This window comes from Helicobacter saguini, from assembly GCF_000762875.2.
In the GTDB taxonomy this organism is placed as follows: Bacteria; Campylobacterota; Campylobacteria; order Campylobacterales; family Helicobacteraceae; genus Helicobacter_A; species Helicobacter_A saguini.
In genome coordinates this window covers 57,672-115,342 of the sequence record NZ_JRMP02000003.1, presented here as the reverse complement: position 1 = coordinate 115,342, position 57,671 = coordinate 57,672, and the positions used below count along the sequence as shown (strand labels likewise).

Annotated in this window: 43 protein-coding genes and 5 pseudogenes (2 of these 48 cut by a window edge); 27 read left to right on the top strand and 21 right to left on the bottom strand. The window is 36.7% G+C overall.

Annotation, left to right across the window (positions count from 1 at the left end):
- Nucleotides 1-711, bottom strand: the 5' end (the start) of a protein-coding gene (locus LS64_RS02730; RefSeq protein ID WP_034572105.1) for a TonB-dependent receptor. Its footprint begins 2,193 nt before the window's first position; only the first 711 of its 2,904 coding nucleotides appear in the window; its start codon is at nt 709-711; the stop codon falls past the left edge of the window.
- A gap of 283 nt (nt 712-994) precedes the next feature.
- Here LS64_RS02730 and metX point away from each other — a divergent pair, with 283 nt between their 5' ends.
- The 4 genes and pseudogenes from metX to LS64_RS12720 all read left to right on the top strand — a co-directional run bounded on the left by metX (nt 995) and on the right by LS64_RS12720 (nt 7,400).
- Nucleotides 995-2,233, top strand: coding sequence for a homoserine O-acetyltransferase MetX (metX, locus tag LS64_RS02725; RefSeq protein WP_081948325.1), 1,239 nt, complete (start codon nt 995-997; stop codon nt 2,231-2,233).
- Between the two features lie 2 nt (nt 2,234-2,235).
- Nucleotides 2,236-6,555 (top strand): annotated as a pseudogene (locus LS64_RS13060) (efflux RND transporter permease subunit); the annotation flags it as partial.
- Between the two features lie 222 nt (nt 6,556-6,777).
- Nucleotides 6,778-7,140, top strand: a pseudogene (locus LS64_RS13905) (efflux RND transporter permease subunit); the annotation flags it as partial.
- 41 nt (nt 7,141-7,181) lie between these two features.
- A complete protein-coding gene (locus LS64_RS12720) occupies nt 7,182-7,400 on the top strand; it encodes a hypothetical protein (protein WP_034572107.1) in 219 nt (72 codons plus the stop codon).
- Between the two features lie 56 nt (nt 7,401-7,456).
- Here LS64_RS12720 and LS64_RS02700 read toward each other — a convergent pair whose 3' ends face one another.
- Nucleotides 7,457-7,675, bottom strand: coding sequence for a YbdD/YjiX family protein (locus tag LS64_RS02700; RefSeq protein ID WP_034572109.1), 219 nt, complete (start codon nt 7,673-7,675; stop codon nt 7,457-7,459).
- Between the two features lie 288 nt (nt 7,676-7,963).
- Here LS64_RS02700 and LS64_RS02695 point away from each other — a divergent pair, with 288 nt between their 5' ends.
- Nucleotides 7,964-11,908, top strand: coding sequence for an efflux RND transporter permease subunit (locus LS64_RS02695; protein WP_052062502.1), 3,945 nt, complete (start codon nt 7,964-7,966; stop codon nt 11,906-11,908).
- 20 nt (nt 11,909-11,928) lie between these two features.
- Here the strand turns inward: LS64_RS02695 and LS64_RS02690 are convergent, their stop codons facing one another.
- The 3 genes and pseudogenes from LS64_RS02690 to LS64_RS13895 form a co-directional block, all read right to left on the bottom strand.
- Entirely contained in the window at nt 11,929-12,717 is a 789-nt protein-coding gene (locus LS64_RS02690) for an enoyl-ACP reductase (protein ID WP_034572112.1), read from the bottom strand.
- A pseudogene (gene dapA / locus LS64_RS13900) lies at nt 12,714-13,424 on the bottom strand (4-hydroxy-tetrahydrodipicolinate synthase); the annotation flags it as partial. The pseudogene dapA and the gene LS64_RS02690, both read right to left, overlap by 4 nt.
- A gap of 234 nt (nt 13,425-13,658) precedes the next feature.
- Nucleotides 13,659-13,859: pseudogene (locus LS64_RS13895) on the bottom strand (dihydrodipicolinate synthase family protein); the annotation flags it as partial.
- Between the two features lie 125 nt (nt 13,860-13,984).
- Here LS64_RS13895 and LS64_RS02675 point away from each other — a divergent pair.
- Complete coding sequence (locus LS64_RS02675) at nt 13,985-14,581, top strand: thiamine phosphate synthase (protein ID WP_052062503.1); 597 nt, start codon at nt 13,985-13,987, stop codon at nt 14,579-14,581.
- Nucleotides 14,582-14,603: 22 nt separating this feature from the next.
- Here the strand turns inward: LS64_RS02675 and LS64_RS02670 are convergent, their stop codons facing one another.
- From LS64_RS02670 to LS64_RS02660, 3 genes are read right to left on the bottom strand one after another with little or no spacing between them, the layout of a single operon-like run.
- Nucleotides 14,604-14,978 (bottom strand): hypothetical protein, encoded by a 375-nt coding sequence (locus LS64_RS02670; protein WP_034572118.1) that lies wholly within the window; start codon nt 14,976-14,978, stop codon nt 14,604-14,606.
- A 33-nt stretch (nt 14,979-15,011) separates the two neighbouring features.
- Nucleotides 15,012-15,470 (bottom strand): lipopolysaccharide transport periplasmic protein LptA, encoded by a 459-nt coding sequence (gene lptA / locus LS64_RS02665; protein ID WP_034572120.1) that lies wholly within the window; start codon nt 15,468-15,470, stop codon nt 15,012-15,014.
- A gap of 10 nt (nt 15,471-15,480) precedes the next feature.
- Nucleotides 15,481-16,275, bottom strand: coding sequence for a hypothetical protein (locus tag LS64_RS02660; protein WP_052062504.1), 795 nt, complete (start codon nt 16,273-16,275; stop codon nt 15,481-15,483).
- Nucleotides 16,276-16,430: 155 nt separating this feature from the next.
- Between LS64_RS02660 and LS64_RS02655 the strand changes: the two genes are divergently transcribed.
- The 7 genes from LS64_RS02655 to LS64_RS02625 all read left to right on the top strand — a co-directional run bounded on the left by LS64_RS02655 (nt 16,431) and on the right by LS64_RS02625 (nt 22,110).
- Nucleotides 16,431-17,897, top strand: coding sequence for a metallophosphoesterase family protein (locus LS64_RS02655; protein ID WP_052062505.1), 1,467 nt, complete (start codon nt 16,431-16,433; stop codon nt 17,895-17,897).
- A 10-nt stretch (nt 17,898-17,907) separates the two neighbouring features.
- A complete protein-coding gene (locus LS64_RS02650; protein WP_118949387.1) occupies nt 17,908-19,047 on the top strand; it encodes a hypothetical protein in 1,140 nt (379 codons plus the stop codon).
- A gap of 101 nt (nt 19,048-19,148) precedes the next feature.
- Nucleotides 19,149-19,952, top strand: coding sequence for a class I SAM-dependent methyltransferase (locus LS64_RS02645; protein ID WP_034572124.1), 804 nt, complete (start codon nt 19,149-19,151; stop codon nt 19,950-19,952).
- Between the two features lie 77 nt (nt 19,953-20,029).
- On the top strand, nt 20,030-20,341 hold the full coding sequence (locus tag LS64_RS02640) for a DMT family transporter (protein ID WP_034572127.1): 312 nt from the start codon (nt 20,030-20,032) through the stop codon (nt 20,339-20,341).
- 68 nt (nt 20,342-20,409) lie between these two features.
- The gene (locus tag LS64_RS02635) at nt 20,410-20,982 is read left to right on the top strand and encodes a YceI family protein (protein WP_034572129.1); all 573 of its coding nucleotides are present in this window, start codon (nt 20,410-20,412) and stop codon (nt 20,980-20,982) included.
- Nucleotides 20,983-20,992: 10 nt separating this feature from the next.
- The gene (locus tag LS64_RS02630; protein WP_052062506.1) at nt 20,993-21,700 is read left to right on the top strand and encodes a thioredoxin domain-containing protein; all 708 of its coding nucleotides are present in this window, start codon (nt 20,993-20,995) and stop codon (nt 21,698-21,700) included.
- Nucleotides 21,701-21,756: 56 nt separating this feature from the next.
- Nucleotides 21,757-22,110 (top strand): radical SAM protein, encoded by a 354-nt coding sequence (locus tag LS64_RS02625; RefSeq protein ID WP_118949388.1) that lies wholly within the window; start codon nt 21,757-21,759, stop codon nt 22,108-22,110.
- Between the two features lie 178 nt (nt 22,111-22,288).
- Here the strand turns inward: LS64_RS02625 and ccsA are convergent, their stop codons facing one another.
- The 3 genes from ccsA to lysA form a co-directional block, all read right to left on the bottom strand.
- A complete protein-coding gene (gene ccsA, locus LS64_RS02620) occupies nt 22,289-25,939 on the bottom strand; it encodes a cytochrome c biogenesis protein CcsA (protein ID WP_052062694.1) in 3,651 nt (1,216 codons plus the stop codon).
- 71 nt (nt 25,940-26,010) lie between these two features.
- Nucleotides 26,011-27,561 carry a 2-hydroxyacyl-CoA dehydratase gene (locus LS64_RS02615; RefSeq protein ID WP_237416288.1) on the bottom strand — a complete coding sequence of 517 codons (1,551 nt, stop codon included), beginning with the start codon at nt 27,559-27,561 and terminating at the stop codon, nt 26,011-26,013.
- A gap of 144 nt (nt 27,562-27,705) precedes the next feature.
- Nucleotides 27,706-29,124: a diaminopimelate decarboxylase gene (gene lysA / locus LS64_RS02610; protein ID WP_034573655.1), complete on the bottom strand. Its 1,419-nt coding sequence runs from the start codon at nt 29,122-29,124 to the stop codon at nt 27,706-27,708.
- Nucleotides 29,125-29,251: 127 nt separating this feature from the next.
- On the opposite strand from lysA, the gene LS64_RS13055 reads away from it, so the two are divergent.
- Nucleotides 29,252-29,668 carry a hypothetical protein gene (locus LS64_RS13055; RefSeq protein WP_034573652.1) on the top strand — a complete coding sequence of 139 codons (417 nt, stop codon included), beginning with the start codon at nt 29,252-29,254 and terminating at the stop codon, nt 29,666-29,668.
- Between the two features lie 9 nt (nt 29,669-29,677).
- Nucleotides 29,678-29,989: a thioredoxin family protein gene (locus LS64_RS02600; protein WP_034573649.1), complete on the top strand. Its 312-nt coding sequence runs from the start codon at nt 29,678-29,680 to the stop codon at nt 29,987-29,989.
- Nucleotides 29,990-29,991: 2 nt separating this feature from the next.
- On the opposite strand, the gene LS64_RS02595 is transcribed toward LS64_RS02600, so the two are convergent.
- The 4 genes from LS64_RS02595 to LS64_RS02580 all read right to left on the bottom strand — a co-directional run bounded on the left by LS64_RS02595 (nt 29,992) and on the right by LS64_RS02580 (nt 35,759).
- A complete protein-coding gene (locus LS64_RS02595; RefSeq protein ID WP_052062693.1) occupies nt 29,992-30,594 on the bottom strand; it encodes a tetratricopeptide repeat protein in 603 nt (200 codons plus the stop codon).
- A 74-nt stretch (nt 30,595-30,668) separates the two neighbouring features.
- On the bottom strand, nt 30,669-31,517 hold the full coding sequence (gene pstC / locus LS64_RS02590) for a phosphate ABC transporter permease subunit PstC (RefSeq protein WP_034573645.1): 849 nt from the start codon (nt 31,515-31,517) through the stop codon (nt 30,669-30,671).
- 116 nt (nt 31,518-31,633) lie between these two features.
- Nucleotides 31,634-32,839: a hypothetical protein gene (locus LS64_RS02585; protein WP_034573643.1), complete on the bottom strand. Its 1,206-nt coding sequence runs from the start codon at nt 32,837-32,839 to the stop codon at nt 31,634-31,636.
- Between the two features lie 31 nt (nt 32,840-32,870).
- Nucleotides 32,871-35,759: a heavy metal translocating P-type ATPase gene (locus LS64_RS02580; protein ID WP_118949389.1), complete on the bottom strand. Its 2,889-nt coding sequence runs from the start codon at nt 35,757-35,759 to the stop codon at nt 32,871-32,873.
- A 209-nt stretch (nt 35,760-35,968) separates the two neighbouring features.
- Here LS64_RS02580 and metK point away from each other — a divergent pair, with 209 nt between their 5' ends.
- Together metK and hisD are read left to right on the top strand one after the other, a co-directional pair.
- Nucleotides 35,969-37,126: a methionine adenosyltransferase gene (gene metK, locus LS64_RS02575; RefSeq protein ID WP_034571797.1), complete on the top strand. Its 1,158-nt coding sequence runs from the start codon at nt 35,969-35,971 to the stop codon at nt 37,124-37,126.
- A gap of 108 nt (nt 37,127-37,234) precedes the next feature.
- Nucleotides 37,235-38,560, top strand: coding sequence for a histidinol dehydrogenase (gene hisD, locus LS64_RS02570; RefSeq protein ID WP_034571795.1), 1,326 nt, complete (start codon nt 37,235-37,237; stop codon nt 38,558-38,560).
- A 37-nt stretch (nt 38,561-38,597) separates the two neighbouring features.
- Here hisD and tsaE read toward each other — a convergent pair whose 3' ends face one another.
- Together tsaE and gltS are read right to left on the bottom strand one after the other, a co-directional pair.
- On the bottom strand, nt 38,598-39,005 hold the full coding sequence (tsaE, locus tag LS64_RS02565; RefSeq protein ID WP_034571792.1) for a tRNA (adenosine(37)-N6)-threonylcarbamoyltransferase complex ATPase subunit type 1 TsaE: 408 nt from the start codon (nt 39,003-39,005) through the stop codon (nt 38,598-38,600).
- A gap of 7 nt (nt 39,006-39,012) precedes the next feature.
- Entirely contained in the window at nt 39,013-40,251 is a 1,239-nt protein-coding gene (gene gltS, locus LS64_RS02560; protein ID WP_034574346.1) for a sodium/glutamate symporter, read from the bottom strand.
- 1,340 nt (nt 40,252-41,591) lie between these two features.
- Here gltS and LS64_RS02555 point away from each other — a divergent pair.
- Entirely contained in the window at nt 41,592-44,390 is a 2,799-nt protein-coding gene (locus LS64_RS02555; RefSeq protein WP_034571790.1) for a heavy metal translocating P-type ATPase, read from the top strand.
- On the opposite strand, the gene LS64_RS02550 is transcribed toward LS64_RS02555, so the two are convergent.
- A complete protein-coding gene (locus tag LS64_RS02550) occupies nt 44,361-44,543 on the bottom strand; it encodes a hypothetical protein (protein ID WP_138127234.1) in 183 nt (60 codons plus the stop codon). The two genes, LS64_RS02555 and LS64_RS02550, sit on opposite strands and share 30 nt — an antisense overlap.
- 152 nt (nt 44,544-44,695) lie before the next feature.
- Here LS64_RS02550 and LS64_RS13050 point away from each other — a divergent pair, with 152 nt between their 5' ends.
- Together LS64_RS13050 and LS64_RS13045 are read left to right on the top strand one after the other, a co-directional pair.
- Nucleotides 44,696-45,604, top strand: a complete 909-nt coding sequence (locus LS64_RS13050) for a class I SAM-dependent methyltransferase (RefSeq protein WP_237416289.1) — start codon at nt 44,696-44,698, stop codon at nt 45,602-45,604.
- Nucleotides 45,528-45,848, top strand: coding sequence for an FkbM family methyltransferase (locus tag LS64_RS13045; protein WP_237416290.1), 321 nt, complete (start codon nt 45,528-45,530; stop codon nt 45,846-45,848). The genes LS64_RS13050 and LS64_RS13045 overlap by 77 nt, the downstream gene beginning before the upstream one ends.
- A gap of 30 nt (nt 45,849-45,878) precedes the next feature.
- Here the strand turns inward: LS64_RS13045 and LS64_RS02540 are convergent, their stop codons facing one another.
- Nucleotides 45,879-47,108, bottom strand: coding sequence for an SH3 domain-containing protein (locus LS64_RS02540; RefSeq protein WP_052062454.1), 1,230 nt, complete (start codon nt 47,106-47,108; stop codon nt 45,879-45,881).
- 602 nt (nt 47,109-47,710) lie between these two features.
- Between LS64_RS02540 and LS64_RS13770 the strand changes: the two are divergent.
- From LS64_RS13770 to LS64_RS02505, 7 genes and pseudogenes are all read left to right on the top strand, one after another.
- Nucleotides 47,711-47,902, top strand: a pseudogene (locus LS64_RS13770) (GTP-binding protein); the annotation flags it as partial.
- Between the two features lie 63 nt (nt 47,903-47,965).
- Complete coding sequence (gene lepA, locus LS64_RS02530) at nt 47,966-49,759, top strand: translation elongation factor 4 (RefSeq protein ID WP_337190594.1); 1,794 nt, start codon at nt 47,966-47,968, stop codon at nt 49,757-49,759.
- A gap of 26 nt (nt 49,760-49,785) precedes the next feature.
- Nucleotides 49,786-50,505, top strand: a complete 720-nt coding sequence (gene rlmB, locus LS64_RS02525) for a 23S rRNA (guanosine(2251)-2'-O)-methyltransferase RlmB (RefSeq protein ID WP_034571547.1) — start codon at nt 49,786-49,788, stop codon at nt 50,503-50,505.
- A 99-nt stretch (nt 50,506-50,604) separates the two neighbouring features.
- On the top strand, nt 50,605-51,423 hold the full coding sequence (locus tag LS64_RS02520) for a hypothetical protein (RefSeq protein ID WP_052062453.1): 819 nt from the start codon (nt 50,605-50,607) through the stop codon (nt 51,421-51,423).
- A complete protein-coding gene (locus tag LS64_RS02515; protein WP_118949390.1) occupies nt 51,413-51,784 on the top strand; it encodes a hypothetical protein in 372 nt (123 codons plus the stop codon). Before LS64_RS02520 ends, LS64_RS02515 begins: the two co-directional genes overlap by 11 nt.
- 112 nt (nt 51,785-51,896) lie before the next feature.
- On the top strand, nt 51,897-53,759 hold the full coding sequence (locus tag LS64_RS02510; protein WP_081948373.1) for an AAA family ATPase: 1,863 nt from the start codon (nt 51,897-51,899) through the stop codon (nt 53,757-53,759).
- Between the two features lie 93 nt (nt 53,760-53,852).
- Entirely contained in the window at nt 53,853-54,869 is a 1,017-nt protein-coding gene (locus tag LS64_RS02505; RefSeq protein ID WP_052062641.1) for an aldo/keto reductase, read from the top strand.
- Nucleotides 54,870-54,873: 4 nt separating this feature from the next.
- Here LS64_RS02505 and gatA read toward each other — a convergent pair whose 3' ends face one another.
- Together gatA and waaC are read right to left on the bottom strand one after the other, a co-directional pair.
- A complete protein-coding gene (gene gatA / locus LS64_RS02500; RefSeq protein WP_081948496.1) occupies nt 54,874-56,418 on the bottom strand; it encodes an Asp-tRNA(Asn)/Glu-tRNA(Gln) amidotransferase subunit GatA in 1,545 nt (514 codons plus the stop codon).
- A 90-nt stretch (nt 56,419-56,508) separates the two neighbouring features.
- Nucleotides 56,509-57,671: the 3' portion of a lipopolysaccharide heptosyltransferase I gene (gene waaC, locus LS64_RS02495; protein WP_034573244.1), read on the bottom strand. It continues 145 nt past the right edge of the window; 1,163 of the gene's 1,308 nt are visible here — the last part of the coding sequence; its start codon lies off the right edge, out of view; the stop codon is at nt 56,509-56,511.

Here is a 57,671-nt window from a genome sequence, read left to right as displayed (position 1 = left end):
GATGATATTTACCACACCGCCACGACTACCGCTACCATATACCACAGATGAGCCACCAGGTAGTATCTCAATGCCCTCTACATCTTCTAAATTTAGATTATTGAAACTTGCCACACCGCTAATCGTATCTAAGGAATTTATCGGCACACCATTTACTAGGATTTTTACAGCGCGATTACTATCCTTGCCCTGCCCACGCAAGTCAATATTACGACCAAAGCCAGAATCTACGAAATTCACAAATGGCTGATGCTCTAAAGCCTGCTCTAAATTTTGATAGCCTTTATTGCTAATTTCTTCTTTTGTGATTGTGATAATATTTTTACTCACATCTTTGTCAATGTCGCTATTTATGGTATTTGCCGTTGTTGTAACCTTATTTAGCTTGTAAGATTCTATATCTTTATTAGAATCTTGTAGTGTGCTAGATTCTGCAATATCTGCTAGTGTTAGGACCTTAGATTCTATATTTTCCGTCATGTTGAGCGAAAGCGAAACATCTACGCTATTTTGTTTAGAATCTTTCATTTTAGATTCTATATTCTCGTCATTGCGAGATTTTTGTGAGCGAAGCGAATAAAAATCGTGGCAATCCACACCATCGCATTTTTTAGATTCTATATTTTTAGAATCTTTTTTCATTACTTCTCTAGATTCTATAGAATCTTTCAAACTAGATTCTATCTTTTTAGAATCTGCCCCAAACGCCACGCCACAGCATAACGATATATATATATATATATATATATATGCCTAAAATTTTAGCAACCTTAAAACCCATAAAGCCAACCTTAAAATTAAAATCATATTATTAAAAAATTTAATAACAAATATCATTTTACCATAATTTGATAGAATCTAACTTAGATTCTAAATCTTGCTAATTTTCATAGAATAAATTTTACACATAGTAACAAATACGCTCAAAATCTCCTAACTTCCTTGCTATAATTAAAAAATTTTTACTTTTTTGTGGTATTTAAAGGCGTGATTTATGTGTAAAGATTCTAAAAATATTGCTAGGCAAAATAACGATTCTAATATAGAATCTATTACGCAAAGTTCTAAAAATCCTAACTTTATAGAATCTAAGCTCCAAGATTCCAAACTAAACTTACAAACCCACACTAAGACTTTTACAAGTGCGCTTTACCTTACTTCTGGTCGCATTTTAGAGCCGACAAGCATTATTTATGAGACTTATGGTGAGCTAAATGAGAATAAGAATAACGCCATTTTGGTAATGCACGCCTTAACAGGCAGCCATCACGCCGCTGGGCAGTATCCGCACGATAAAAAACGTGGCTGGTGGGATGATATGATAGGCAGTGGGAAGCCGATAAATACGGACAAATATTTTGTGATTTGTGCGAATGTTATCGGGTCGTGTTATGGCTCTACGTCGCCTATTAGCCCTGTTTTTGGCAGCTTTGGTGATAACGATTATTATAGATTTAAGTTTCCTGTGATTACAATTCAAGATATGGTAAAGGCGATTAAGATTTTGCTAAATTCGCTTGGAATCGAGCATTTAAGAGCGGTTATCGGTGGCTCGATGGGGGGTATGCAGACGCTCTCTTTTGCCATTTTATACCCTAAGAGTGCCGATATGTTCATTCCCATTTCGATGAGCTATGAAAGTAACCCGCAAATTATTATGATAAATAAGATTATGAGAGAGATTATCATGCTAGACCCATCTTTTAAAAATGGGAATTATGAAATAAATTCTGGAATCTTGCCAGAGTTTAAAGGGCTGCAAGTAGCACGTATGCTAGGCTTTTCACAATATATTTCGCTTACTACAATGCAGAAAAAATTCGCCCGAAACTATGTCGCAAATGACGGCGAGTTCGACATTTTAGGGCGATATGAGATTGAGCGATATTTGGATTATAATGGTGCAAATTTTGTGAAATATTTTGACCCACTTTGCTATCTTTATCTCATTCGTGCATTAAGTATGTATGACGCTTCGCTTGGCTTTGACTCGCTAGATTCTGCACTTTCGCAAATTAAGTCGCCGCTGCATTTAATCACTTTTAGCGGTGATAATATGTTCCCTATTAGTGAAATGCAAGAGCTAAAAGTGCGCCTAGATTCTATGAATCGCCCAGCTACTTATCACAACATTCAAAGTGATTACGGACACGATAGCTTCCTTGTGGAAGTCGCCAAATACGGCAATCTAATCAATGATTTGATAGAATCTAAAGTGAATTTTAAGGGCTAAAAATGATAGATTCTATAATCACTTGGAGTTGTAAAAATAGGGTTGTAGTCGTGGTTTTTACCGCTATAATGAGCCTATTTAGCCTTGCAGTGTTGGAAAAAATTAAGCTTGATGCACTGCCTGATTTAACGCCGCCGCAAGTTGTTTTGCAAGTTGAGTTCCCAAATCAAAGCCCAAAAATTATCGAAGAGCAAATCGTGTATCCTTTGACACGCAATTTATTAGCGATTGCGAATGTGGATTCAGTTCGTGCGATGAGTGGGTATGAAAATGCGCTCATTTATGTGATTTTCAAGGATAAAACTGAGCTTTACTGGGCTAGAAGTCGCATTTTGGAGCAGTTAAATCAAGTGCAAAATCTGCCTAGTAATGCAAAAATTTCGCTAGGTAGTGATTCTACATCTGTGGGCTGGGCGTATCAATATGTTCTAAAAAGTGAAACTAATGATTTAGGTGAGTTACGAAGTTTGCAAGATTTTTACTATAAATATGCACTTTTAGGAATTGATGGTGTGAGCGAAGTTGCAAGTATAGGTGGCTTCATCAAAGACTATGAAATCACGCTTGATAATGATAAAATTGTGCGATATGATTTGAAAATTAGCGAAATTATCGATGCGATAAAACTTGCAAATAACGAACGTGGCGGGGGTGTGAGCCTTGAGGGCGGCTTTGAGAAAATCATACGCGTAAATGGCTATGTGCAAAATGAGCGTGATATTGAGAATCTTATCATAAAGCAAGTCGGCGATGTGCCTTTGACTATCGGCGATGTGGGCGTTGTGACGCTGAAACCTGCGCCGCGCCGTGGGGCTGCCGAGCTTGATGGCAAGGGCGAAGTAGTCGGCGGCATTGTGATGGTGAAATATGGTGGGAATACTTATGAGACCTTGCAAAAGATTAAGGAAAAAGTTTCGACTTTGAATGCTTCTTTTATGAAAAATTCTAAAAATGGTAACTTAGATTCTAAAAAGTTAGGGAATATGAAATCTAAAAATATTAATAATTCTATAGAATCTAGTTTTCAAGATTCTAATAATGTTATAGAATCTAATTTGCAAAATATGCAAGATTCTAAGAATAAAGATTCTATAGATTCTAAGAATAACGCAAATTCGCAGGATAATTTTCCTTTAGATTCAATGTCCCGCCCTGTCCCACCCACTGAAAATTTAAAGGAAAATTATCCTGCGAATTTGCAAAGTAATCAAAATACTGAATCTACTAATTTAGATTCTAAAAAGTTAGAAAATATGGAATCTAAAAATGCTAATGATTCTATAGAATCTAGTTTTCAAGATTCTAATAATGCTATAGAATCTAATTTGCAAAATGCTGTGGATTTTAAGAATAAAGATTCTATAAATTTGCAAGATTCTATAAATTTGCAAGATTTTAAGAATAATGCAAATTCGCCCTTTGAATCTGCTCTAGATTCAATGTCTCGCCCAGTCCCACCCATTAAAAATATAGAGCAGATTCAAAGGGCGAATTTGTCATACACACAAGATTCTAAAATATTACAAAATATAGAATCTAGATTCTATAATAATATTGAATATACTAATTTAGATTCTAAAAAGTTAGGGAATATAGAATCTAATTTGGAAGATTCTAATAAATTACAGAATCTAGATTCTAAAAATGTTATAGAATCTAACCTATCGCCCACCCACCACCCTATTAATAAAAAAGATTCTAAAATATTACAAAATATAGAATCTAGATTCTATCAAAACGCTGAATTTAATAATTTTAATTTAGTAAAGTTAGCTAGTTTGGAATCTAGTTTTTTGCAAAATACGCACTTGCAATTTGCTAAACCAGCAATTTTTACAACTAATGCAAATTTTAATAAAGATTCTATCACTTTGGCAAATATAGAATCTAGTTTGCAGAATCTAGATTCTAAAAATAGTAATTTAGATTCTAAAAAGTTAGGGAATATAGAATCTAAAAATACTAATAATTCTATAGAATCTAACTTGCAAAATATGCAAGATTCTAAGAATGATTCTGTGATTATTGAGCCTGTTTATGATAGAAGTGAGCTGATTTTGAGTGCGGTTTTGAATTTGCTAAAGACGCTTTTTGAAGAGTGCGTTATCGTGCTTATCGTATGTGTTGTTTTTTTATTGCATTTTCGCTCGGCTTTAATCATTATGATTACCCTGCCGCTTTGCGTGTTATTTACATTCTTATTAATGTGGGTTTTTGATATTGAATCTAGCATTATGAGCCTTGGGGGCATTGCCATTGCGATAGGAGCGATGGTGGATGCAGCGATTGTTATGATAGAAAATGCACATCGCAATTTAGCTAAGGGCAATTCATCTCGTGTGCAATTAGATTCTATAAATTCGCAGGATTCCATAGATTCTAATTTACAAGAGAAGTCGCACAAATCTCACTCCTTGCAATCTATTCCCACCCGACCACCCTTTTTTAAGACTGAAAGTAGTGAGATTTGTGCGACTTCTCCTAAAACTAACGTGGATTCTAAGAACAACGCAAATTCGCAGGATAATTTTCCTTTAGATTCAATGTCCCGCCCATACCCACCCACTGAAAATTTAAAGGAAAATTATCCTGCGAATTTGCAAACTAATCAAAATACTGTATCTACTAATTTAGATTCTAAAAAGTTAGAAAATACAGAATCTAAAAATTCTAATAATTCTATAGTATCTAATTTGCAAAATTCGCAAGATTCTAAGAAACAAGATTCCATAGATTCTAATAATTCTACAATAAATGAAAATATAGAATCTAATCACCTGTCGCCCACCCACCGCCCTACTATTAATAAATCCACAGAATCCACCCGCCAAAGCATAATCCTAAAATCCGCAAAGCAAGTTGGTAGCCCCATATTTTTCGCCCTTATCATTATCGTTGTTTCGTTTTTACCCATTTTCGCCCTTAGCGGTCAAGAAGAGCGACTTTTCTCCCCCTTAGCTTATACCAAAACCTTTGCTATGCTTATCGGCGCGATGCTCTCAATTACGATTGTGCCTATCCTTATGCTATTTTTTATCAAAGGCAAAATCCGCAAAGAGAGCGAAAATCCTATCAATAGAATCTGCATAAATATCTACAAAATCGCATTAATCAAAGCCCTAAATTTCAAGTATATTTTCCTTGCTATTTGCGTGTGTAGCACTCCTTTTTTTTATTTTATCTACAAAAATCTAAGCTGGGAATTTATGCCAAAAATAAATGAGGGCGTGCTGATGTATATGCCTGTGAGTAACGCTTCGCCAAACATTGAAACAAGCGTGGCTTATCTTAAAAAAGTAGATTCTATAATAATGCAGTTTGATGAAGTGGAGAGCGTCTTTGGCAAGGCTGGGCGCGCAAATACAAGTAGCGACTCTGCGCCGCTAAGTATGCTAGAAGTCTATATCCATTTGAAACCGCGTGAAATGTGGCAGGATAAAAGCCAAACTAACGAGCTACTAAGAGATAAGCTAGAATCTGCCCTGCAAATTGAAGGGCTTACAAACTCATGGACTTACCCCATTCGCGGTCGCACGGATATGCTGCTGACAGGCATTCGCACGCCTTTGGGGCTAAAGCTTTATGGGAATGATAGGGCGACTTTAGAGCGGCTGTCAATAGAGATTGAGACGCGACTAAAAGGGCTAAATGAAAGCCTAAGCGTCTTTGCGGAGCGCGCAAACGCGGGGTATTATATCGATATAAATTTTGAAGATTCTAAACTTGCTCGTTATGGCATTTCGCGTGGCGAGATTATGGACTTTGTAGGCTATGCTGTGGGTGGGAGTGAGATTTCGCGCATGATTAAGGGCGTGGAGAGCTATCCTATTTCTGTGCGGCTAGATTCTGTGAGCCGCGATGATATAGAATCTTTGCGTGAGATTTATGTGAAAACGGGGAGTGGATTCTATCCTTTGGGTGAGCTTTGTGAGATAACTTTAAGTCATGGGGCAAGTGAATTGAAAAGTGAAAAAGGTTTGGGCGTAAATTACATTTACATTACGCCACGACAGGGGGTTAGCGCGTCTAGCTATAAGGATGCGGCTTTGCAGGCGTTGAGCGGTTTGGAGTTGCCTAGTGGATATTATTATGAGTTTAGCGGGGAGAGCGAATATCTGCAAAAGGCGATGGATACTTTGAGCTACATTGTGCCTTTTTCTTTGCTTTTAATTTTTGTGCTAATTTTTCTAGCTTTGAAAAATCTTAGCTATGCGGTTTTGTGTTTTGCGACCTTACCATTTGCCATTTGCGGCGGCATTTTAGGCATTGATTTAATGGGATATAATCTTAATATCGCTGGAATTGTCGGTCTTTTAGCCCTGCTAGGCATCGCAAGTGAGACTAGCATTGTGATGCTTTTATATTTGGAACAGAGTTTCCAAAGTATGATTTTAGATTCTAAAGGGCGTAATTTTATAGAATCTAGCGCGGATTCTAAGGGTGATTTTATGGAATATTCTTCTATGAAATCAACTATGGAATCTTCTTTTATGGAATCTAAGGGAGCGACTTCCTCCATCCCTTGCGGAGATACCACTTCTAGCCCCCCTCCCTTGCGGAGGGGGGTTGGGGGGTGGGTCATTGCGAGCATTCGCAAGGCAATCCATAAAAAAGATTCCATAAAATCTAGCGTAGATTCTAAAGATTCCATAGAATCTAATAAAACGTATTTAAAAGCGTTGCAAGAAGCCGTGATATTTGGCGCGGCAAAACGCGTACGACCAAAGCTAATGACTGTCTTTAGCATAATTGCTTCCTTAATCCCTATAATGTTTTCACAAGGTGTAGGCAGCGAAATAATGAAAGCGATTGCCACACCCATGCTTTTTGGCATGATTTCTAGCACAATCCTAACGCTTTTCATCATCCCATTATCCTTTTTTATTTTGAAAGGGAAAAGATTCTAAAAGTTTTTATATAATTTTAGGCAAAATTTAAAAGGAAAAATATGGAATCTAGTGTGCAAACTACGCAAAATTACACAACTGATAACTATGAAACAAACTTTTTAAACGCAAAAAATGCCCTAATACATTGCCAAGATTCTAAGAATCTAAGCTCATGTCTTATCTGTCCTAGCCTTTTTAACTGCCAAACACGTGAAAGCTATGTCGCAAATGTGTATAAAAAAATGAATAGAGGGCAAAGCGGCTCGTTTGATTTTTAGAATCTAGATTAATTAAAATTTAGTTAAGTTTTTCACATATAAAGATTCTAGTGCTGTTAACAACATTTTTTACTGCCATTTTTCCCATATCTTTTGTCTTGCGAATCTAAGAAAAATTCTTTTCTACTTTTTGGTTTGCAATTTGGGTGATATTTTTTGTGATATTCGATATATTTTTCATAGCTAGGTAACCCCACTAAAAGGTGAAAAAACTTTTCGGAATCCTTATACCACCGTATTAGTTTTTTTCTTAATACTTTAATTTTTTTTAACATCACATACCCTTTTAGATTCTAAAATTTACATTAATTTTAGCTTGTAATTTAAGATTATTCTACTCTTAGTCTTTTATAGATTCCAACATTTTACCAAGTTTTTACATATTTTTTGTGTTTTGGTATTGACTTAGAGTTACTATCATCGTTTATAATTTCGCTTTTTTATTGTTTATAGAATCTAAAATAGAATCTAAAAAGGGTAGGTTTATAGAATCTAGATTCTAATATTCCTAATCGCCCGCCCACCGCCCAACCAAAGAAACAAACAAAAAGGAGAAAACCAAAATGCTATCCAAATTCTTTATAAATCGTCCGGCACTAAGTGCGGTGCTAAGTATCGTTATAGTGATTGCTGGGCTACTTTGTATGGATAATTTGCCTATAGAGCAGTATCCAAAGGTTACGCCACCGCAAGTTATGGTGCGTGTTAGCTATCCGGGTGCAAGTGCGGAGACGATGAGTAATAGCGTTATAAGCGTTTTAGAATCTAGTATCAATGGCGTAGAAGATATGATATATATGCAAAGCTCGGCAAATTCTAGTGGGGAGAGCACAATCAACATTTTTTTCAAACAAGATGCAAATCCAGATATGGCAGTAGTCAATGTCAATAATCGCGTGCAAGCCGTGATAAACCAGCTCCCAGCCGAAGTGCAACGACTTGGCGTAAATGTGCGAAAACAAAGCACCGCCGTAGTAGGATTCTATCAATTTTACTCTAAAAATCCAGCACATAACCAGCTTTTTATCGCAAACTACATTTTGCTAAATATCATTGATGAAGTAAATCGCATTAGCGGCGTGGGCGATGTGCAGTTATGGAGTTTGCAAAACTATGCAATGCGAATTTGGCTAAATCCTGCCGCTTTGCAAAACTACAATCTAAGTCCCTTAGAAGTAATCAATAAGATTCAACAACAAAACGCACAATTTGCCCCCGGGAAATTTGGCGCAGAGCCTATCAATGCTAGCACTTTTACCTACACGATTACTACAAAAGGGCTTTTTAATAAGCCTGAAGAGTTTGAAAATATTATAATTCGTGCAAACGCTGATGGCTCTACTTTAAGGCTTAAGGATGTCGCTAAAGTAACGCTTGGGGCGCAAGATTATGTCACCGAAAACTTTTATAATGATATTCCTTCTGTCCCTATTCGTGTAAGTTTGCAGCCAGGTGCTAATATCTTAGAAGTAAGCAACGCCGTGGATAAGGCTATAGAATCTATCGCGGCAAAATTCCCAGATGGTATAAGCTATGAGAAAACCTTTCGCCCAACTGAATTTATCACAAAGTCCATTGCCGAAGTAAAAAAGACATTTTTTGAAGCGATAATCTTAGTCGTGCTTGTGATTTATCTATTTTTAGGGAGCTTTAGAGCTACGATAATCCCGGTCATTGCGATACCTGTTAGCATTATCGGCACATTTGTGGGGCTTTATTTTCTTGGCTTTTCTATCAATTTATTAACGCTTTTTGGTTTGATTCTAGCTATCGGCATAGTCGTAGATGATGCGATTATTGTGATAGAAAATGTGGAACGCATTATGGCAGAGCGTGGATGCAGTGCAAAAGAAGCCACTATAGAATCTATGAAAGAAATTAGTGGTGCGGTGGTCGCTATCGTGCTAGTAATCTCGGCTGTGTTTTTACCCGTAACATTTATGAGTGGCTTTAGTGGGGAAATCTACAAGCAATTCGCGGTAACCATTACAATATCAGTGATAATTTCAGGCTGTGTCGCCTTAAGTCTTACCCCTGCGTTATGTGCGATGTTTTTAAAACCACATAAAAGTGAAAACCACAACGTCATTGCGAGCGATAGCGAAGCAATCCACACACAAGAAAACCAAGTGGATTGCCACGAAAATTCTACGAATTTTCTCGCAATGACAAATAAGATTCTATCATTGCCAAATCGCTTTATCATCACACCTTTCAATAAATTCTTTGACTGGCTAACCATAAGATTCACTAATCAAGTTAGAACCGCGATAAAACGTGGGCTTTTAATGCTAATCTTACTTGCCATAATCTTAGGAGCAACATATCAATTATTCCAAAAAACGCCACGTGGCTTAGTGCCAAGCGAAGATATGGGCTTTGTCTTTATCCACACAATTTTGCCTGAAGGAGCGAGTTTAAATCGCACAATTGACGTGCAAAAAGAGCTAATACAAACGCTGCTAAAAAAGCCCTATTTTGAGAATCTAACCACAATCACAGGCTATAGCTTCTTAGCGCAAGGCTTTAAGACAAACGCAGGAATAGGCTTTCACCGCCTTATTGACTGGGATTTGCGAAAAGATCCGAAATTAAGCGATAGAGCCTTAATCGCAGAATTAAGAGAAGAGCTAAGTGGCAATCCAAAGGCAAATTTTGTCTTAAGCCAAGCGCCAACCATAATCGGCTTAGATTCTAGCGGCGTAAATATTTTTATACAAAGTAAAGATGGCGGAAGTTTAAGCGATTTAAAAAAATACACAGATTTGCTGATAGCTAAAGCTAAAGAGCGACCTGAAATCGCAAATATTGTGACTTCGTTCGCGGCGGATACTCCGCAGTATGAAGTAAGCCTAAATCGCGAAATGGCTGAGAGCTTGAATGTAAATATCAACGATGTTTTTAGCACGATGCAAATTGCCTTTGGGAGCTATTATGTGAATAATTTTGAAGCGTTTAATCGCACTTTTCGCGTTATCGCGCAAGCAGATTCTAACTATCGTAGCAACCCAGAAAATTTGAATGATATTTTTGTTAAAAGCCAAAGTGGCTTTGTAAATGGCGTTTTTACAGATGGGAATCTTGTGCCTTTGAGTTCTTTATTGCATTTTGAGCGAAAGATAGGAGCTGAAATCGTAAATAGATTTAATCAATTCCCAGCCGCGCAAGTAATCGGCTATAACGCGCAAGGCTATTCAAGCGGCGATGCGATACGTGCTTTAGAAGAAGTCGCCGCAGAAGTTTTGCCGAGTGGCTATGATATATCATATTTTGGCGCGACATATCAAGAAAAAGTTTCAAGTAGTAGCGGTAGCGTGGCGTTTTTGTTTGGGCTTTTATTTGTATTTTTGATTTTGGTCGCACAATATGAAAAGTGGCTAATGCCCTTAGCCGTGCTAACTGCCGTGCCTTTTGGCGTATTTGGCGCGATTTTATTTACATATTTGCGTGGCATTGAAAATGATATATTTTTCCAAGTTGGGCTGTTGGTGCTAATCGCCTTAAGTGCAAAAAACGCTATTTTAATCGTGGAATTTGCCGAGCAAGAAAAGAATAAAGCGTTAGAAAAATGGGAAGATTCGCAAGATATTTCTGCTACCTTTAAGGGTGGGAGCGGTGGGATAATATCATCGCAGAAATATCATTCTATAGAATCTAATAGCTTTCAAAATGGAGAATTTAGAGTGCTAGACACTTTTGTAAATTCTCCTTTAAGGGCGGGAGCGGCGGGAAGTAATGGCGAAATTTCAAAAGTGGTTAGCACTCTAAATTCTGCAAATTTACAGAATCTAAATTCTAAAGATTCTAATAAAAACATAGAATCTAATTTGTCGCAAGATTCTAATATAGAATCTAAAAACCCTATTTTTAATGAAGATTCTAAAGAAAATATAGAATCTAATAGTCCATCAATAGGGCGGCGGGCGGGCGATAGGCAATCGCGAAGCGAAATAAAAAACGTAGATTCTAAAACAGATTCTAAAGATTCTAATAAAAACATAGAATCTAAGAGTGCTTACTCCCCCTCCCTTGCGGAGGGGGCTGGGGGGTGGGTCAATAACCACGACAATAAATTAGATTCTATAAATTCACAGAATCTAGATTCTAAAGATTCTAATAAAAATATAGAATCTAAAAACCTATCGCCCACCCACCACCCTATTTTTAATAAAGATTCTAAAGAAAATATAGAATCTAAAAAAGTAGATTCTAAAAATAGAAAAATAGATTCTAAGACTATGCGAAAAATCATTTTTAACTCCGCCATTAAAGCCGTAAAAATGCGTTTTCGCCCCATAGTAATGACATCATTAGCATTCACACTTGGCGTGTTACCCCTTGCGATTTCAAGTGGCGCAGGTGCTTTATCTCGCCACGCCATAGCCACAGGCGTAATCGGTGGAATGTTAGCCGCAACATTTATCGCTATATTTTTTATCCCACTATTTTACACATACTTCGCCCGACTAAGCGAATGGATAAAAAGGAAACTCAACATAAACATCTAAAATCTAGATTCTATAGAATCTTATTTAAATGTTGTGCCGCCGTCAATTACGATTGTCTGTCCTGTTAGCCACGCGCTTTGTGTATTATCACATAAGAAAAAGGCAGCCCCTGCTAAGTCTTCTGGCAAGCCCATGCGACCTAGCGGACTTTGCTCCTCTACTTTTGCTTTCACTTCATTATAATCAGGGAATGCTCTAAGTGCGTCAGTGTCAATAGGTCCGCCACTTACCGCATTTACGCGGATGTTGTATTGTCCTAAGTCTTGTGCGGCGTATTTTACCATTGTTTCTACCGCATTTTTTGAGTTGCCATGTCCTGCGTAGTTTGGCATATACACGAGATTTCCTGTGCTAGATAGTGAGACGATATTGCCACCGCCAACTTTTTGCATTCGCTTCACTGCTTCTTGAGCGCCGACTACAAAGGCTAGGACGGTCGCGGTATAAATATTATTTAGCCCCTTTGGCTTAAGCCGCATAAATGGCGCAAAACCTCCAACCACGCTACGCCCATAAATTATCGCATTTGAAATGAAAAAATCAACCCTGTCAAAATCTTTGTCGATTTCCTCAAAAAGCCCGATATACTGCTCAGGCTCAAGCACATTTAGCGGATAGGCTTTCGCTTTTATGCCATATTTAGATTCCACATCTTCTATGATTTTACGCGCTTCCTCGTCATTTTTATTGTAGGTAAAAGCCACATTCACATTTTCCCGTGCGAAACGATAAAGTATCGCCTTGCCTATGCCCCGTGTCGCCCCGCTAATCACTAATGTCTTGCCCTTCATATATTCGCTTGTCGTCATTTTAGCACCTCGTATTTTCGTAAAGTTTGCTCTATTTTTTTCATATTTTCCCCGCTTGGAGCGCATAGTGGTAGGCGGTATTCAAGTGTTGGTAGCAAGCCGCTTAGCCACATTGCTGCTTTGATGGGGATGGGGTTAGATTCTATAAATAGAATCTTGTTTATTTCGTATAGTTCGTTGCTTATTTTTTGGGCGGCTTTGTAGTCGCCATTTAGGGCAGATTCTGTCATCGCTGATATTTTATCGGGCAGTAGATTTCCTGTAACGGAAATTACGCCGCTGCCGCCATAGGTTAGTATTGAATAGTTTAGTAAATCATCACCGCTTAGGACTTTTAGGTTAGAATCTTTTTTGGTTTTAGATTCTATAACTTTGTTAGATTCTAAACTCGCTAATGTTATCACTCGCTCAATTATCCCACTAGCCTCTTTTATCGCATAAATATTTGGAATTTCAGTAAATAATTGCATCGCTAATTCAGGGCTAATATCACATCCTGTGCGACCGGGGACATTATAAAGCATAATGGGAATATCTACCGCCTTTGCAATCGCCTTGTAGTGTGCGATTAAGCCACTTGGCGTGGGCTTATTATAATATGGTGTAACCGAAAGAATGGCATCCGCGCCGCAAGTCTGTGCAAACTTAGCAAGTTCAATCGCTTCAATTGTATTGTTACTTCCCGCACCTGCAAGGACTTTTATTTTTTTATTTGTAGAATCTAAGGCGTTTTTAGAATCTAGATTCTGTGATTTTTTAGAATCTAGCCCTTGCGTCATGTTGAGTGAATGCGAAACATCTACTTTAGAATCTAGATTCTGTATTTTGCTACTTTTTTTGCTTTTAGATACTTCGCTTTGCTCAGTATGACGTGTAATTTCAGTATTACGTGTGGCTTTAGAATCTTTTACGCCCTTAGATTCTAAACTTTCATTATACGCCTTGCAAACACTCACCGCTATTTCAATACATTGCTTGTGCTCAGCATGGCTCATAGTAGCAGATTCACCTGTAGTCCCGGCTGGCACGCACGCATTCATTCCATATTTTATCTGCCGCTTTATTAGGCTTTCATAGGTTTCTACATCAATCTTACCATTTTTAAACGGCGTCACAAGCGCACTCATAGAACCTACAACCATACCTTACCCTTAAAACTTTAGAATCTAAACTTAACATTATACTTGAAAACTTTTAAGATTTAGAATCTATAATCACAAAAGATTCTAAAAATCGCTAAAATTATGCAAAACAAAAGGGTGTAATTATGTTTGCATATTTAATTACAAAAGATAACTTTTTTAGCCAAAAAGTTCTAAAAAATGCAACCTTAAAAATACAGCAATTCAACGCAAAATATAATCAAAACATAATCTTAAAATACGCTTGTTTGCGTTATATAAATGGCAAAGATTCTATAAAAAACGATATAGATTCTATAGAATCTTTTTGTAATATTTGCACTGAATTTAATATCACACCGCTTTTTAATCTTAGTGAAAATATATTAGAAATTTCGCAACTTTTATCACAAAAAACTATAAATGTTGGAATCCACTTAAAAGATTCTATGTTAGATATAATCGACAATCAAAATATAGTGAATCTAAAGCCAAAATTTTATAGTGCGCATAGTTTAGATTCTATAACTTTAGCACTTAGTAAAAATATAGATTATGTAACTATTAGCCCGATTTATTATGATAAATATAATAAGGCTTTAGGTGTGAATTATTTAGCAAATCTAGATTCTAATCTAAAATCAAAACTAATCGCCCTAGGCGGCATAAACACAGAATCTAAAATCATAGAAATAAAAAAGCTCAACTTAGCAGGTTTTGCAAGTATTAGTTACTTTTTATAATTTTTAGAATTTTTTACAGAATCTAAAACTCATCAAAAGGCTCTAAAATAGGGATGTCAGGGCTGTTGTAGTGAATGTCTTTAGAATCTATTTTGATATTTTTATTTGCAAGATTAAATTCGCTTTTTATAGAATCTAAAATCGCTTTTGAGTTTAGAGTGGCGTTTATAAAAATCGTGTATTGCTTTAAAGTCGCATTGTAAGTAACCCTGCCACGTGGGTAAAAATATGGGCTTTCATTTTGCAGCTCACGTGGCAAAGTATCATTAATAAGATTCCAATCATTTATGTGCGCTCCATATTCTTTTACACCCCCATTTTGCTTTGTGCTTTTCACGCTATTTTTTACCGCTTTCACATCATTATTAATCGCCCAAAATATCCCAACATAGCCCATTTCACGCCCTTTAGATTCTATAAATCACAAAACCTAATCCTTAGAATCAAGCGAAAAGATTACGCGGGCGGGCTTTGTCGCCTTGCCTACGATATTTGCGTATTCGCCATCGCCTGATAGCACGATTTCATCGCCACGTAGCACGTTTTCCTTGCCTTTTTCTGCCACCACAGCGTTGTCGTAGAGCTTGTATTGATTTGTTTTGACATCATAGACTAGGCGGTTGCCGCTGCCGCTTAGCTCGCGTTTGTCGCTTGTTAGGATGCTGAAAGTCACATCGCCTGTGGCTTCGTAATACAGCGGTTTTCGCGCGCTATCGGTGAATACCACGACCTTGTTTGCATTCAGCAAGTCGTTGCCTTTTTTTATTTTTACATTGCCTGTGATTGTCGTTACATTGCCCACACTTTTAAAATTATTTGCGACTATATCAATCACATCAGCCGCATTTAGTATCACGCTAAATATTAGGAAAATCATAACTTTTTTCATATTTTATTACCTATTTCATAATTTGCGAATGCACATCAATCGCCGTAATTTCATCACTTTTTTTATCATAAAAAATATTTTTGCCTGTGGTTTTCATCGCTTCATCCTCAATCACAAAATCCCCACGCCCCTTAAAAATTTCATCGCGGATATTATACACGCCAAATTGTGAAAAAAACTTGATATTTGCCCCTTTAGCGTAATTTATGCCCTGCGTAAAGTCGTAATCATCGTTTATATGCAGGACTTCAGCCCCTTGCAAACGCTCAATTTCACCCTTGCTATCAAGCTTTTGCCCGATAAAATCTGTGTAGATTTCTTTGTCACTAAACTGCTTTATACTTGTGCCTTGTGCGTAAAGGTCGATAAGGTTCTTATTAGTAGGGCGGTGGGTGGGCGAAAGGTTATTAGATTCTATAGAATCTGTTTTATTAGTGGGCGATAAATTGTTAGATTCTGTAATATTTTTAGAATCTTTTTGGCTTTTAGATTCTATAGAATCTTGAGAATCTTTAGAATCTATTTGCAAATTTTTAGAATCTTGCGACTTAGATTCCATATTTTCAGCATTAGAATCCACAAAAGACGCAAACCGATAAAGTCTAAAATCACTTATCTCAAGACTAGCAAGATTTCTATCCACGCTTACCGAGCTAAGCGGACTTTTAAAGCCAAAAAACGATGTAAAAGTCAGTGCCAACAAAAATAAAAAAAACACCAAAATAAAATCGATTTTATTATAGATTCTAAAAAACCTATTCCGCCATTTTATAAAAGTTTTAAAATATGTAATTTTACTCGCCATAAAATTCCACCTTATAATATTTTCAATGCAAATTATACTATATTTATAACTAAATAAAAAAACAAAACTTCGTTTTTACACACATTTTACACTTTATCTTATTTTATTTTACCTATGCTTTTTAGAATCTTGCAAAATCTAACAAAAGGACAAAAATGACATTGAAGCGCAAGATTTGCTATGCTATTGTCGTGGTGATTATCCTGATAATAGCGTATTTTTTCATTCCATTTAAGGAGATTTTTAGGGAAAAGCCAAGCTTTGCCTATAAAAAAGATAATGCCTTGCAAAACGAGCTAAAGACCTACAAGCCTATAAAATTCCCAAAAGTGACCTTTGCGACTTTGAGCGATACTCATATATACGACACTTCGCTAGGGACAAGTGGCAAGGCGTTTCAGCACTACCTTGATAATGATAGAAAAATGCTTATCCAAAGTAGCGAGATTCTAGATTCTGCCATGGACGACATCATTGCGACTAAGCCGCAGTTTGTGATAGTTAGCGGTGATTTGACTAAGGATGGCGAAGAGGTCGCACATAGGCTATTTGCGAGTAAAATCGCGCGTTTCAAAGAAAATGGCATAAATGTGTATGTTATTCCGGGCAATCACGATATAAATAATAGCGATGCGGTGCGATTTATCGGTGATAAAACTGAGCAGATAAAAAGCGTAAATGATAAAGAGTTTGCCGCAAATTACGCTGATTTTGGTTACAACGATGCGATTGATAAAGACCCTAATTCGCTTAGTTATATCGTAGAGCCTGTGGAAGACTTGTGGCTTTTTGCCCTAGATTCTGTAAAATGGAGAGAAAATACGCTACACACACCGCCGATTGTTGGTGGTAGATTCTATAAAGAGACGATAAAGTGGCTTGAGAGCAAACTTTTGGAAGCAAACCAAAAAGGCAAGGCGATACTAATAACGCAACATCATGGAATCTTAGAGCATTACAAGGGAAATAAGGATTTTTACCCGGAATATTTGATTGATGATTTTTCGCTTTTGGGCGAGATGTATGCGGCGTATAATGCGCGAGTGGTGCTAACAGGGCATTTTCACGCAAATGATATTAGTGGTAAGGCTTTTAATGGCAAAAGTTTGCTTGATATTGAGACAGGCAGCCTTGTTACTGCGCCTTCGCCTTATCGATTTATCACGCTTGATGGCTCAGTTGTCTCGGTGCGTAGTAAGATTGTCGAACGCATAGAATCTAAGAGCGATTTTCAAGCCTTTGCGCGTGAATATACTAAGCAAGGCTTAGAAGTGTTGGCTAAAAATGTGATGAATGATTATTTTGTAAGTAGCAGCGACCAGGAGTATATCGCGCCTTTTATTAGCGAAGCGTTTTTGGCGCATTACAGGGGCGATGAGAAGCCTTTAGAAGATGCGAAACTTTTGCCAGAATCTAGCAAATTAGGGCTTTTTGGGAAAGTCGTCTTGCAAGTTAAACGCGACTTGATTTTAGGGATTTGGCATGATTTAAGTCCGCGTGATAATAATGTGATGATTGATTTAGATTTAGGGATAGATTCTATTGAATCTAATGTGGATTCTAATATTGCGGATTCTAACGCTTTAGATTCTAAGTCGGCAGATTCTATAGAATCTAAATAAAGGGGAAGTTATGAAAAGGCTAGTTTTTATTTCGCTTGTGTTATGTAATTTTGTATTGTCTAATGCAAAAGATTCTATAGAATCTAATTTACAAGATTCTATAAAAACAGATTCTATAGAATCTAACTTATTACAGAATCTAGATTCTAAAGATTCTATAAATTCATTGAATCTAAATGATTCTAAAATCCTATCGCCCGCCCACCACCCTTTTAATAATAAAGAAAAACCCCTGCTTTTAGCAATAAGCGACGTAGAAGCCGAGAATACCGATGTAATCCTAGATTCTATCCCAAACGCCCTAGATTCTAAAAACAGCGAAAACCACGATAAAATCGGTGATAACGGCTTTTATGTGATAAATAAAATGGGCTATAAATTCAACTATTTAGGCTTTTCATACTCACTTATGGGCTATTATAAGAAAAAGCTTTTTACAAATAGTAACTCCTTGCTTTTTAAAAGTGCGGAGATTAACGCAGGCGGCGAGTTTCAAGTCACGTCATATACACGCGTTGGCGGCTATGTGGATTTCCAGCCATTTAGCTTTATGGGCGCGGTAGTCTATGTCGGCTATGAGGGCGCATGGACTAGCCTTGGGCGACCTGTTTTGATACGCGAAGATAGGGAATACGCTCACGCGGTAACAGGCGGTCCAAACATCCCGGGCGTAAGTGATAGGACAAAGGAGCGTGTTGGTGGTAGCACGCTTGTAACGCAGATTATGCCCTATCTTACGCTCGGGGGCAAGGTGTGGCGTGATGATATGCTAGTCTTTGTGTATCGCCCGACTATTACGATGTATCACGCATTTGATGTGCCGCGCGATACGCTAATGTATTTTAGCGGCGATAATGTCGTGGTGCGCGCGCAAGGCGATGTGCATTACGCTCATGATGTGATGCTAATGTATATTATGGAAAATGTCGGCTTGAAAGTGGGCGCAGTAGGCACTTTGGAGCATATTGCATCATTTAAAGGCTTGTGGCGTTATGGCGTTTTTGGGCTCTTAATTTATAATAAGCCTTTTAAAAAATGGAAGCATTTAGAGCCATTTATCGCGGCAAAAGTAGGCACGTGGCTAGAAGATAAATACTTTCAATACAATTTCACAATGCTAGGGGAACTGGGCTTACGCTGGAAGTTGTAAAGATGGATATTGTTAAAACACAATTAGCAAAAATTTTGCAAGTAAAAACTTAACATTTCCATAATATAATTGCAGGATTTTAAACACAAGGCGTTTTAACAATGTGGATGACAAATTACATTACATCAAACTTTCAAAATCAATATAAAATTACAAATAAAATTAGTGATTATAAAGGTAATATCGATGTTGAGTTATTTAATAGCGAACTTTTTGACCAAATAGCTCTACTTTATTATAAGGAAGGCACGAGCGGCATTCAAGAGGTTATCACGCAGCGATTTAGCTATATTCAAAGCGAGGTTGTGAGTATGATTCCATACTGCGTTATTGCCGAGTGCAAACGCGCACTAATTTGTGGGAGTATAAATACTGAAATTGCCTACTTTCTAAGTCGTCAAAATGTAAGCGTGGATATGGTTGTGAGTGATAAGGAAGCGCTTTTCGCACTAAGTGGCTTTTTGCCACATTTTAAGGAGAGTGTAAGCAGTGAAAATGTGAATATTTATGATAATTTTTTGGATTTGGAATACCCAAAATACGATGTTGTGATACATTTGGGCGCGATAAAATTGCATGAGTTTGACGCGCTAAAACGCATGACAAAAAAAGATTCTATCATTATTTTTCGGCTGAATAATTTGTATTTAGAGCCTAGTTTTGCTTTGAATACGTTATGCACGGCGCGCGATTTTGGCAATATTTTAATGCCTTTTATTGTGCCTAGTTTTATTATTGATTGTTATGGGTATTTAAGTAACACTTTGCATCCGCTAGCCGATTTAAAGTTGCAAAAAAGTGACATGTTGGAAAATCTGCAGTTTTATAACTCAAACCTACACCAAAGTATGTTTAGACTACCAACAATTTTACAAAATATTGTCGCCCCGTATGTGAAGAATTAGAACCTATATGTCATTTTCTTTTAAAATAATATAGTTTTGTGCCTAGAATATGTGTGGGTTATAAGGGAAATAAAATAATGAATTTTTTATTAATCATAATTTCAGGGATACTTGATGTATTTGCAAATATTGCTTTGCAAAAATCAAATGGATTTAAAAATATTGGCTGGGGGGTGCTTGCTTTAGTGCTTGTAGGCGTAGCTTTTCTTTTACTTGCTATTGTTACAGATAATGGAATGTATTTGCCTGTTGCTTATACATTGTGGGGAGCAATTGGAATCTTAGGTAGCGTTATTGGTGCATATTATTTTTTACATCAAAAACTAAAGCCTATTGGATATTTTGGAGTAATATTAGTAATAATTGCCGTAGCACTTTTGCAACTTTAGATTTTAAAATTACAGAATAATTACTAAAAATAGATACAATAAATATAATTTTTTTTAAAGGAGATATTATGTTTGTTAAAAAGTTTTGTTTTGGTGTAATGTTAGCTAGTAGTATTTTTATGGTTGCAAATGCAAAAAATCTTGATACTACAAAAACAAAAGTTACTTGGACCGCGTATAAATTTTATGATAAAACGCCTGTTAGTGGAACTTTTAAAGATATAAAATATACTTGGAGCAAAGGCAAGGAATGGCAAGAAACGCTTAAGGGAGCTAAGGCTAGTATTAATGCGTTGAGTGTTGATTTAAATGATGAAACCAAAAACGAGAATGTTAGGGATGGATTTTTTAAAGAGTTTAAAAATCAAAATATTGTTGTTGTTGTGGATAAAGTAGTACCTGATTCTACTGATGTTAATAAGGGACGACTTGAGGTTAGCATTGAGCTAAATGGGATAAAGCATCCATCATGGATGCCTTATAGTATTAGCGGTAATATGCTTAGTGCAAGAGGCGTAGTTGATTTTTATGACTTTGCATTGGGTAATGCATTAAACAAACTTAGAAAAACTTGTGAATACATGCATGAAGGAAAAACTTGGGGAGAGGCAGCATTTAAAGTAGAAATACCTTTAAAATAAAGGAGTATGTATGAAACAAATATTTGTTTTTTTTATTTTTGTGTGCAGTTTTTGCAATTTTGCTCTTGCTTTAGACACGAATGCCCTACAAAAGCGGCTAAAAGAGCTAACCAGCGTGGATTTTAAAGTTGTTAGCAATAAACCAGCAAGCGATGCGAGTTTGCTTATCGTGCAGTCGCCTAGCGGTGAGCGGCTAATTTTCCTTGCTAGTAGCGATGGGAGCTACATTGTGCCGCTTAATGGTGGGCTGCCACTTAGCGAGGCTAAAAGCGCGCTGCGTGCGAGTGTTGAGGGCGTGAGTGTGTATAATAAGGACTTGAAAGATTCTAATGCGATGAAAGTGTTACAAAAATACACAAATTATACGCTGAAAATCCCAGCCGCGACAAAGACGACAAAGACGACTTATATGGTGCTAGACACGATGTGTCCGTATTGTTTGCAGGAGGTTAATAAGCTTGATTCTTATTTAAAAGATTCTAATGTGGAGGTTTTGATGGTCGCATTTTTGGGTGCTAAGTCGCAAAAACGCACGGCTGGATATTACGAAGAGTTACAAAAAGTAACAAGTAGGGATGATAAAATCAAGTTGCTAAAAAAAGTTTTCACCAAAGAATATGACCCAAAAACAGGCAATGACAAAATCACAAAAGAAATCACAGAATCTACCATCGCCGCTGGCATCGAGGGCGTCCCATATATGATTTTTAGAAAATAGATTCTATAAATTTAAAGAGTTGTGTAAAAATTTACAAAGTTACAAAAGGCTAGATTTTGCTATATATTCACATTCCATTTTGCGATTCAAAGTGCGGGTATTGCGGCTTTTTTTCGCAAGTTAATCAAAGCCATTTGATAGAGTCTTATTTTAGGGCATTAGAAATTGACTTAAAAAATCAGCTAAATTTTATGCAAAATTTGGGTAAATTAAAAAAAATAAATAGCGTATTTATCGGTGGTGGCACGCCTAATATGGCAGATTCTAAGTTTTATAAAAATATTTTTAAGATTTTGGAATCTCATCTTGCTATAAATTGTGAGATTAGCATAGAATCTAATCCAAATTTGCTAAATAAAAAGTGGCTAAATGATATGCAAAATAGAAGCAATTTTTTTAGGCTTTTGTAGTGAAGTAGGCGTAAATTACGCATTTTGTGACGATAAAAAAGCCTAGATTCTATTAGATGAAAAAATGTGTTTCAAAAAAGGAGATAAAATCTATGCAAACGATTACTTTTTGGGCGATTCTTTGGCATTATTTGTGTGAAAAAATTTGAATTTTAACTTAATATCCAAAAAAGCAATTTCACAAAATTTCCTTTGGGGGGATTAGTTTGCGGCGGAAGAAAGAAAGGGCGATTAGGATAAGAGTTAGGGCGATGGCTACATACAATCTAGCTGAGACCACATCAGTATCGCCGCGACCATAGGAGTGCATACCTGTTGCCAAGTAGTAATTCACACCAAAATAAGTCATCAAAATGCTATAAAATGCCACGACTGATAACACATTAAACACATAAGGCTGGTAAATGGGCTTTAAAAATCGCGTGTGAAGCACGACCGCATACACGCCAACGCTTACCAAAGACCAAGTTTCTTTAGAATCCCAGCTCCAATATCGCCCCCAAGATTCATTCGCCCACACGCCGCCCAAAAATGTCCCTGTGATAAGCATTAAAATGCCTATTGTCATGCTCATTTCATTTATGGCGGTAAGCGAAATAATGGCTGAATCTACTTGCGGGCGGGATTTTGCGCGGAAAATGAATAAAATCAAATTGATAATTCCTAGCATTAAAGAAAGCCCTAAAAAGCCATAACTTGCGACAATTATTGCCACGTGGATATTTAGCCAATAGCTTTGCAGTACCGGCTGAAGATTGCCAATGTAGGGGTCCATAAAGCCCCAGTGCGCCACAAGTAACGCCATTCCAGCCAAGAACGCCGCACCACAAAGGGCAAAATAGGACTTTCTTAGGATTATAATCCCGCTTAAAGCCGAAGCCCACGCGATATAAAGCATAGATTCATACGCATTACTCCAAGGCGCGTGTCCGCCGATATACCACCGCAAAAGTAGCCCTAAAGTGTGCGCTAAAAACACAAATAAAAGCACATAATAAATGCCTTTCCCTAGCCACTTTGGTATTTTTTTATTAGAAATAATTGCAATTAAAGCGATAAAAAATAGCAAGATTCCAAGCCCTAAATAAAAATACTGCGAAATAGGGAAAATATCGGTGTGATTTAAAAATAGCTCGCTTTTGACACGTGTAGAATCTAGATATAAATCGCCGCCGGTTTCACGCTGATAATTATGCAAAAAATTTAGCGAATTTTGCAAACTATCCCACTTATCAAACACAATGCCCATGCGGGATTCAGTAGCAAAGGCGTGGTAAAAATACATTGTAAAAGGATGCTGCAAATTCATCACATTTCCTAGCACTTTCCAGTTAGAATCACCTTTTTCAGGGAAAATCTTTAGATAATTCCAAATAGAAAATGGCAATAAAATGTCCATTTTTTCATCAATTTTTAAGATTTCTTTGTCAAATTCATTTCTATCCGCATCGCGTTTTTTCAACGCAATATTGCTAAAATGATAAAGCTTATAAGCATTTTGAAAATCCTGCAAATACGCAATATCTTGTGTGAGTGCGTATTTATAAACATCAGCTAATTTGTCCGGGTAGAATAAATCTTCAAAACTTACATAATTGCTATTTGTGATTCCAAGTAAGTTACGAATTTCAGCATTTTTTACCTTGATTAGTTGCAGTTTTACCATATCTTGTGGCATTACCATTAGCCCTAGTAAAAACTCATTATGTTTTAATCCTGCAAAATGATTTGCCCCCACAATCTTTCGCATAATCTCATCACTTAGCGTATCAAGCAGCTTTACACGCCCATCCATTCCTTGCACTTGCAAGCTCGCAAAAGATTCTAAATATTTTTTTGGAATCTTTTTTAGATTTTCTATTCTTTTATCAATCGCTTCTTTGCTCATATCGTTAATATAAGGCTCTAGCTCTTTACTTTGTGCGGTTAGAATCTTGTTGTATTCCATAAAATTATTTAGCTTTTCATCGTCTTTTTGCTGGGTAGATTCTGTAGATTCTATAGAATCTTTTTTGTTAGAATCTTTAGAATCTTGCGACTTAGATTCTATAATTTCGTCTTGTTTGGCTACTTTGATTATTTTAGAATCTTGCATTAAATGCGTATTTTGCGATGTTTGCAAATCGCCTAAATTGCTTAGATAGATTCCATTGTTTTGAGATTCTATATTTTGTAAATTATTAGATTCAGTATTTTTATAGAATCTAGATTCTAAATTTACTAATTTTATAGAATCTTTATAATTAGATTCTATGTTTTTATTAGAATCTTTTGTGCTAGATTCTATGTTGTTAGTTGCGTTTTTTATTTCTTTAAACGCGGAATGAGGGTAGCCCCCATCCCTTGCGGAGGGGGGTTGGGGGGTGGGTATTTCAACGTTTTTAGAATCTAGATTCTGTAAATTTATAGAATCTTTTTTGGTATTTTGGTTGTGTGGATTAGTATGGTTTTTTACCCACCCCCCTAGCCCCCCTCCGCAAGGGAGGGGGGAATCTACGTGACTTCTATTTGCAAGGGACGGAGAGTAAGCTATTTTAGATTCTATAATTTGTTTAGAATCTTGCAAAGTAGATTCTATAGAATCAGCCATAAGTTTAGAATCCACGCTAAACATAAACGATAACCCTACAAGCAACGCTAGTAAAGGCTTTTGCGATTTTAAGAAATTGCTTAGCTTTCTAAAGCGCGAGTTAGAATCAAATAGTAGCCAAATCGCTCCCAAAATCATCAAAGTATAGCCGATATAAGTCGTAACCTTGCCCGGGTCATTATTCACAGACAAAATCGTAGCGGTATAAATAGGCAGTCCATTATCATCGCGAATAGGCATTCCGTTTTCATCACGCTCGACTAAATACTCACTTTGAAAAAAGCGATACCCACGATAATCTAGCACATTATTCATATAGATTTTATACTCAAAATTTTTTCGCTCACTATCAATCACCTCGACATAAGACGCGAAACTAGATTCCATACGTGAGCCCGGATAAGTCGTCACTTCGAAACGTTCCAGCTTTAAAGCAAAAGGCAAAAGCACATTTTTAGGTCCCCAAGATAGCGTGATGATGCGGTTTCCAAAGATTTCACTAGCAATCTCGCCGCCATTGCTAACAACCATTTTCTTACTCACGCCATCATATTCAACCTCAAACTGGGCTACATAATGATTTTCTTTCATCTTAGAATCTAGCTCGTTTTTATCGATATTTGCAATCTCGCGATTATTTTTTATCGTGTCGTTATAAAGGCTTGCAAGGGAGTAATTTAGCACTTCTAAGGACTTTATTTTCAAGGGTTTATCATACACTTCCGTATCTAAAGAGAAACTCGAATAGCGAACATAAGGGCTAAGGAAAATCTTGTAGCCCTCTTTAAAACTATCAAGGGGACGAATATCGCTCATCCCACCAGAGCCTATTTCATTACTCACAAGCACATTTAAAAACTTATCACTACTTAGCACAAAGGCGCTTTCCTGCCCATTTGATAATGTCATACGCCCCTCAAAGCCAAAGTGGCGCGTTATCCCAGCCCCCAAAATAATCACAACCAAAGACGCGTGAAAAAGTATCACATTAATTTTCAAATTATGCTTTGCACTTAAGTACATACAGCCCAAAATGTTTAATAGCAGCCACACATTTAGCCCCTCAAACCACCATGAATGATATATCACATCTTGCGCGACAAGCGTGCCATAGTCCTTTTCAATAAAAGTCGCCCAGCCTATCGCAATAGCATACACAATCATCAAAAATATGCTTAAAGGCATACTTGCAAATAAATTTCTATAAAGCATTTTTAGTATATCTTTTAATTTCGCCATTTTTTATTAGTCCATTTTTTAAAAATTTGTTAAATTATAGAATCTAAATCGTTTAAACAAGGTTTAACCCTTTAAGCATGGGCTTTTTGCATACTTTTAGAATCTTTAGATTCTATCAATTCCTTTTTTGCGTTGCTTAGCATAAGTTTTATCCTATTTTCTTGATTTACACGCGTAGCGGATGGGTCGTAGTCGATTGAGACGATGTTGCTTTGCGGGTTTTTCTCTTTGATAATTTTTAGCATTCCACGTCCTACGATGTGATTTGGCAGGCAACCAAAGGGCTGCGTGCATACGATGTTATTTACGCCCTGCTCGATAAGTTCTAGCATTTCAGCAGTTAGTAGCCATCCCTCGCCCATATTCATCGCCTCGCTCACATAGCCATCAGCAAGGGTTTTGGTGTGCTTAAATGGGCTAGGCGGCGTGAAAACCCCGTGCCGCTTTATCATCTTAATCATATCGCTTTGCTTCTTGCAAAAATACTCATACACCACGCGATAAATAAGGCGTGTAAGGCGTTTGCCACCATACATTTTATTCTCCACAATGCTATCATTTATGCAATAAAGGCAAAAATCAAGGAAGCCCGGAATCACCACTTCGCAATTCTCCGCCAGCAAAAAATCCTCCAAATTATTATTTCCTATCGGCGAAAACTTGATATAAATCTCACCGACAATGCCAACCCTAATCTTTTTAGAATCTTCACGCGGAATGCTTGCAAAATCATCTAAAATCTCTTGCATATCTTTCTTTTGCGCGCGGTAATTCGTCAAACCAGCATTACTTCCCTTTGTCGTAATGCGTTCCACCCACTTGCTTACCATAGCGTCAGTATCGCCCTTATTTAGCTCGTAAGCCTTGCATTGATTAGCTAGATTCATAAGCAAGTCGCCATACACAATCGCACTTAAGAAGTTTTTAAGCATTTCACGCGTAACGGAGAAGCCCTGCCCAGATTCTAACCCACTAAAATTAAGCGAAATCACAGGAATATAGCCAAACCCAGCCTTATTCAACGCCTTTCGTAATAAATGAATATAGTTACTAGCCCTGCAGCCGCCACCTGTTTGCGTTATCAAAAGGGCGACTTTGTTTAAATCCCACTTGCCTGATTTAAGCGCGTCAATCATCTGCCCTATCACAAGCAATGCAGGATAGCACGTATCATTATGAACGTTTCTTAAGCCCTCATTTACCACAGCAGCGCCCGCATTATGCAGCAGCTCAGCCTTGTAGCCATGCAGGTGCAAGATATTAACCAAAAAGCGAAAGTGAATAGGCAGCATCATCGGCACTAAAATCGTGTGCGTTTCTTTCATTTCCTTTGTAAAAGGCACTTTTGTGATTTCACGCTCTTTTTTTAGCGGACTATGCGGATTTTGCGGACTTCCCACGCTCCATTTTGTCGCACCTTTACCCCCACTTTGAAAGCCATCCCCACCTTTAAAGGCTTGAAAATTACTGCTTTTTTGCTCTGCATTTTCCCCACTTTTTTGCCCACTTTGAAAGCCTTGAAAATCGCTTGTTTTAAAGTTACTCACATTTGTTTTAAACTCATTTGCATTCCCACTTTTAAAGGCGGTGCTACCACCATTTGCATTCAAACTACTTGTCATTATCTCTCCTTTGAAAATTTGAAATTATATCAAATTTATTATAAATTATTATGTAACATAATGTTTTGTGTTTTATAGAATCTAGTATGTCACAAAACTTTATAAAATACTTTCAAATATTTATTTTTTATGATAAAAAATGTTTTAATCTATTATAGATTTAGAATCTTTTTTAAAGTTGTGTAGGTTTTCTAGTTCGGGGGTGATTGTGGTTTCGAAGGTTTCGCGGGGTTGTATTAGGTAGTCTTTGCCATTAAAAAGGGCGACTTGGGCGGGGCGCATTCGCGAGTTGTAGTTGCTTGACATACTAAAGCCATACGCGCCACAAGATTCTATAAGTAGCAAGTCGCCGCTCTCGCACTCTGGCATTTCTCTATCTTTTGCGACATAATCGCCGCTTTCACAAATTGCGCCGACAATATCGCATTTTTGTAACTTTTTGGTGGTTTTAGTGCTAGATTCTGTAATTTTAGAATCTACTTTCACAATATTATGATACGCGTGATAAAGGCTTGGACGGATTAAATCATTCATAGCGCAATCTATAATTACAAAACGTTTATTTGCAGTGCGTTTTTCACCGATGACACGCGTTAAAATCGCGCCACTATTTCCCATGATAAATCGTCCCGGCTCGCATATACAAGTTAAATCCAAACTATCGATTTTCCTAATTATTTGCCCTATATAATTAGTAATATCAAAGCTTTTATCATCTTTATAATTAATACCAAAGCCACCGCCTATATCAAAAAATTTTAAGTCAATATTCGCACTTTTCAAACTTTTTGCAAGTTCAAAAATCTTATCTGTGGCTTCAAGCAAAGGGCTAGAATCTAGAATCTGCGAGCCGATGTGATAGTGGATTCCAACCGGGTTTAAAAACTCGCTTTTTTGTGCGTAAAGATAAAGGCGTTTGGCACTCTCAATATCAAGCCCAAACTTATTTTCATGCAGTCCTGTGGAAATATATGGGTGCGTGTTGGCATTTACATCTGGATTTACGCGGATGGAGATTCTGGCTTGTAGAGTTTGGATATTGCTAATAGATTCTGTAGTTTTGTTAGTATTTTTAGAATCTAGGTTAGAATCTTGTGAATCTTTGACCCACCCCCCTAACCCCCCTCCGCAAGGGAGGGGGGAATCAGATTCCCTAGATTCCGCCCTTATCTCCTTTACAATCCGCTCAATCCGCAGTAATTCCATTTCAGATTCCACATTTATAAACAAAATGCCTAAACGCAGGGCTTCCCTTATCTCATAATCTTCTTTCCCCACGCCACTAAAGATAATCTTATATCGCGGAATCCCCGCAAGTAACGCCCTTCGCACTTCATTTAAGCTAACGCAATCAGCCCCGCTTCCCATATTTGCCAACGTTTTGATAATGCTAAGATTTGAGTTCGCCTTAAGCGCGTAGCAAATAAGCGATTTAAACCCCGCAAACGCGTCTTTTATCGTGCCATACTGCCTTTGCATAGAATCTATATCGTAAATATACAGCGGCGTGCCATATTTTCGCGCCAAAAAAGCATAGTCACAATCAGCCAAAAAATGTCGCATAAACCCACCTTTTTAATAACCACTTTCAAAAAATACTAATTCTATCAAATAAAAGATAATTTATTTTAGAATACAATAAAATTTTATGTTAGAATAATAGCTACAATTTTCCAAAAAAGGTAAAAGTATGGATAATACAAATCTCATATTTATCGGCGGTAGTTTTGTCGTTGTCGTGGTTCTTTTTATTTTTGCGTTGTTTAAGTTTGTGCTTAGTAGTAAGCCAAAGGAGCGTGAGATTAATATCGATTTATCAAGCGGACCAAGTTTAGAGGGCGTAAAAATGGTGCTAGATTCTAGAAATAGCACACTGCAGGACTTGCAAGAGGCGATGGATAAGGTCTTTGAGGATTATGACAAGCTAGAGATTGACAAACGCGATATTAAGGGAATGCTCGTGGCTTTGAGCCTGCATCCAAACGCGGAAAAAAATATCATACTTGATACGCAAAAGAAATTCACAGAGAAAAATCCTGATTTGGCAATGGAGTTTGAGCGCGCAGTAAAAAAGGGCTTAGATTCTAGAGGCTGGTCGAAGAAGTAAGGGAAAAATATGCAAGAGTTAAACAAAAACAATTATTTTGATTCTATAAAAAATGGTATAGTGGTGGTTGAGTTTCAGGCGGATTGGTGTGGAGACTGCAGAAGAATTGCTCCTATTATGGATAAAATGCAAAAGGATTTTGAAGGGCAAGTAAAATTTTTTAGTGTAAATTTTAGCAACGAAGAAGAATTAAAAGACACTCTAAACATACAAAGAATACCAACATTAATTTTCTATAAAGACGGGCAAGAGATAGGACAAAGATTGGTAGAGCCAAGCAACCCTGCTGTTATACAAAATAGTATTAAAACAATACTATAAACTTATTGATTATTTTTATCATATAACTCACACGATTTATTATTTCCTAAATCACATCCTTGCTTAAAATACCTTAAGGCTTTACTAATATTTTTTTTTACTCCATCACCATTTATATACGCAAGGGCTAAATGCAAACAACCTATTCCTTCGCTATTATTGCAAATTTTTTCATATAGTTTATTGGCTTTTTCATAACTTTTTCCTACGCCTAATCCATCAATATATAAACTTGCTAGATTAAAACATGCGTTCATATTATCTCTATCACAAGCTATTTTATAATATTTCTTTGCCTTTTTATAATTATTTAATCGCTGAAAGCTAAAACCTAACTTATTGCATGCCTCAAAATAATTACTATCACAGGCTTTTTGTAAATATATAATAGAGCGATTATAATCTTGTACTTGTGCATATACCCATCCGCTAAATTCACACTCATTAGTTGCATCACAAGATTCTATGCTTGGTATATTTTCCAATAAAGTTTCACAGGATTCTAAATGAGAGTTAGCACATTCTACAACCAACCTATTTTTTACAGAATCTTCTTTAGCATTTAAGACAAATAACCACAATACAAAACACACAAAATACTTCACGTAATCCTACTTTAAGTTAGATTCTGTATTGTAAGATATTTTATAAAATTTTTAATTTAGATTCTATAAATATTTTAATTCTTCTCTTTCTTTATCAAATTAAAGCACATATTGATAATAAGGATAAAGACGAAAAGAACTACGGCGTTTGCGATTAGCACTTCGCGGTGTAAGCCTTCTGCGTAGCCCATTTCTAGCACGATGTTTGTGGTGAGTGTGCGCACACCATCCAAAATGCTGTGCGGGATTGTGGTTTGGTTACCTGCGACCATGATTACAGCCATCGCCTCGCCGATTGCCCGTCCTACGCCTAAAATCACTGCCGCTAAAACGCCTGATTTTGCCGCTGGTAAGGTCGCAAAAAATATGCTACGCTCGCTACTTGCACCCAACGCCAACGCTCCTTCATAATATGTGTTTGGTACGGAATCTATTGCCGCTTTTGAGACCAAAATGATAGTTGGCAAGACCATAATCGCCAAAATGAGACTAGCCGCAAGCACGCATTTACCGCTAATACCGCCAAACATACTTGATAGCATCGGCACGATTACTACAAGCCCGAAAAATCCATAGACAACCGAAGGTATCGCACCAAGCAGTTCTACCGCTGGAATAAGATATTTTTTGATATGCGGCGGGCAGAATTTGGATAAATAAACCGCACACAAAACGCCTAGTGGCACACCAAAAAGTATCGCTAATGCCGTCACATAAAAGCTCCCCACAATCATAGGGAAAATGCCAAAAAGCTCGACATCAGGATACCAATCGCGCCCAAAAATGAAGTTTGTAAAGCCGATTTTAATCGTGGTCGGTATCGCATTTGCAAACAAAAATACGCAAATCATAATGACCGCAAATATCGAAATCATCGCACAAAGCCCAAAAAGATACTTGAAAAACTTCTCTTTAAATTCCATTTTGTTGTCCTTTTTGTTGGTTAGAATCTAGATTCTAAAAAAATGCCAAAAGTATAAAAATCTTGTGTAAAGTTAGAATATTTGAAATGTAAAGAATGTGTAAAATGGGTTGATATTTAAATTCTATAGTTTTTGGAATCTTTTTTGGTATTTTTAATTTTTCCACTTTTTTTAACAGATTTAGTTTTTTTAGATTCTATATTACTAACCCTTTCTATCACATATTTTTTAGATTTATCCCTGCAAAATATTGTGGCTTTGTTATCTTTGTCAAATGTAAGGTTTTCAAATAAAGGGACTTGCACTAATGGAGCTAATAATTCCCTTTCGCTGTCGCTAAATAAGTTAGAATCTAATGTGTTTAATATTGACACTAATACATATTGTCTAGCATCGTTGATTTCCCTATTTATAATATCATCTATAAATAATTTTATCACTTCTTTAGAATCTTTATAATCGCTAAAATCTACATATTTTGACGCATAAATATTATCTAATAAATCACCAACCGCATCATAGATTCTATCATCAAAGCCATTTTCTTTAAGGTATCCTAGCACATCTCCATACTTTAAGGCTATAAGACTTACATAATCTTGGCAAAAATCACATTTATAACTTTCAAATATTAGCCATTCTCTTTTGTCTATAGAATCTATTTCCATATAACTTAAGTAGTTAAATCGCCCCCAGCCTTTTACAAATTTTGCTAGTTTAAATATGCTTTCATTATCCTTGTCATACGCAAAGGCACGAGCCACAGGCAAAGCAAACTCATCGCAGTGCCCTATCGTATCTAGTAGCATTCTAGTTTCACTATCTTGATGTGTTACGCTTAGCATAAATGCGGCAAATTTTACCGCTTCTCTGTGCGGGGCATCTCTTAGAAAGTGCTTAAATATATCCACGCTAAGAATGCGAACGCCATCAAGGCTATTTTGATTATTTTCTACATGATTTAAAAATAAGCTTGTAAATTCATAAATATAACTAAGAATAGGACGTGAAATAATAAATGTATAAATCCTACCTAAATATCCATCCATTTTTTCATTATCCATACTAAGATTTATACACTCATTATGTATTTGTAAAAACATATTGAAAAGCTCCCTAGCGGCGGCTTCATCTTTTTTAACTTTTATTGTATTATCCGCTTCACCATATTGCAAGTTTTTATCCTTAAGATTTGGAAAGGCTAAGGCTATACTATCACTATCAGGCAGGACAATATCAAGTTTATTAGAAATGCAGTAAAGAATGCAGCTATATATGCTTAATTCACCATCCATTATATCACTAAGTTTTACATTATTCATTTTTATCCTTTTTAAGATTCTAACATTGTTTTTACAATTTTGTATAATAAAGTCTTGTGGCGTTGGTTACGACACTTATTGAGCTTAGAGACATTGCTAGACTTGCTAGCATTGGGTTTAAATAGATTCCAAAATGGCTAAAAACTCCCATTGCAATAGGGATACATATCGCGTTATAAATAAAGGCAAAGCTTAGATTTTCCTTGATATTACGCAGTGCCTTTCGTCCTAGTAAAACGGCGTTTTTTATGCCACCTAAGTGATTATTAAAATAGATTATATCGCCTACTTCAAGGCTTAAGTTTGCCCCGCTTGACATTACAATTGACACATTTGCCCTTGATAGAGCCATCGCATCATTTGTCCCATCGCCTATCATTATTACTTTTTTGCCTTGCTTTTGCAGTTCTTTTATCCTTTCTAATTTATCATTTGGAGAGCAATTTCCCTTAAAATTCATATTTAAAATTTTTGCGACACGTTCCACATTTTGCGTGCTATCACCGCTTAAAATCTCGCTATTTATGCCTAATTCTTTTAAAGATTCTATAAGATTTATCGCATCTTCCCTTAGATTTTCTTGCAAGGTTATACTTCCTAAAAGCTGATATTTGTTAGAATCTAGTTTTGCTATGTAGATATTTAAGCCTTTTATAGAATCTTCATTTATAGATTCTATACCATTTTCACGCATAAAAGTCGCATTTCCTACGATAAAATCGATGGGTTTAGAATCTATATTTAATATTGCGTGTATGCCGCGGTTTATAATATTTTTAGATTCTATAATATTATATAAATCGCTTCTTTTATAAGCCTTGCAAATTGATTGCGCTAGTATATGCGTGCTAGATTTTTCACAACTAGCAATTAAACGCAAGATTTCATTAGTGGAGTAGCCCCCCTCCCTTGCGGAGGGGGGTTGGGGGGTGGGTATTTTAGTTTTAGATTCTATACTTTGGTTTTCTATATTTTCGTGGTTATTGACCCACCCCCCAGCCCCCTCCGCAAGGGAGGGGGAGTGAGCGGATTGTATATCCACAACCTTAAAATCGCGGCTTGTCAAAGTCCCGGTTTTATCAAAAATAGCTACATCACAAGTCGCAATATTTTCTAAACTTTTAGAATCTTTAAAGAAAATACCCATATTATTTGCCCTAGCATTTGCAAAAAGAATTGCCATCGGCGTAGCCAAGCCTAAAGCGCAAGGACACGAAATCAAAAGCGTGGATGCAAAATAGCTAATAGCCACGCCTAAATCCGCATAAAATAGCCAAAAAGCAAAAGAAAGCAAAGCCAAAAGTATAACGCAAGGCACAAAGATTCCAGAGATTTTATCAGCCAACGCTGCAATTCGCGCCTTAGATTCTAAACTATCCATTATCAAAGCTTTCATCTTAGATAGCGTAGAATCTTTTACGCCGCTAAGTGCCTGAACGATGATATTAGATTCTAAGTTTAGACTTCCAGCATTTATTATTTCGCCCTTAGATTTATTTATCGGCAAACTCTCACCACTTAAAACGCTCTCATCAATACTTGCAATTTGCGGCGTTATTAAAACGCAATCCACAGGCACAAAGCTATGCTCTAAAATCTCTAAATAATCGCCCTTAATGATAGAATCTGGGCTAATTTCAATGCGACTTTTAGAATCTAGATTCTGTAATTTATACACTTTAGAATCTTGCTTTTGAAGTAGCTTCTTAGCATTTGCCATTGCTTTATTTTTAGCGTTATTTTCGATAAATTTACCTAACATTACAAAGGTTAAGATTACGCACACGCCTTCAAAATATAAATTATGCACATTTATATGTCCTGCTATTAAGCCTTGAATCAATATATAAAGACTATAAAAAAATCCAGCCAAAGAACCAAGTGCAACAAGTGAATCCATATTTGGCGACAAGTAAAATAACGCCTTTATGCCCTTAAAATAAAAATCGCGTCCTAAGTGCATTACACAAAGGGCGATAAAGCATTGTGTTAGTGCGTTTATTGTTGCTTGTTGTAAAATGTGTGGCAGCGGGAAATTTAGCATTTCAGCAAACATTGTAATATAAAGTATTATGCTTGATAATATCGCGGATAAAATCAATCGCACTTTTGGTGTTAGAATCTTTATTTCGATATACTCTAACATCTCTTTTAAACCATTTCTTTTTGTGTAGCAGTCCTTTGGCAAAGCACATGTAAGCTTAGGTTTTTGCTCTTTAGATTCTATATTTTGTGTTTCTTTAGAATCTAGATTCTGTAAGTCATTGCGAGAAATTTCGTGACAATCCATACTTTGAGTTTTTATAGAATCTTGCAAATTAGATTCTGTATTTTGTATAGAATCTTTAGAATCCACGTTTTTAGATTCTATGTTTTCTAAAGAAACTGCGTTTTCTTGTGTGTTAGCAAAATTCGCAGTTGAGAGATTCATTTCAGTCTTAAAAATGGGTGGTTGGGTGGGAATAGATTGATATGAATCTCGCAACTGCGAATTTTGCGTGTTAGATTCCATATTTTCTTTAGAATCTTGGTTTGGTTGAAAATTCGCAGGATAATTTTCCTTTAAATTTTCAGTGGGTGGGACTGGGTGGGACATTGAATCTAAAGGAAAATTATCCTGCGAATTTTGCGTATTTTTAGAATCTAGATTCTGTGTTTTGTTAGAATCTTGCGACTTAGATTCCATAGAATCTTCACTCAAAACCGAGTCGAAACTTGCATCATAGCCTACACCTTGCACCGCCTTAATCAAAGATTCCACATTACACAAATTAGAATCAAAAATAACTTTCGCGCTATTTGTAAGTAAAAAAACTTCCGCAGATTCCACGCCCTTAAGCCGACTTAAAGCCCTTTGCACATTTGCCACGCAGGACGCACAGCTCATTCCACCGATATTTAACCGCACTTTTTCAATCATAAAAAACCCCTAAAAATACATAATCACATATTTCGCTTCGCTCAATATGACGAAAGATTCTATAAATCACAATCAAAACGCAAATTATAAACCCAAAAACATAACAAAAAAGAAACGCTAATTTTATGCAAAAAATTAAAATTACAATATGTATATTTAATATTTTGTGCTATTCTTTCACATATTTTTTAAAAAACAAAAGGACAAAAATGAGCAATTCATACCTATTCACAAGCGAATCAGTAACAGAAGGACACCCAGATAAAATGGCAGACCAAATAAGTGACGCTGTGCTAGACTACATCATAGCGCGCGATAAAAAGGCACGTGTGGCGTGCGAAACACTTGTAAGCAATGGCTTTTGCGTAATTGCTGGCGAGCTAAAAACTAGCGTATATGCGCCCATGCAAGAAATCGCGCGAAAAGTCGTGCAAGAAATCGGCTACACTGACGCACTTTATGGCTTTGACTATCGCAGTGCCGCCGTGCTAAATGGTATCGGGGAGCAAAGCCCAGATATTAATCAAGGCGTGGATAGAGAAGATGGCGAAATCGGCGCAGGCGACCAGGGGCTAATGTTTGGCTATGCGTGTCGTGAGACGCCGCAGCTTATGCCCTTGCCGATATGGCTTTCACACCGACTGACTGAAGGACTTGCAAAGGCTAGAAAGGATGGCACGCTGCCCTTTTTACGCCCAGATGGGAAATCTCAAGTGACCGTGCGGTATGAAAATGGTGTGCCGAGCGCGATTGATACGATTGTGATTTCAACGCAGCATAGCCCTGAAACGCAGCAAAATCATTTGAAAGATGCCGTGATTGAAGAAATCGTGCAGAAAGTCCTGCCAGAGCAGTATTTGAACGATAATATCCGCTATTTTGTAAATCCCACAGGCAAGTTTGTAATAGGCGGACCGCAGGGCGATGCAGGTTTGACAGGTCGCAAAATCATCGTTGATACTTATGGTGGGAGCTGTCCGCATGGGGGTGGCGCATTTAGTGGGAAAGACCCTAGCAAAGTGGATAGAAGTGCGGCGTATGCGGCACGATATGTCGCCAAAAATCTAGTGGCTAGTGGCGTGTGTGATAAGGCTACCGTGCAGGTGGCTTACGCTATCGGCGTAGTCGAGCCGGTTAGCATTTTAGTGAATACGCAAGGCACAGGTCGCGTGGAAGATTCAGTATTGACAGAGTGCGTAAAACGCATCTTTAAACTTACGCCAAAAGGCATTATAGAATCTTTAGACTTACTCCGCCCGATATATCAAAAAACCGCAAGTTATGGACACTTCGGTCGCGAGTTGCCAGATTTCACATGGGAAAAAACAGACAAAACCGCCGAAATCAAGGAATATTGTAAGGTATAATGAAATGTGATTCTCGCTTTATATTTTCCCCTAATATTTTTGTAGATTCTAACAAAAGATTCTAACTTTCAATGATAGAATCAAATAAATATAAATGGAGAAAATAAAATGATAAAGATTCTAAACACAAAAGATTCTAACTTTGAGAATGAGTTTAATATCCTGCTAAATCGCGCTAGTGAGGATATGGATAGCATTATCCCTAGCGTTTTAGAGACGCTTAAGGATATAAAAAAGCGTGGGATAGATAGCATTTTAGAGCTGGTAGCAAAGTATGATTCTTGGAATCCAAAGTCCTTAGAGTGCCTAAAAATCGACTTTAATCACGCCGAAAATGCCTACAAAAATCTAGATTCTAAAAGCAAAGACGCCCTAAAAATTGCGTATGATAGAATCTACACATTCCACGAATACACTAAGCCACGCGGCTTTATAAAGAACGATAACTACGCAAATACGCTAGGGCAAATCGTGCTGCCTGTATCGCGCGCTGGGCTTTATGTCCCAGGTGGCAAGGCGTTTTACCCTAGCTCACTTTTGATGAATGCCATCCCCGCAAAAGTCGCAGGCGTGCAAAATATCGTTGTAACCACGCCCACGCCGCGAAATGAAATCAACGAACTGCTCCTTGCCGCGATGTATCTTTGTGACATAAAAGAAGCCTACAAAGTCGGCGGTGTGGGCGCGATAGGGCTTTTGGCTTACGGTTTAGGCGATAAAAAATGGCGAACAAACGCTACGCAAGATTCCAAAAGTGTGCGGAAAGTCGATGTCATCACAGGTCCTGGCAACATCTATGTGGCGACCGCGAAAAAGCTTGTATTTGGCGAGGTCAATATCGATATGATAGCCGGTCCTAGCGAAATAGGCATACTAGCGGATAGGAGCGCGCCCATTGACACTTTGGCGATTGATATGCTATCACAAGCCGAGCATGACGAGCTAGCTAGCTCCATTTTAATCACAGATGACGCACTTTTGGCAACGCAAGTCGCCACCAAAATTGATAAAAAACTAGCGACCTTAACCCGCCGCGAAATAGCGGAAAAAAGCATAAATAGCCGCGGCGTCATAATCGTAGTCGAAAACCTAAAGCAAGGCGCGGCACTGATGAATGAAATCGCACCCGAGCACCTTGAAATCATCACGCAAAACCCGCTAGACTTGCTCCCACGCATAAAAGCCGCTGGCGCGATTTTCTTAGGTCGCTACACCCCAGAGGCTATCGGCGACTACCTAGCAGGACCAAACCACACGCTGCCAACAGGCGGCAGTGCGAAGTTTTTCTCACCATTAAGCAGCGAAAACTTTAGCACACGCACATCGCTTTTATCATTTACAAAAGATGGCTTAGAATCTTTACGTGAAGCATGTGCTACAATCGCCGACATCGAAGGCTTACAAGCACATAAACTCTCAGTCCTTCACCGCTAGATTCCATACTTTAGATACGGAAAAGAATTTATCAAAATTAAAATATACTAATAATTGTATAGATTCTAGAATCTTTAGTGCTAGATTCTGTAATTTCAACTAGACTTACACAAAAGCCTAAGGATTGCAAGGTTTGAGCTAGAGATTTGTCGCCCCATTCAATAAAGTGGATGCCTTCAAGGCTTAAAGATTCTAATAATTTTGCCTTAGAATCTTGTGTGTTTTTTAGATATAAATCATAATGAAAAATCTTAGAATCTAAAGACGCATATTCGTGGATAAATGAGAATGTAGGTGAATTTACCTGCGTAATGCCCTTTGTTTTGGCAAATTCTTTAACCAAAAAAGTTTTCCCCACGCCTACATTTCCGCTAAGTAAAAAAATATTTACGCCATTATCAATTAGCGAATTTATAGAATCTAAAACCTGTTTTATATCATTCATCGCGTGGCTACATCGGTAGGATTTGCAAGATTAGCTGGATTACCACTGCGTTAATGATGTCGATGAAAAATGCGCCAACAAGCGGCACGATGATAAATGCCATATGGCTAGGACCATAGTGGCTTGTAACCGTTTGCATATTTACCATCGCAGTAGGGGTCGCGCCAAGCCCAAAGCCACAATGTCCGCTAGCCAGCACCGCCGCATCATAGTCGCGTCCGCAGAATCTAAAGGTAACGTAAATCGCAAAAAGCACCATACACACGGCTTGCGCCACAAGTATCACAATCATAGGCAGCGCCAAAGCGACTAGCTCCCAAAGGTTCAAAGTCATCATCGCAAAGGCTAGAAATAATGAAAGCGAAACATTGCCAAGCACGCTTACTTCCCTATCAAAAACATGGTGAATGTTCGTCGCACTCAAAGCATTTCGCAGCACCACGCCGACAAATAGACAATACACAAAAGTCGGCAGATTAAAGCTAGGAGCGAGGCTTTTGACAAAATCACTTAGCAAATTCCCAACAAGCAGACAAATCGCAATTAACGCCAAAGATTCTATAAAACTAATAGGCGTGATTAGCCGCTCCTTTTGCGGCGTCTCAAAGCCGTGCGGGTCGTCATTGTTATGCTCTTTGCCGGGCGTTTTTAGCTTGTATTTTTTAATCAAATATCGCGCCGTAGGACCGCCGATAATGCCGCCCATAATAAGCCCAAAGGTCGCACACGCCATTGCCACTTCCATCGCCGCGGCGAAGTTGTAGGGCGGGTCGCTAAAAGTCGCTGCCCACGCAGCGCCCGTGCCATGTCCGCCGCTCATTGTGATTGAGCCGCCTAGCATGCCTATTAGCGGGTTTGTCCCCATCGCGTAAGCCACGCCAACGCCGATGAAATTTTGCAAAAATAGCAACACAACCACGACAACAAGGAAAATGCCTAGCATTTTGCCACCCTTTTTAAGAGACGCAAAGTCCGCAGACAAGCCGATGGATGAGAAAAACGCAAGCATTAGCGGGTCTTTAAGCGAACCATCAAACTTAAACTCAACGCCCAAAAACTGATACGCACACAAAATAAAAATCGCCGCCAAAATGCCGCCCACAACGGGCTCTGGGATGTTATAATCCTGCAAAAGTTTGACACGTGCGATAATGTAGCGACCCAAAAGCAGCACAAACACCATACACACGAGCGTGAAGTAAAAATCAAAGTTAAAAGCGGCTAGTTTTGCGTCACTTTTTTTGATAAAGCCTGTGATTTCGACATTTTCTTTGTTTATTTTTGTGGTGTATTGAATCTTATAAAAATCGCCAAAAGTTGCGATAATTGTAACTTTTTCGTTTTTAGGTATTCCATTATATATAATATTTTGCATAGTTTTATTATGGATAATGTAATCTTTGGGGTTGGTGTATTCTATTATGGTGTTTGTGGCGGATTCTGTGTTTTTAGAATCTATATTTGTTTGTGGCGTGGCGGTTTTAGATTCTGTAATGTTGGAATCTTTTGTGATGTTTGCGGCGGTTTTAGATTCTATGTTTTTAAAATCTGCGTTGGTGGCGTTAGATTCTATTTTAATATCCGCTTTAGAATCTGCTTTGTGGGCGTTTTTAGATTCTATATTTTTAGATTCTATATTGTGTAATTCGCTCTTAGAATCTATTTTGTTTTTAGAATCTATTTTGGCTAGATTTGTATTAGAATCTTGCGGATTTATCGCACTTTTAGAATCTTTATTTGTGTTTAAAGTTGCATTAGATTCTGTGTTTTTAGAATCTGCTGTCACGACGTGGCTATTATTTATGGAATCTACTCTCAAGGCGTGGCTAGTTTCATTATTAAGATTGAATGGAATCTCAGGCTCTGGCGTATCAAAATTAATCGAATATAAATCGCAAGACTCAAGTGGCGCGGTATAAAGATGCGCACTCTCCGCACTTATAGCATAGCCATTTCGCCAAGTTGGCATTTTCTTTTCACTCGGCATTTTTATAGAATCTTTTTCATTTTTAGCAGATTCTAATTTAGCAGATTCTAAATTTTCTTTTGACTTTTCATCTTTAGCAACATTTGAATCTTCTTTTGTCTTTTTATCCTTAGGGGCATCCTTAGGAGTATTAATTTTCTTGCACTCACTCACCGCATAATCACTCGCGTTAAACTCGATACTATCGGCACTTAACACACACACATTCACACACAAAAACACAATTAAAATATATAAATTCTTTAAAATCTTCATTACTTTCCTTACAAATAAAACCTAAATTTTAGCAGATTTTTTAGCTTTTTGCGAAAAACATTGCAATATTTGGAATTTAGATTCTATAAATTTAACTTTATGAAACATTTTTTATATACCTATACCCCCTATATGTATTTTTGTGTTATAATGCTTTATGCAAAATAAAAATTAATATCATAAAGTTTAGTTTATGAGAATCTAAAATATTTATCCATCAAGTCCATAAAGGGCGGTGGGCGGACGATAGGTCAAAATAAGTTATAGATTCTATAATTTTTAGGCTATTTTATTATAGTTTTTACATAAATTTTAGAATCTAAATTGCTCCAAAGGATTAGAATATGCAAAAGTTTAGGATTAATAATTTGTCGTGCGCTGGTTGTGCGGCAAAGCTAGAGAGTGCGCTAGCTAAAATGCCCAGTGTGGCGTCTGTGAGTGTGAATTTTAGCACAAATACGCTCAGCATTGATACGCAAGATTTAGAATCTGTAAAAGAAAAAATTAAGAAATTAGAACCAAATGCAAAGTTAGAAAATTTAGAACAAAATATAGAATCTAATGCTAAAAATACTAATTTTATAGAATCTAATTTGCTAGATTCTAATGTAGATTCTAAATTTAATAATTTAAATAAAGAAAAGTTAGAATCTAATTTGCAAAAAGATTCTAAAAATATTATAGAATCTATAACTTTTTTTATTAAAAAATTCAAAGAAGATTCTATAAAAAAAGAAGGAATTTTATTAAGTTTTCTTTTAATTATATTTTTAGTAATGCTAAGTTTTGAATATTTACCATTTTTTAAAAGTTATAAATTTCATAATTTTGTTTATTTTAATATTACAATTTTAAGTATTTTATATGTGATAGCTGGGCTGCCTGTCTTTAGGGCTAGTTTTCAAAATATTAAAAATAAAGAGATTTTTGATGAGAATTTGCTAATGTGTGTGGCGACTATTGCGGCATTTTGTATCGGCGAGATTAGCGAGGCTGTCGCGGTTATGTTGTTCTTTAGAATGGGTGAATTTTTAGAATCTATTTCGACAAACAAGGCTAAAAAATCCATTTCAAACTTGCTTTCGATTATGCCACAAATCGCACACGTAAAAGTGAAAGAAGATTCTAAAAAGTTAGGAAATTTGCAAGATTCTAACCATAAAAATACAGAATCTAGCTTAAAAGATTCTATAAATTCAAGAAATTTGCAAGCATTTCAGCCTGCCTTAGATTCAAAGTCCCACCCATTCCCACCCACTGAAAAATTAAGGCAACCTAAAATGCTTGCAAATTTTAAAACAGATTCTAAAAAGTTAGGAAATTTAGAACAAAATATCCAAAATACTTGGCAAGATACTAACCCGCAGAATTTGCAAATAGGCGATTTGATTCTAATAAAAGCAGGGGAAAGTGTGCCTGCGGATTGCGTGATTTTGCAAGGGGAAAGCCACCTTGATATGAGTGCCTTAAATGGTGAAAGTGTGCCAAAAAGCGTAAAGCCCACCGAGCAGATTCTAGCTGGTAGCATAAATCTTAGCCACGCCCTTATAGCAAAAGTCACTCAAAAGTTTCATAATTCGCAACTTAGCAAGATTAAAGAAATGGTAGAAAATGCAAGTGATTCTAAACCAAAAACTCAAAAAATCATAACTAAATTTGCAAAAATTTACACTCCCATTATGTTTTTTATCGCACTAATTGTCGCAATAGTTCCACCTTTTCTAACTCTTTATTTTGATGTAAGGCTAGATTCTATCCTTAGTCTTGATTTTCTAACTAACAATAATATTTCTACCTTAGAATCTAATTTGAATGTTACACAAGATTCTAACACTACATCACAAATCTGGCATGAGTGGATTTATCGCGCGTTAGTTATTTTAATGGTTAGCTGCCCTTGTGCGCTCGTGCTGTCCGTGCCACTTGGCTATTTTGGCGCACTTGGCATTGCTAGCAAGAAAGGCATTTTGATAAAAGGTAGCAATTTTTTAGAGAGCCTTGCGAATGTGAAAAATGTCGTTTTTGACAAGACCGGCACGCTTACAAATGGGCGATTTAGCATTGCTAAAATTGTGTGTAGTGCGGGCTTTAGCGATGATATTTTGCTGCAAAGTGCAATTTGTGCTGAACAATTTAGTAGCCACCCGATTGCAAGGGCTTTCCTTGATTTTTCAAATGAAAAGCTAAAGGATTTAAAGCGGCATAATTGCGATATTTTAAAGCATGAAGAACGCGGTGGGCAGGGCGTCCTAGTCACTTGCAAGGGAGATTGTATAATCGTTGGAACTTTGCAGCTTTTAAAGTCGCAAAATATTGATGTAAGCAGCTTTTCTAAGCTTTCAGCGAGCTTAGAATCTAGTGAAATGGAGACTTGCACCATTGTGCATATTGCTAAAAATGGCGTGTATGCGGGGTTTGTGCTAATTGCTGATAGTTTGAAGCCTGATACTTTGGGCGTTATGAATGATTTAAGGGGCTTAAACATTGAGCCTTACGCTATTTTAAGCGGTGATAATGCTAAAAGTGTCGGCTATATCGCAAGTTTGCTAGGGATAAAACGTTTTTTTGCTAATTTACTACCAACGCAAAAGGCGGAGATTCTAAAAGAATTAATGTATAATAAAAGTTATGAAAATACTAACTTTTTATCGCAAGAGAAAGATTCTATAAAGTTAGAAAATTTAGAACAAAATAAGGAAAAAATAGATATTTCGCATTCGCTCAATATGACAAAAAACACAGAATCTAACCCAAAAGATTCTATAAAAAGTTCTAAAAATCCTAACTTTAACCCACACACAATTACCGCATTTGTCGGCGATGGCATAAATGATTCTATCGTTTTAGCCACAAGCGATGTGGGCATAAGCGTTAGCGGACAAGATTCTAATAACGACATAAGCAAGCAAAGCGCGGATGTGATTTTGACAAATCCTAGCCTAAAAGGCGTGGTAGCGGCAATTAAAATTGCTAGAAAAATAAAAAAAATCACCTATCAAAACATAGTTTTCGTGCTTTTAGTCAAATTAATCATAATCGCACTTGGGCTTTTTGGCATTGCAAATATGTGGCTAGCCGTCTTTGGCGATGTGGGCGTGGCACTTTTAACGCTCCTAAACGCCTTGCGAGTTTTGCGGATATAAACACTTCCCACGCTCCAAAAAATCTAAAAGTTTTAAGGATACAAGCACAAATTTCACACTCCCAAAGACCCTAAGAGTTTTGCAAATATAACCACATCTCACACCCATAAACGCCCTAAAATACTTAGAATCTAAAATATAACAATCATACAATATCAATAACTTAAAGAAAGAATACAGAATTTAGATTCTAATATTTCAAAATGTTTAGCAAAAAAAAATCTATACAAATTTACTTTTCATTTACTTTCTGTTTTTTTTTTTTTTTTTGTATCTTTACTTTTTAAAAAATAAATGGAGAGAGAATGACAAAACTTCATAAGATAAAACGAATTTGTGGCTTGCCATTATTAAAAATTTATAAGGTGCAAAAGCAAAAAGATGAATATATAAAAATAAGATTTATATATAGATTCTGTAATATTCCTATTTTCACTCGCAGCGAAAAGATTTCATATTCCAAAAAAATAGCAGATTATTATTTGGGATATTATAAATCAATTAATATGACCTATCCACTTATGGTTTTAGGGGATTATAGAGATGCTCCTATGGTTTTAAATATTGGTGAATATATAGCAAAAGAGCCTGATATTCTTAGTAAAATTCAAAATTTAATAAAGGGCGTAGCTCCTATTCAAGCTAGAAATATCCTAAAGGTTATAAGTAGGCTTAGGCAAAATTATTTAGATTCTAATTATGTCATTGCCACTACGCAAGATGAGTTGGAATCTTTACGTAAAATAGCATTTGATTTCAAAGCAAATATTTTTGAGATTTCAAAAGATGTGTATGTGTATGATGGTTATTTTTTGCCTACTAATAGTTTTGGTGCTAGTGTATTTTTTTACAAGCATAGTATGGATATGTTTGAATCTAGTACGCTGCAAAAGCTTAGAAATAAAGATATTATCGATGCTGGTGGGTATATTGGGGATAGTGCGATTTTGTTAGAAAGGGAATTTTGTGATAAAAAAATTCATAGTTTTGAAGCTACACAAACTAACTTTAATCTTATGCTAAAAACCTTAAAACTAAATCACTCAAATCGTGTAATACCGATAAATAAAGGTTTAGGTTCAAAATTTGAGAAGCTAGAAATATCATTTATTGGTGGTGGCTCCACAATGAATAAAGATGCTAAAAATTTATGGGATTTTACTCACACAGATAGCAGAAATTATCACTTTAGATTCTTATGTGGAGCAAAATAATATTGATGTGGGCTTTATAAAAGTAGACATTGAAGGCTTTGAGCAAGAGTTGTTAAAGGGTGCGTTTAAAACTATAAAGAAATTTAAACCAGCAATGTTAATTAGCATTTATCACAATGCAAGTGATTTTTTTGAGATAAAACCTCTTATAGAATCTTGGAACTTAGGTTATACATTTAAATTTCACAAGCCAGTTGATGGTAGTATTAGTATCGAGACTGCTTTATATTGTGAAGTATTATAGAATTGTTTGTAGGTTTAGATTCTATAGAATCTACCTCACATCTTCCTTGCTTATCCAGCCGGTTTTAGAATCTATATTGACTTTGTAGAAATTATTTTTCTTATCGATTGCTTCTAGCTTTGTTGGGTTTGGTATGGTTAAAAGCTCGGTTGAGTTTTTAGTCGGTAGTATCAAAACTCGTGCATTTGGCAGGGTTTTAATACTATAAGTATTCACAAAAATTTTATATATCAAAAAGCCTGCAAGTAGCAAACTGAGCGCCGCAAAAATATAACTTCGCTTAATAATAGTCATTAGCAAAAATATCGCCAGCAGCACTAAAACCGCAAGATTAGTGATTTTAAGCCAGCTGCTTTTTGGATTTAAATCCTCCTTTACATCCTCATCAAAGGTCGGCACATTCGCGATATTCACACTCACAGGGACAAAATCATGCCGCGCGATATCAAAATAGCTAAATTCCAAACTTTTAGCCTCCTTGCTAACGCGCGCCACGACATTCACACGCGCCGTATCCATCCCAAATATCGAGCCTTGCGCGAACTCCTGCTCCTTTATATGCGGTAGGCGAAAGTCCTCCAAATTGCTATTTGTCGCCTCGATTTCTAAATGCACAAGGTTAGTCGTGGCGTCATTTTCCTCGATATTGACATCGGTTACCTGCATACTTGACGCGATAACGCCGCAATAATTCGGGTTTGCCACAAGGCTTTGGGCATTAAGCGTGATAGAATCTGTCTGCATAGAATCTTGCGTAAAATTATTTTGCACATGCACGACAAGGGACGGAATGACGCTTACGGAATCTAGCAGCTTAAAAGTAAAAGTGTTAGTCATATACTCGCCACTTGCGACCCATTCGCCACTTTTAATTAACGCCACACTCGCGTTTGCCTCTTTAGAATCAAGGCTAGGATTAAACTCGGTATGCACGATTTTAGCGTCATTTAAAAGCATGATTCTATATGTAATGCTAATGTATTGCCCAATGTAGAGCGTTTGATTGTTTAAATCTTGCAAGTTAGTGGCGATTTCAAGGTGCAGGATTTTGGCGGTATCAGCGGCTTCACTTTGCGGATTTAAAGCAGATTCTATACTGCTACTCTCCTCGCTTTCATCATCTTGGGTGAAAATCTCGCTATTTATGGAATCTAGGGTGCTTTCATCCCCATTTATGTCTTGCGGTGCGGCTTTTATGGTGTAACTTATCGCTCCAAAAGTTAGTAAAATCGTAACTAAAATCGTTAATATTCTTTGCAAAATGTATCCTAAATCATTTCTTTACATTATTTTTAAAAATTGTAAAACTTATAAAAGCGAAATTATAGCATATTGTTTTTTGAATTACTTCGTTTGCACTCACAATGACCTAGAATCTTCTCTTGTTTCACTAAAATATTTACTATTGCATTAATTTACAATTTTATTCACCAGCTACAAAAAAGCCAAATATAACATATTAATTTTTATTTGTTGTAAAAATGATACATTAATGTAAAGATATATGTCTTTATCTTTGTTGTTTTTTATAATTGTAAAATATCATAAGTATTATCGCTCTTGTGTTCTATATAATTTGAGTTTTATATTTTATCATCTCTTGCAAACAAGATTCTAACCATTCTTTTATTATAAAATATTTTTCTACCTTAAAGGGTGGCTTAGATGTAAATATATAGAAAAAATATTTAAAACTAGCGAATCTTACTAATTATCTTTGTAACTTATAAAAGCCTAAAATCTTAAAAATCTTTTGTTATTCTTTTAGAATCTTTGTTGTGGTTTAGAATCTAGATTCTATATTTAAAGGGACAAAATGGAAAAAAGTATGTGTAATTTTTCGAATATAAAAAAGGGAAGTAATGCAGAGTAATATACGGAATTTTTCGATTATAGCGCATATTGACCATGGGAAAAGCACTATTGCTGATTGTTTGCTGCAGTATTGTGGGAGCATTTCTAAGCGTGAAAGTCGTGCGCAAATTATGGATACGATGGATATAGAAAAAGAACGTGGTATCACTATAAAGGCACAAAGTGCACGTTTAATCTATCGCCGCCCTATTTTAGATTCTAAATCACAAGATTTTAAAAATGCTAATAATATAGAATCTAAATTGCAAGATTCTAAACAAAACTCTAATATAGAATCTAACTTTCAAGATTCTATACACAACGCACAAAAAGGCAAGGGGGAAAATTACAAAAAAGATTCCATAGAATCTAAACTGCAAGATTCTAAAAACACAGAATCTAATTTACAAAACTTTAAAAACGCAAAAGATTCTAGCATCCAAACGCCCGCCCACCACCCTATTTTTGAAGAATATATATTGAATCTAATCGACACGCCCGGGCATGTGGATTTTAGTTACGAAGTAAGTCGCTCTTTAAAATCCTGTGAAGGTGCGCTCCTTGTAGTCGATGCGTCTCAGGGCATACAAGCCCAAACCATCGCAAATGTCTATATCGCCCTAGATAATAACCTTGAAATTATCCCTGTGATAAATAAAATCGACTTGCCCGCCGCCGACCCGGATAAAGTAAAGGCTGAAATCGAAGACGTTTTGGGCTTAGATTGCAGCAACGCAGTGCTAATATCCGCGAAAACAGGACAAGGCATTAGAGAGCTTTTAAACGCGATAGTGGATAGAATCCCACCGCCAAAAATCAACAACGAAGCACCCTTAAAAGCCCTAATTTATGACTCGTGGTTTGATAATTACTTGGGCGCGCTAGGGCTAATTCGCATTATGCAAGGCACAATAAGAAAGGGCGAACTCGTCAAAACGATGAGTGCGGACAAAAGCTATCAAGTGCTAGGCTTAGAGTATCCGCACCCGCTGCATAAAGTCGCCACTGACACGCTTAAAAGTGGCGAAATCGGCATACTTAATCTTGGCTTAAAAAGTGTGACCGACATCGCGGTAGGCGATACGATTACAAGCACCGAAAACCCCACAAATGAAGCCGTGGATGGCTTCAAACCAGCCAAGCCCTTTGTGTTTGCCGGGCTTTATCCTATTGATACGGATAAGTTTGAAGATTTGCGTGACGCGTTGAATAAGTTGAAACTTAACGACTCTGCCCTTGCTTACGAGCCTGAATCTAGCGTGGCGTTAGGCTTTGGCTTTCGCGTTGGCTTTTTAGGACTGCTACACATGGAAGTGGTAAAAGAGCGGCTAGAGCGGGAGTTTGGACTTGATTTAATAGCAAGTGCGCCAACGGTTGTCTATGAAGTGGGCTTAACTGATGGTAGCGTAATAAGCGTGCAAAATCCTAGCGAGCTACCGCCAGAGCAAAAAATAGCTTTCATAAAAGAGCCTTATGTGCGTGCCACGATTATCACGCCTAGCGAGTTTTTGGGTAATGTGATTGTGCTTTTGAATAATAAACGTGGCGTGCAAGAAAATATGGAGTATTTGAGCCAAACGCGTGTGATGCTGACTTTTGCCCTGCCGAGTAATGAAATCATTATGGATTTTTATGACAAGCTAAAAAGCAGCACGAAAGGCTATGCGAGCTTTGATTACGAGCCTATTGGCTATCGTGAGGGCAATCTTGTGAAGCTTGATGTGCGTGTGGCAGGTGAAGTAGTCGATGCGTTAAGCGTGATAATTGATAAGAGCAAGAGCTATGAGCGTGGTAAGGCGTTGGTCGCACAAATGAAAGAGATTATACCGCGTCAGCTTTTTGAAGTGGCAATCCAAGCAAGTATCGGCAATAAAGTGATAGCACGCGAAAATGTAAAATCAATGGGTAAAAATGTCACAGCGAAATGCTATGGTGGCGATATAACGCGAAAACGAAAACTACTTGAAAAGCAAAAAGAGGGCAAAAAACGCCTTAAAGCCATAGGCAAGGTTGAAATCCCACAAGAAGCCTTCCTCGCGGTGCTTAAGATTGATTAGATTCTATAGAATCTTAAAGGAAAAAAATGATAATCTTTGGGAAACAATGCGTTTTGTATGTGCTGGAAAATTCGTCAGATTCTATAAAAGAAATTTATTTGAGTAAGGAAGTTGATAAGGGCTTATTTTCGCGTTTGAAACGGCTAAAAGTGCCTATTTTACGCATTGATAATAAAAAAGCACAGGGCTTATCAAAGGGGAAAAATCATCAAGGGCTTTTTGCTAAAATTTCGCCTTTGAGCCTTGCAAATGTGGAAAATGCGCTGTCGCAAAAGAGCCTAATTGTGCTGTGTGGCGTAAGCGATGTGGGAAATATCGGCAATATCGTGCGGACGAGTTATGCCCTTGGCGTGGGCGGCGTGGTTGTGTGTGATATTAATTTGTCGCTTACTGCGTTAGAGAGCGTGTTTCGCGCGAGTAGTGGGGCGCTTTTGAGCCTGCCTTTTTGCGTGTTAGAATCTATGGAATCTAGGCTTAATACGCTTGATTTTATCAATCAGTTGCAGGGCGCGAAGTTTAGGCTTTTTGGTAGCGGTATTGTGGAATCTGCTCTTGCGTTTAAGGGCGTTAATAAGGGCGAAAAATGGGCGTTATTTTTGGGTAGCGAGGATGTTGGGCTGCATAAAAAAGTGCTAAATAAAATGGATTCTATAATCAGCATAAAAATGCAAAATAACTTTAACTCGCTAAATGTGAGCGTGGCGTGTGGCATTTTGGTGGATAGAATCTTGCAGGGTAGAATCTAGATTCTATAAATTTTACAAAAAATGTAAAAAATATTGACAAAAAGTGTAAAAGTGTGGTATGATGTCATTTCTTTTTTAAGATTTAATAAGGAAGTGACAATGCAAAAGGATATTTTAGATTCTAATATTACGCAAGATTCTAAGCTAGTTTTAGAATCTAATAACGCAGATTCTATGAGTTTAAAAGAATCTCAAAATGCAGATTTTATAGAACCTAATAATACGTCTTTGCAAGATTCTAAGGCTTTTTTAGAATCTAATAACGCGGATTTTACACACATTACAGAATCTAGCAATTTAGATTCTATGCAGGTTATAGAATCTAGTAGCAATTTAGATTCTATAAATGCGATAGATTCTAAAGATTCTTTAAAAAACATAGAATCTAATTTGCAAGATTCTAATAATATAGATTCTAAAGATTCTACGCAAAAGTTAGAATCTAATCCGCTAGATTCCACTAGCAAAGAGCAAAATTTAGAATCTAATTTCAATTTGCGGCAGAAATTGCGTTTGCTTGATTTGAAAATTATGGATTTGGCTTCTATGCTTGATATGTCGCGTCCTACGCTTTATAAGCTTATTGAGTGCTATGAAAATAATGAGCTAAGTAAAATCGCCCCACACATTTTAGGGCTTTTTAACTATTTGCAAAATCCATATATTAATAAGAATAATGTCTTTGTGTATATCGCTGAAAATATTCTAAAAGGCGGCGTTTCTAAGGGCAATGCAAAGGGCGATTTTATAAAGATTATAGAATCTAGCGATGAATTTGATAGTATTTTGGAGTATCTAAATCATTGTCATAATTTGCTTAAAAAAGAAAATAAAACTTCGCAAGATGTGGAATTTTTAGCGCCACTTGAAAGCTTTAAACAACAAATCAATACTTTAAGGAGACAAAATGAAAACTAGGACTTTCTTAATTTCTAACTTTAGAAATATAGGCATTAGCACGCAGGATAAGGACTTTAATGAAGTGAAAGAAACGCAGAGTTTATTGTTAAATGCGGCTTTTGATAGTTTAGATTCTAAAGATTCTAATGCGAATATAGAATCTAATTTCGGCGGTTTAGTCTTAATTATCGGTGAAAATAACACAGGCAAAAGCAATGTAAGCAAGGCTTTGTCTAAGTTTATGTTTAATGATAGTGAGATTTTTAAGGAGAGTGATTATACAAACTTTTTAGGTTGTTATAAATTTATGCCTACATTAACACTAAAAGTGCGAGAAAAACATACGGGGGGGGGGGAATCCCAAAATTATAGAATCTAGCATTAGCATTACACAAGAAAATAGAGAAAGTGAAGCGATAGTAGAAGTCTCAAATGAAATAGATTTTTTACGCTCATATCTAATAAAGTTTGCAACCAAGAAAAAAGAGCAAATGGCAACAGGTATAGATACGCTAGATTCTATAAATGCGACTTTTAAGCAAAGTAACAAAATAGCCTTAATAATAGATGAAGCCTTTAAGACAAATAGTAAAGATAGAATCTTAAATCTATTTGATGAGCTAGATAATGTGCCTGACATGGCAAATTATGACAAAGAAGCCAAAAAAGAATTTGAGAGACTAAAGGCAAGTAGCCAAGAAATTATAAAAGAATTTGATGAGAAAAATAGGGCAAATAATATCTTTGGCCACGCTAGAAATCAAATAAATAAAGACTTTCAAGGGATATATAATGAATTAATCACAAATCTTAATAACGCTAAAGATTATGAAACAATAAAGCCCTTGTATAAAGATTTAACAGACTTTATAAAAGATGCAATTTTACATCATAACAATGCTAGACGTAATAGTTATAGTAGGTATAATATAACAATGAATACAGATTTTTTAAGACCACAAGAAATAAATGCAATAAAAAAAGAGAATCTAAAGCAGCAAATTTTAGACTTGCTAAGCAAGACTACTTTTAGCGCAAATGCAAAATCCATTTTGCCTAAAATCATTTATTACAATAATTCTTTGCGTTTTAACAATAAAGACTTAATCACAAATATAGATTCTATAGAATCTAGCGAGTTTTTTAATGCGTTATGCAATATTGCAAAAATTGACATTTCTAGTCTTAAAAATGCTTATAAAAATTCCGCTAAATCAACTGCATATCTAACCGCAGAAATGGAAGATATAAATAAAAGAATATCTAGATTTATAACACAAGAATTTAATAAATTATATAAAAAAAATGGAAGCGATATATATGAATTTAATTTTGCTTTAAGTCAAAATCAAATATCACTAGAGATATTCACCAACGAGAAAAAAGTGGTAAAAGAGCTAGACTTGCAAAGTAGCGGGTTTCAGTGGTTTTTTAACCTATTTTTTGGGCTACTTTATGGTAAGGGGCTGCAAAAAGATTCTATTGTGATAATGGATGAGCCAGCCCATAATCTAAGCGTGCCTTCTAGAAAGGAATTTCGCGATTTTTTAAAAAGCTATGGGCAGGATTATGGCATTACATTTGTGGTGATAACGCATGACCCGTTTTTAGCGGATATTGATTATTTGGATGAAATCCGCATCGTGCAAAATCTAGATTCTAAAAATGGCGTAGAAATTATCAATGATTTTTCTAGTATAAAATCTAGTGATACAGACGCTCTGCGTAGTATTAAAAAGGCGTTTGGCGTGGATAGCGGCATTCTTTATAATCGCAAACTGCGACTTATTTTTGTGGAGGGCATTACGGATTATAATTATTTGACTATTTTTAAGATTTTGCTAGAACGAGAGTATCTTAAAAGCGGGAATAAAGAGAGTTTAAACCTTGCGTTTTTACCTATCGGTGGGCTTGGCATTAAGGGTGAAGAAGAAAAGATTCTAAAAGGTCTTTGTGAATTGCATGAATCGCCCATTTTATTAGTGGATAGTGATAAGGCTGGTGCGGCTATCAAGGAGTGTGCTAAAAAGCTAAAGTTAGAATCTTTAAGCATTATCGAATTAAAAGAGATAGATTCTAAGTTTAAAGATATAGAATCTTGTTTTGATTCTAAAGATTTGGAAGCTTTTAATATTGCTTTTGGTGGTGATTCTAAAGTGGATTCTAAAGGTGGTCTTAATGCGGATTCTAAGCTAGATTCTGGCGATATTTCTAAAATAGATTCTAAAACTATCAAAGGCTATAAAGAATCTCACGCCCTTAAAACCGCCATTTTAAACAATAAACTAAAACCAAGCGACACAACAAAGGCAAACTTTGGCAAGATTTTGGAGTATTTGAATGATAAGTTGTAATTAAAACCTTGAAATGATCTTGAACGTAATATTTAATAATAATTCTTAAAAATTATATATAATATTTATTTTATTTCCACAAGGAGCGAAGTTATGAAACGGCGAGAGTTTTTAGAAAATGGGTCGAAATTAGCGGTATTTGGCGGATTAGCGAGTGTGTTTGGTAATGCGTTATTTGCAGATTCTAAAGATATAAAAAATACTGAATCTAATAATAATATAAGCCAAAAAGTTATAAAATTAGCAAGTAATGATTCTAAAAAAATAGAATCTAAGAGCGATTTTAGTGCGAGCGTGCCAAGCCAAAAGCTAAATAATGGCGTTGAGATGCCGCTTGTGGGGCTTGGTACTTATGATTTGCGCGGGAAGGCTTGCATTCAGGCGATGCAAGATGCCTTGAGCGTGGGCTATCGGCTGTTTGATACCGCGCAAATGTATGAAAATGAAAATGAAGTAGGGCTTGGGCTAAATGCGGGGCTAAAAACGCTTAGAATCCCACGTGAGCGTATTTTTGTAACCACAAAACTAAGCAATAATATGAGCTATAATGAATGCAAAAATGAGATTGAGACGCGTCTTAAGAATCTAAATTTGGGCTATATTGATTTGCTGCTTTTGCATAGAGAGTTTGAGAGCCGCAATGAGATGTGGCGTGCGATGCAGGAAGCCCACAAGGCAGGGAAAATCCGCGCACTTGGCATTTCAAATTTTAGCAAGGAAGTCTTTTTGGACTTTATCAAAACTTGTGAAATTAAGCCTACGCTTAATCAGCTTGAAACGCATGTGTTTTTCCAGCGAAATGAGTATCAAAAGATTTTGGAGCAGCACGGCGTGAAACTGCAGGCGTGGAGTCCGTTTTCAAAGGGTAAAAACGACTTTTTTAATAATAAAACTTTGGAATCTATTGCAAAAAAACATAACAAATCAGTGGCGCAAGTTGGCTTAAATTACCTTGCAAATCGCGGTGTGAGCGTCATTCCAAAGACTAGCAAGATTGAGCGGATGAAAGAAAATATAAATATTTTTGATTTTAAATTAGATTCTAAAGATTTAGCCTTAATTGCCAAGCTTGACACGGGCAAAAGCTCATTTGGGTGGTTTAAGGGGTAGGATATTATATTTCTTTTTCTAACGCATAAGCGGCGTTTAGAATCTCTTGTTCCCCTAAGTTTTTACCGATAAATTGCATTCCTATGGGTAGTTTTTTAGAATCTAAATTGCCATATTTATGCCCTAGATTAAACGCATTATTAGAATCTACACTCCCCACAGGCAAGGAAATAGCAGGAAGCCCAGCAAGATTCACTCCTATTGTATAAATATCGCTAAGATACATTTCTAGCGAAGTTTTAGACGCGTTAAAATGTGGCGCGATAGTTGGCGCGACCGGCAAAAAAATCATATCGCAATCCTTAAAAATCTCCTCAAACTGCGACTTTATCAGTGCGCGAACCTTTTGTGCCTTAAGATAATACGCATCGTAATATCCGCTACTTAGCACAAATGAGCCTAGCAACACTCGCTTTTTCACCTCATCGCCAAACTGCGCCCTAGTATCAAAATACAAATCGCTCAAACTCCCTCCCGCACGAGCCACACGCGACCCATATCGCACCCCATCAAATCGCGACAGATTGCTACTAGCTTCTGCCATCGCAATGATATAATACGCGCTAATGTGATAATCAACATTTAGCATTTGCTTACTAACGAGCGTGTGTCCCATAGATTCTAGCTTTTTTACCGCCGCTTCGTAAGCCGTTTTCACACTATCACTAGCCTTTTGCACAAACTCAGGCAACAACGCAATTTTATAACGTTTTTTAGAATCTAAATGCGTGTGCGTCTGGCTTGGCGGCAGGTCAAGGCAAGTTGAATCGTGTTTGCAAGAGCCGCTAATAATATCAAGCAAAATACTCGCATCCTCCACATTTTGCGTTATAGGACCGATTTGCTCCAAACTGCTACTATACGCAATCAAGCCATAACGACTAACGCACCCATAGCTTGGCTTCAAACCTACCACACCGCAATAGCTAGCAGGCTGGCGAATGCTCCCGCCTGTGTCACTGCCAAGTGATGCAATAGCCAAGCCACTAGCCACAGCAGCCGCGCTCCCACCGCTACTACCACCAGGCACGCGGGTCAAATCATGCGGATTTTTACACGCGCCAAAATGGCTAGATTCAGTCGTGCTACCCATGCCAAACTCATCCATATTCGCACGACCAAACGCGCACATATTGCTTTGATGTAGCTTGTTTATCGCGGTGGCGTTATATGGCGATATAAAGCCGCTTAGAATCTTGCTACCCGCATTCGCACTCTGTCCTTTAACGCAGATATTATCTTTTATCAAAATGGGGATTTTACCGAAATTGTCGCTAGATTCTGTGTTTTTGGAAACTTTTGTAGAATCTTTAGAATCTTGTGCGTGATTTGCACAATCTTGCACGTGATTAGAATCTTTGTTTATAGAATCTTGTGCGTGTTTAGAATCTTTATTTCCACAATCTTGTGCGTGATTTTTATGTTTAGATTCTAACTTACCATCACAAAGGCTTGGAATCTCAACATACGCATTCAACTCCCTTTTAGATTCTATATTTTTTATTAATTCTTTTTTTAAATCTTCTATCTCATTAGCACTTAACTTCATTGCTTCTTTCAAACTTGGCAATTTCATCACTTCCCTTTCAACTAAATTACAAAAGATAAAATTATAACAAATGATTGCTATAAATACATTTTAAATACTTAAATTTAAATTAAATTTCTTTGAAATTTGGGTTTTGAAAATGTTAAAGATTTCTTGTGGGGGGATTGATTCTATCTCAAAAGTATTGCTATTTGAGACGATGTAGGGGTTGCCTAAAAGTATGCGATTTAAGTGCGTGTTTCGCATATTTTTCTTGCTATTTTTATTAGAAATTTTTGCGTTATTTTGCAAATTAGATTCTATATTTTTTGTATTTTTAGAATCTAGATTCTCTAAATTGTTAGAATCTTGCGACCTAGATTCTATAGAATCTAGATTCTGTAAATTTTTAGAATCTTTATTACCATAAAGCGTGATTGTTAGCACACCAAAAGCCCACGCTAAGTATGTTAGCCCCGTGTCTCCACCGATAACGCAATCCATTTTGCTAAGTGCAAATTTTAATTCATTAAAAGATAAATTTTCTAATTTTTCGCAATTTATATTTTCGTTTTTTAAATTAGATTCTATAAAATTTGCTGAATCTTTATTATCTTTAAAAGCTAGGAAAAATGTAGCTTTTTTATAATTTTGTATCAATTTTGCTAACTCTATAAATTTATTTGCTGGATAGATTTTTTCTTTAATAGATGCTTCCAAAACAAATAAAATTTTAAAATTTTTAGAATCTAATTTGGCTTTAAGATTAGAATCTAGATTCTCTAAATTAAAAGAAAAACCATTTTTTCGCAAATTTATAGCAAAGCTTAAAAGCTCGTTATTTAGGGCATTTCTATCGGGTGTAGCAAATGTTACATCCATAGATTTTAGTATAGAATCTAGTTTTAAAACACTCAAAGATTCTAAAATCAAACTAAAATTTCGCTCCAAAATATTCGCATGATAGCTAATATCCACACGCCTAGAATAAAAAAAACTAGCCGCACTCTCACGCGCTCCACGCCAACTAAAACCAACAAACGTCCTAGAATCTAGCATTTTCCCAACAAGACTAGACTTTATTAGCCCCTGCATATCAATCACAATGTCGTATTTACCGCACTCTTTCATATATTTTCGCAACGCCAAAAGTCCACTAAAACTTTTCAAACTCCCCTTAAAATCAAGCACGTGTAGCCTGTCAATCACAGGAGAATTTTCCAAAATCGCGCTAAACCTTTTATCCACAAACCATTCAATTTGCAGACTTTCAC

Excerpts from the sequence above, each read along its gene's own strand:
- metX (WP_081948325.1), top strand. The coding sequence starts at position 995 with ATGTGTAAAGATTCTAAAAATATTGCTAGGCAAAATAACGATTCTAAT.
- LS64_RS12720 (WP_034572107.1), top strand. The coding sequence starts at position 7,182 with ATGGAATCTAGTGTGCAAACTACGCAAAATTACACAACTGATAACTAT.
- LS64_RS02700 (WP_034572109.1), bottom strand. The coding sequence starts at position 7,675 with ATGTTAAAAAAAATTAAAGTATTAAGAAAAAAACTAATACGGTGGTAT.
- LS64_RS02695 (WP_052062502.1), top strand. The coding sequence starts at position 7,964 with ATGCTATCCAAATTCTTTATAAATCGTCCGGCACTAAGTGCGGTGCTA.
- LS64_RS02690 (WP_034572112.1), bottom strand. The coding sequence starts at position 12,717 with ATGACGACAAGCGAATATATGAAGGGCAAGACATTAGTGATTAGCGGG.
- LS64_RS02675 (WP_052062503.1), top strand. The coding sequence starts at position 13,985 with ATGTTTGCATATTTAATTACAAAAGATAACTTTTTTAGCCAAAAAGTT.
- LS64_RS02670 (WP_034572118.1), bottom strand. The coding sequence starts at position 14,978 with ATGGGCTATGTTGGGATATTTTGGGCGATTAATAATGATGTGAAAGCG.
- lptA (WP_034572120.1), bottom strand. The coding sequence starts at position 15,470 with ATGAAAAAAGTTATGATTTTCCTAATATTTAGCGTGATACTAAATGCG.
- LS64_RS02660 (WP_052062504.1), bottom strand. The coding sequence starts at position 16,275 with ATGGCGAGTAAAATTACATATTTTAAAACTTTTATAAAATGGCGGAAT.
- LS64_RS02655 (WP_052062505.1), top strand. The coding sequence starts at position 16,431 with ATGACATTGAAGCGCAAGATTTGCTATGCTATTGTCGTGGTGATTATC.
- LS64_RS02650 (WP_118949387.1), top strand. The coding sequence starts at position 17,908 with ATGAAAAGGCTAGTTTTTATTTCGCTTGTGTTATGTAATTTTGTATTG.
- LS64_RS02645 (WP_034572124.1), top strand. The coding sequence starts at position 19,149 with ATGTGGATGACAAATTACATTACATCAAACTTTCAAAATCAATATAAA.
- LS64_RS02640 (WP_034572127.1), top strand. The coding sequence starts at position 20,030 with ATGAATTTTTTATTAATCATAATTTCAGGGATACTTGATGTATTTGCA.
- LS64_RS02635 (WP_034572129.1), top strand. The coding sequence starts at position 20,410 with ATGTTTGTTAAAAAGTTTTGTTTTGGTGTAATGTTAGCTAGTAGTATT.
- LS64_RS02630 (WP_052062506.1), top strand. The coding sequence starts at position 20,993 with ATGAAACAAATATTTGTTTTTTTTATTTTTGTGTGCAGTTTTTGCAAT.
- ccsA (WP_052062694.1), bottom strand. The coding sequence starts at position 25,939 with ATGGCGAAATTAAAAGATATACTAAAAATGCTTTATAGAAATTTATTT.
- LS64_RS02615 (WP_237416288.1), bottom strand. The coding sequence starts at position 27,561 with ATGACAAGTAGTTTGAATGCAAATGGTGGTAGCACCGCCTTTAAAAGT.
- lysA (WP_034573655.1), bottom strand. The coding sequence starts at position 29,124 with ATGCGACATTTTTTGGCTGATTGTGACTATGCTTTTTTGGCGCGAAAA.
- LS64_RS13055 (WP_034573652.1), top strand. The coding sequence starts at position 29,252 with ATGGATAATACAAATCTCATATTTATCGGCGGTAGTTTTGTCGTTGTC.
- LS64_RS02600 (WP_034573649.1), top strand. The coding sequence starts at position 29,678 with ATGCAAGAGTTAAACAAAAACAATTATTTTGATTCTATAAAAAATGGT.
- pstC (WP_034573645.1), bottom strand. The coding sequence starts at position 31,517 with ATGGAATTTAAAGAGAAGTTTTTCAAGTATCTTTTTGGGCTTTGTGCG.
- LS64_RS02585 (WP_034573643.1), bottom strand. The coding sequence starts at position 32,839 with ATGAATAATGTAAAACTTAGTGATATAATGGATGGTGAATTAAGCATA.
- LS64_RS02580 (WP_118949389.1), bottom strand. The coding sequence starts at position 35,759 with ATGATTGAAAAAGTGCGGTTAAATATCGGTGGAATGAGCTGTGCGTCC.
- metK (WP_034571797.1), top strand. The coding sequence starts at position 35,969 with ATGAGCAATTCATACCTATTCACAAGCGAATCAGTAACAGAAGGACAC.
- hisD (WP_034571795.1), top strand. The coding sequence starts at position 37,235 with ATGATAAAGATTCTAAACACAAAAGATTCTAACTTTGAGAATGAGTTT.
- tsaE (WP_034571792.1), bottom strand. The coding sequence starts at position 39,005 with ATGAATGATATAAAACAGGTTTTAGATTCTATAAATTCGCTAATTGAT.
- LS64_RS02555 (WP_034571790.1), top strand. The coding sequence starts at position 41,592 with ATGCAAAAGTTTAGGATTAATAATTTGTCGTGCGCTGGTTGTGCGGCA.
- LS64_RS13050 (WP_237416289.1), top strand. The coding sequence starts at position 44,696 with ATGACAAAACTTCATAAGATAAAACGAATTTGTGGCTTGCCATTATTA.
- LS64_RS13045 (WP_237416290.1), top strand. The coding sequence starts at position 45,528 with ATGCTAAAAATTTATGGGATTTTACTCACACAGATAGCAGAAATTATC.
- rlmB (WP_034571547.1), top strand. The coding sequence starts at position 49,786 with ATGATAATCTTTGGGAAACAATGCGTTTTGTATGTGCTGGAAAATTCG.
- LS64_RS02520 (WP_052062453.1), top strand. The coding sequence starts at position 50,605 with ATGCAAAAGGATATTTTAGATTCTAATATTACGCAAGATTCTAAGCTA.
- LS64_RS02515 (WP_118949390.1), top strand. The coding sequence starts at position 51,413 with ATGAAAACTAGGACTTTCTTAATTTCTAACTTTAGAAATATAGGCATT.
- LS64_RS02510 (WP_081948373.1), top strand. The coding sequence starts at position 51,897 with ATGGCAACAGGTATAGATACGCTAGATTCTATAAATGCGACTTTTAAG.
- LS64_RS02505 (WP_052062641.1), top strand. The coding sequence starts at position 53,853 with ATGAAACGGCGAGAGTTTTTAGAAAATGGGTCGAAATTAGCGGTATTT.
- gatA (WP_081948496.1), bottom strand. The coding sequence starts at position 56,418 with ATGAAGTTAAGTGCTAATGAGATAGAAGATTTAAAAAAAGAATTAATA.